Source organism: Gammaproteobacteria bacterium, from assembly GCA_019911805.1.
Taxonomy (GTDB): Bacteria; Pseudomonadota; Gammaproteobacteria; order Thiohalobacterales; family Thiohalobacteraceae; genus JAHJQQ01.
This window is the reverse complement of the sequence record JAIOJV010000019.1, coordinates 1-40688: the sequence shown is the minus strand read 5'-3', so window position 1 is coordinate 40688 and position 40688 is coordinate 1. Positions and strand designations below refer to the sequence as shown.

The window sequence follows — 40688 nt, the reverse complement described above, 5'->3', positions numbered from 1 at the left end:
GGAGTGTAACGGGCGCAGGCCGGGGCCAGGTGCGCAAGGCCGCGCCCGACCTACGGTCTGGCTTTCTCCCGCCGCTGGCGGACCACTTCGTACAACAGCACCCCGGTCGCCACTGAGACATTCAGGCTTTCGACGCAACCGGCCATGGGGATGTGCACCAGACCGTCACAATGTTCCCGGGTCAGGTGCCGCAGGCCACTGCCCTCGGCGCCCATCACCAGGGCCACGGAACCGGTGAAATCAATGTCATAGAGTGATGCCTCGGACTCCCCCGCGGCACCGTAGACCCACAGACCGGCGGCCTGCAGAGCGCGTAGCGTGCGGGCGAGATTGGTGACGGTGAACAGTGGCAGGTGCTCGGCCGCTCCGCAGGCGACCTTGCGCACCACCGGGGTCAGCCCGGCGGATCTGTCCTTGGGTAGGATCACCGCCTGTACGCCGGCCGCGTCGGCGGTGCGCAGGCAGGCACCCAGATTGTGAGGGTCCGTGACACCGTCCAGCACCAGCACGAGGGCCGGCGGCGCTAGCGCGAGCAGAAAGTCGTCGAGCTGCCGCTCGCCGCCGGCCTCGACCGCCGGCACCTCCAGCACCACGCCTTGATGGCGGGCGCCGCCCAGCATCCGATCCAGTTCACGGCGCGCTACCCGCTCCGCCGTGATGCCGCGTGCCGCCAGCTCCTCGATGAGCGCACTCAGACGCGGGTCGTGCCGTCCCTCCTGCACCCAGGCCCGTTGAACCCGGCCGCCCTGGCGGAGCAGTGCGCGTACCGCGTGCAGCCCGTAGACACGCTGGCCTTCAGCCATGGAGGGCGGTCATCTCCACGACGCACGCGCCACTGCATGGCCCGGTAACCAGGCCGACCGCTGCAGACACACCATCCGCTACCCGTTCACCGGAAGAGACCAGCCCCGGTCGTTCATTCGCAGAGCACTTCCTCAGCGCCATGAAGCGGGTGTGGTCTGCAGCGGCGGCGACTCGTAGGCGCGCTGCTCCTGACCTTCGACGATCGGTTTGACGAACAGCTCGACACGCCGGTTCAATTGGCGGCCGGCCTCCGTCGCATTGCTCTCGCGTGGCTCGGTCTCGCCGCGGCCCTCGGCCCGCAGGCGTTCACGCATGACACCGGCGGTGCCCGCCAGGTAGTCCACCACGGCTTGCGCACGCTGCTCGGAGAGGCGCTGATTGTAGGCATCCGAACCGACGCTGTCGGTGTGACCGACGACGTGGACGACAGACCGATCGTAGCGCTTGAGCACCTCGGCGACCTTGTCCAAGGTCGGACGAAAGGCTGGTTTGATGGCGGCGCTGCCGAAATCGAAGGACACCTCGTTGGCAATGTCGATCTTCAGGGTCTCATCCTGGAGGCGTTCGATCTCGATCTGATTCCGACGCTGTTCCTCGGCCAGGGCCGTCTCGAACTCCTTCTGCTGATTGTCCATGTAGTGACCGACCCCGCCACCCGCAATCGCACCCACCGCCGCGCCCACGAAACGCCCCGATTTACCGTCCAACTGATGTCCCAGAATCGCACCAGCGACCGCGCCCACTGCGGCCCCGGTCTTGGCGCGCTTGTTGGGGTCATCGGCCGCACACCCCGCCAACGCGATGGCCACTGCAACTACCATTACCCGTTTTGCACCGAGATACTTCATGTCGCCTGCCCTCCCTTCTTCTTGCGCACCCGTGTGGTCGAACGCGAGCCGCGCGATTTGCGCTTGCGCGTTGCGACCGCACGACCTTGTTTCTGTTCCAATGCCTCCACCAATTCGAAATCCATCTTGCGTTCGTCCAGATCCACCCGCATGACCTTCACCGTGATGCGGTCCGCCAGACGATACGTGGTACCGGTGCGTTCGCCGCGCAAGCGGTGTCCGGCCGGATCGAAATGATAGTAATCATTCTTCAATGTGGCCACATGCACCAGGCCTTCAACGTAGATGTCGGCGAGCTCGACAAAGATACCGAACGAGGTCACGCCGCTGATGATACCGGTGAATTCCTCACCGACCCGGTCCAGCATGAATTCGCACTTGAGCCAATCGACGGCGTCCCGTGTGGCCTCATCGGCCCGCCGCTCGGTCATCGAGCAGGCCTCACCAAGCGTCTGCATGTCAGTGACGGAGTAGCGGAAATTCACCGCGGGCCCGCCGGCGAACATGCGCCCCAAGGTGCGCTTCAGCAAGCCCTTGTCGGCACTGGCACGCAGCACATGCCGGATCGCGCGATGTGCCAGCAGATCCGGGTAGCGGCGGATCGGTGAGGTGAAATGCAGGTACTGCGGCAGCGCCAGGCCGAAATGCCCGGTATTCTCCGGTGCATAACGGGCCTGTGACAGTGAACGCAGCATCACCGTCTGGATGAGATGCGCATCCGGACGCTTCTGGATGGATGCCAGCAGTTCCGCGTAGTGCTGCGGCTCCGGCTTATCGCCGCCGCGCAGACTCAGACCGAGTTCACCGAGCAGTGAGCGCAGCGCCTCGATTTTTTCCAGCTTCGGGCCTTCGTGCACGCGGTAGAGAGTCGGCATCTTGTGCTTGGCGAGGAAACGGGCACTGGCGACGTTTGCCGCGATCATGCATTCCTCGATGAGCTTATGTGCATCGTTGCGCTCTACCGGCATGATACGCTCGATCTTGCGGTCGGGGCCGAAGACGATACGGGTCTCAGTGGTCTCGAAATCGATGGCACCGCGCCGGCTGCGCTCCTTGCGCAGTACCTTGTAGAGACGGTGCAGTTCCTCGAGGTGCGGCACCAGGTCGGTGAGGCGTTTACGCTCATCGCGGTCACGTTCCACCACCACCTTGGCAACCTCATCGTAGGTCAGGCGTGCATGCGAACGCATCAGGCCTTCCAGGAAGCGCGAGCGGGTGATACGCCCATCGTCGCTTATGTACATCTCGCAGACCATGCACAGACGGTCCACCTGCGGGTTCAGTGAGCACAGGCCGTTCGACAGAATCTCCGGCAGCATCGGGATCACGCGCTCGGGAAAGTACACCGAATTCCCGCGTGCCTGGGCCTCGCGATCCAGCGCCGTACCGTGTTCGACGTAATGCGAGACGTCGGCGATGGCGACCAGCAGCCGCCAGCCCTTGGACTTGCGCTCACAGAACACGGCATCGTCGAAGTCGCGCGAATCCGCGCCGTCGATGGTCACCAGCGGGATCGCACGCAGGTCCTCGCGGCCGCGCGTGTGCGCGTCCAGCACCTCGGGATCCAGGGTCGCAATCTCGTCCTGCACCGCGGCCGGCCAGGCCAGCGGCAGGTCGTGGCTGCGGATGGCGATATCGATCTCCATGCCGGGCGCCATGTGGTCACCCAGTACCTCGGAGACACGCCCGATGGGCGGGGCGCGGAAGGTCGGCTGCTCGGTGATGTCGACGGTGACGATCTGTTCCTGGCGCGCACCGCCACGAAAGTCACGGGGAATGGAGACGTTCTGGGTGATGCGTTTGCTGTCGGGGACGACGAAGCTCACGTCGTTCTCACAGTAGAAGCGCCCGACCACACGGTGGGTGTTGCGCTCCAGCACCTCGATGACCGCGCCTTCGCGGCGGCCGCGATGATCCAGGCCCGTGACCCGCGCCACCGCGCGGTCGCCGTGGAACAGCCCGCGCATCTGGCGCGGCGACAGGAACAGGTCGCCGCTGGCATCGTCGGGTACCAGAAAGCCGAAGCCGTCAGGATGACCGATGACCCGGCCGATCACCAAGTCGAGTTTCTCGACCAGGCAGTAATCCTTGCGGCGGTTGCGTACCAGCTGGCCGTCGCGCTCCATGGCGTTCAGGCGGCGGCGCAGCGCCTCAAGGTCCTCATCGTCGGTCAGACCGAAGGCGTCGGCGAGCCGTTCACGCGCCAGCGGCACGCCCTGCTCGGTCAGCTTTTCGATAATGAGCTCCCGGCTGGGAATGGGGCGTGCGTACTTCTCGGCCTCACGGGCCGCATAGGGATCCTGGTCTGTCCAGGTTGGCTTCTTGGGGGGGCGTTTTTTGCTCATAATCTTCTTTGAAATGATAACCCGGAAGGTCGCCTCGGCCTGCGTTGACAAGGGCTGCCGCGCCGGGTAAAGTGCGCGGCTCTCGGGCCCGAGGGGCCCCGCCCACCTGCCGAGGTGGCGGAATTGGTAGACGCGCTAGTTTCAGGTACTAGTGGGGCGACCCGTGGAGGTTCGAGTCCTCTCCTCGGCACCATGTTGAAACAACCCGCATGCAGCGCAACGCCATGCGGGTTTTTTCGTTTCCGGATCCGGTGGAGCCGCATCCGGGCGATTGCCATCCCCCACACCCGCGCAACCGGTCGAACGGATTGCGCGCCGCGCGGCGAACACTGCCGTTCAACCGTCAAACGGATGCCGCAGGATGATGGTGTCCACACGGTCCGGGCCGGTCGAGATGATGTCGATCGGGCAGCCGACCACGTCCTCGATACGCCGCAGATAGGCCTTGGCGTTGGCCGGTAGTCGCTCGTAGTCGCGCACGCCCACGGTCGATTCCTGCCAGCCCGGTACCTCCTCATAGATCGGTTCGCAGGTGGCGAAGGCCTCGGTGCCGATGGGCGGGGCCAGGCGGTCTTCGTCACCGCAACGGTAGCCTACGCACAGGCGGATGGTATCCAGGCCGTCGAGGACATCGAGTTTGGTGATACACAGACCGGTGGTGCTGTTCAGTTCGTTGGCACGGCGCAGGGCGACGGCATCGAACCAGCCGCAACGGCGCGGCCGACCGGTGGTCGAGCCGAACTCGTGACCGCGCCTGGCCAGATGATCGCCCATTTCATCGAACAACTCGGTCGGAAACGGACCGGCACCAACGCGCGTCGTGTACGCCTTGGTAATGCCCAGAATATAGTCGAGATGGCGCGGTCCCACCCCGCTGCCGGTGCAGGCACCGCCGGCGGTGGTGTTCGATGAGGTCACGAATGGATAGGTGCCGTGATCGATATCGAGCAGCGCACCCTGCGCACCCTCGAACATCACGTTGTCACCGTTGCGGCGGCACTGTGCCAGAATTTCCGGGACGTCGCCGACCATGGCCTGCAGCTCGTCGGCCATGCCGAGGGCCTCATCCAGAGTCTGTTGGAAGTCGACCGGGGCACACTTGAAGTAATTGACGAGTACAAAGTTGTGGTAATCCAGCACCTCACCGAGCTTGGCGGCAAACCGCTCACGCTGGAACAGATCACCCAGGCGCAGGCCACGACGTGAGATCTTGTCTTCATAGGCTGGCCCGATACCGCGACCGGTGGTACCGATGGCGGCCTTGCCGCGTGCCTTCTCGCGGGCATGATCGAGCGCGACATGGTGGGGCAGGATCAGGGCACAGGCCTCGCTGATCTTGAGACGCTCGCGTGCCGGCACGCCGTTACCTTCCAGCATGCGGATCTCCTCGAACAGCGCTGCGGGCGACAACACCACGCCATTGCCGATCAGGCACTGCACGTTGTCGCGCAGGATACCCGAGGGGATCAGGTGCAGCACCGTCTTCCTGCCGTCGATCACCAGCGTGTGCCCGGCGTTGTGACCGCCCTGAAAACGCACGACCGCTGTGGCGCGCTCGGTGAGCAGATCGACCACCTTGCCCTTGCCCTCGTCACCCCACTGGGTACCGATTACCACCACGTTCTTGCCCATCGACCTGCGTACTCCCATCCTCGTGCGCATGCATTACAACATGCAGCGATTATCTGATTTCAGTTCCGTTTTCACCACGAAGGACACAAAGGACACGCAGCAAACAAATACTACCGAAGCAGAACATCTGCAGGACTGTCACTGCCCGATACGAACCGGCTGTTTACTTGCTCACCAACTTCGTATCCTTTGTGCCCTTCGTGGTTAAAGATTCACAACGACCCAAGCACCACCCTGCTCCACCAGTTCGCGGTCGCAGCCCATCGCGTGCGCGCCGCCGGTCTGACCGGGCAGCGCGGCGATGACGCACTCGCCGGCCGCACGCAGCTCGGCGATCGCGTCGACCAGGGCGGAGGCGTCCGAGGCCGGCGCAAATACCGCGCCGCGCGGCGCCTCGCCGGTCGCCGGCGACAGTGCCATCAGCGTGCGCAGGTCCGCCGAAAAACCCGTCGCCGGACGCGCCCGCCCGAACACTGCGCCGATGCTGTCGTAACGCCCGCCGCGGGCGATCTCCTGTCCGCTGCCCGGCGTAAAGGCGGCGAACACCACGCCGGTGTGGTACCCATACCCGCGCAGTTCCGCGAGATCGAAGTGCAAGGGGAGCTGTGGCCAGCGGGCCTGCACCCGCGCCGCAATGGCGACGAGGTTGTCGAGTGCCGCCGCCACTGCGTCGCCGGCACCGGTCAGCACCGTTTGCGCCTGTTCCAACACTTCGGCCCCGCCATGCAGAGAGGCGAGCCGCGCCAGGCGTTCACGCCATTCCGACGCGGCACCGAAGGATACCAGCAGCGGTTCGATCTCCGGCAGCGCCTTGCGCTGTAGTACATCGAAGAGATCGGCCTCCTGCTCCGCCGTCAGCCCGGCGCCAAGCGCCAGGGCGCGGAAGATGCCGACGTGCCCGAGGTCCAGATGCACCTGCAGGCCAGTCACCGTCAGCGTCTCCAGCATCAGATTGAGGATCTCCAGATCGCTCTCGATGCCCGCATGACCGAACAGTTCGCAGCCGACCTGCAACGGGCTGCGCGATCCGGCGAAACCGTTCGGCAGCGCATGCAGTACGCTGCCGAGATAGCACAGGCGCACCGGCTCATCGCGTTTGAGCGCATGGGCGTCGATACGCGCCGCCTGCGGCGTCATATCGGCGCGCACCCCCAGCAGCCGGCCACTCAACTGATCGGTCAGCTTGAAGGTCTGCAGGTCCAGATCGTGGCCCGCGCCGGTCAGCAGCGATGTCAGATACTCGACCAGCGGTGGGATGATCAGGCCGTAACCCCAGGTGCGATAGACGTCCAACAACCGCCGCCGCAGCGCCTCCAGACGCCAGGCCTCGTCGGGCAGCATCTCACCGACGCCTTCCGGCAGCAGCCAGTGGTCGATCCCGCTCATCATCCCAACCGTTCCCAATCCATTCAGCGCACCAGATACAGCAACGCGACACCCGCCAGCATGCTGACCAGGCCCATGATCCTCAGGCTGCGGTCGTTCAGCTCCCCGAGGGTCTGCAGGGTGCGCCGCAGCCCCGCCGGGCTCAGGAAGGGCAGGAGGCCCTCGATCACCAGCATCAACGCCAACGCCGCGAGCAGATCGTCAAACATGGTCAAATCTGCCTCCCATGCCCGCAACGCGGCACGGGCTTACCCACAAAAAAGCCGGGTCGCCGTGCCGGCGCCCGGACTTGGCCGCCGCCGCGATCCTCTGGCCTCACCAGACAGGAAGCCCCGATCTACGCACGACCCCGGTCTACCCAGTATGCCGACGGTGACCGGAATCCACTGCCTCGAACCGCGTGGGTGCCCGCCGGCGTGGTGATGACGGCGCACGGACCACGCAGGGGTTCCCTACTTCTGCGCCTGGTCAGTCTTGAAGTACCGGAAGAATTCACTATCCGGCTCGAGCACCAGCAGATCACCGCCGCCGAATGCGTCTTCGTAGGCGTTCAGACTCCGATAGAAGGCATAGAACTCCGGGTTCTTGTTGTAGGCCTCGGCATAGATGTCCGTCGCCTTGGCGTCGCCTTCACCGCGGACCCGCTCGGCGTCGCGGTGGGCCTCGGCCAAGATCACCTCCCGCTGGCGATCGGCATCCGCGCGGATGCGCTCGGAGGCCTCGAAGCCGCGTGACCGGAAATCCTTGGCCACGCGCGTGCGCTCCGCTTCCATGCGCCGGTAGACCGCGGCGTTAACGTCCTGGGGCAGTTCGACGCGCTTGATACGCACATCGACGATGGTGATACCCAACTCCTTCGCCTGGACACTGACATTGCCGGCGAGAACGCCCATGATCTGACCGCGCTCACCGGAGACCACTTCATTGAGGGTACGCTTGGAGAACTCGCCGCGCATGCCATCCTTGACGATCTGCTCCAGGCGCAGGCGTGCCTGCAGCTCGTCGCCGAGCACCGCCGTATAGAAGCGCGACAGGTCGCCGATGCGCCACTTGACGAAGGAGTCGACGATGACGTTCTTCTTCTCCGCCGTCAGGAAACGCTCCGGCTGGACATCCAGCGTGAGCACACGCGCATCGAACTTACGCACATTGTTGATGAACGGGATCTTGAAGTGCAGACCCGGTTCGAAATCTGCACGCACGATCTCACCAAGACGGAACAGCACGGCACGTTCCCATTCGTAGACCGTGAATACCGAGAACGATCCGACGAACAGCATCGCCAGCAGGACCAGCACACCTATCATCTTATTGGAGGACATCAGCGCGGCTCCCGGGAACGTCGTGTATCGGTGCGGTTATTCGCACCCTGCGGCCCGACCGTCGACGCCTCGCCCGTGTTGCTCTCGGCAAAGCGCCGCGAGGGTATGGCGGCAGCACCCTGCAGCATCTGGTCGAGCGGCAGGTACAACAGGTTGTTACTCTTGGATACGTCCATCGTGACCTTGCTGCTGTTGGCCAGAACCTGCTGCATGGTATCCAGATAGAGGCGCTTGCGAGTGACTTCCGGTGCCTTGCTGTATTCGGTCAACACCTGTTCGAAGCGGCTGGATTCACCTTCGGCCTTGGCGATCACACTGAGCTTGTAACCATCGCCCTCTTCCAGCACACGCGCCGCGGCACCGCGCGCGCGCGGGATGATGTCGTTGGCATAGGCCTCCGCCTCGTTCTTCTGCCGCACCTCGTCCTCGCGCGCCTTGATGGCGTCGGCGAAGGCGTCCTGTACCTCTTCGGGCGGCTGGGCGTCCTGCAGGTTCACGGTGGTCACCAGCAGCCCGGCATTGTACTGGTCGAGAATACCCTGGATCAGTTCCTTGGATTGCATCGCCACCTCGCTACGGCCCTCGGTGAGCACGAAATCCATGTTGCTCTTGCCTACGACCTCGCGGATAGCGCTCTCGGTCACCTGCTTGAGGGTGACATCGGGATCGCGCACCATGAACAGATACTCACGCGGATCCTTTACCTGATATTGCACGGCGATGCGGATGTCGATGATATTTTCGTCACGGGTCAGCATCAGCGCCTCGCTCGGCACGCTCACCTGGCCGCTGCCACCGGCGCCAGAACGATAGCCCACCTCGACGAAGCGGCGCTGCCCGACGTCGACGATCTGTACTTGTTCGATAGGGAACGGGATATGCCAGTGCGGGCCCGGCATGGTGACTTCGCTGAATTGGCCGAACCGCAAGACGACACCGCGCTTGCCTTCCTGGACGATATAGATGCCGAAGGCCAGCCACGCGATCACGGCCGCGACCACGATCAGGCTGAGCGCGTATTTACCGCCGCCACCCACGCCGCCGTTTCCACCACCGCCCTTGCGACCACCGAACAGGCCCCCCACCTTGGCCTGCATCTTGCGGACGATCTCGTCGAGATCAGGCGGGCCCTGATCACCGCCGCGCCCACCCCACGGGTCTTTACCGCCACCCGGTTCGTTCCAAGCCATTGAACATGCTCCATCTAGGACGATCGTAGGCGCCGCCGGGCCAGCCCGGTCGGGACGCAAGGCGCCTGAGTATCAGGAATCGAGATTCTGTTGTCGAATCCGCCGGGGGTTCGCACCCGCCCCGCTGCAGACCGTGCCGCCGCTCACCGGCGTGTGCGCAAGTGTATCGAAGCGCCAGATTTTATGGGGCTTTGGCCGCGCCCGCAAGGAGGGGCGCCAGACACGGCCAAATGGTTGCTGCCCGGGACACGGACGCCCGCCCGCCACCGAGGCCTGTACGGCCCGGGGACATGGATTCATCGGTGCCATCAGCCGGTCCGCGCCGCTTCGCCGGACGGCCGTGCCGCCAGTGCCGCGTCGATCCCCTGGCGGGCGCACAGACGCTCGAGGTCTGCGGCGGGGAGCGCCAGCTCCAACCATGTGGCGCCGCCATCCTCGAACCGCTCCTCGCGGACCGCACCGATACGGAACAGTTCCGAGCGTAGCCGCCCACTCCCCGGGGGCAGGCGCAACCAGCCGCGTGCCGCCGGCCCCTGCAGCAACTCGCTCAAGGCGGCGATCAGCAGGTCCAGGCCTGCACCCGTCAGCGCGGAGACCCAGACACGTACCGGCCGCCCCTGCGGATCGCGCTCCAGGCGCGGCGCCTCGTCCGGCAGGCGGTCGAGCTTGTTGTATACCAGTAGCTGCGGCACGTCTGCCGCACCGACGTCCCGCAGCACCTGATCGACCTGACCGATGCGCTCCAGGCGCGCCGGGTCGCTGGCGTCGACCACATGCAGGAGCAGATCTGCCGCGCGCGTCTCCTCGAGCGTGGCACGGAAGGCCGCGACCAGATCGTGCGGCAGATGCTGAACGAACCCGACGGTGTCGGACAGTATGACCGGCCCCATCTCCGGCAGCTCCAGGCGCCGCAGGGTCGGGTCCAGAGTGGCGAACAACTGATCGGCGGCGTAGACCTCGGACCCCGTCAGCGTGTTGAACAAGGTCGATTTGCCGGCATTGGTATAGCCCACCAGGGACACCGTGGGCAGCTCCGCCCGGGTGCGTGCGCGGCGCCCCTGCGCACGCTGCCGCTGCACCTTCTCCAGCCGCCGGTGCAGTTGTTTTATCCGCGCACCCAGCAACCGGCGGTCGGTTTCCAGCTGAGTCTCACCGGGACCGCGCAGCCCGATACCGCCCTTCTGCCGCTCCAGATGGGTCCAGCCGCGCACCAGCCGGGTCGAGAGATGCTGCAACTGTGCCAGCTCGACCTGCAGCTTGCCTTCGAAGGAACGCGCGCGCTGGGCGAAGATGTCCAGGATGAGACCGGTTCGATCGAGCACCCGGCACTGCAACAGCCGCTCCAGATTGCGCTCCTGACTGGGAGACAGCGTATGGTTGAACAACACCAGTTCGGCACCCGTCTCGGTCACGCGCGCGCGCACCTCCTCGGCCTTGCCGGTACCGATGAAATATTTGGAATCGGGCGCGGCCCGGGAGGCCGTGACAATCCCGACCGGGTCTGCCCCGGCAGATTTAGCCAGCTCGGAGAATTCCTGCAGATCCTCGGGTTCCCGGTCGCCCGCAAAGTCGACGTGCACCAGGACAGCCAGTTCATCGCTGCGGAGATGATCAGACAATCATGCCCCCCTGCGCGGCATCATCGCGATCAAGCATTACCCGGTTCCGGCCCGGCGGCTTCATCATTGCTGATGATGCGCACATTGCGCGCGGGCACGACCGTGGAAATGGCGTGCTTGTACACCATTTGGCTGACGCTGTTCTTCAACAGCACGACGAATTGATCGAATGACTCGATCTGACCCTGCAACTTGATTCCATTCACCAGGTAGATCGATACCGGCACCCGCTCCTTGCGCAAGGTATTCAGAAAGGGTTCCTGCAAAGATTGTCCACGTGCCATTTCACTTCTCCTTCTTCTTATGTCTGCCAAGAGCCCTCTCCAGTCTTTGCATGTCCAGTACATGCGCTTGAATGGACAGGCCTTTCCGCGTGCCGTAAGGTTCGTAACTGCATCTCAGCCTCATTCGATCAAAGTGTAGCATAGTCAGTTCCATAGCCTGCCCACAAGCCCGGCCTGCGCAAGGATATGCACCGTTCTGTCCAGCAAGCGGGGCGACTCGCCATCCAGCCAGATCACGTCCTCATCACCTCGCAGCCAGGTCAGTTGACGCTTCGCGTACTGGCGCGTGGCAATGATCGCACGCGCGCGCATCTGCGCATGATCGAGCTCGCCCGCCAGGTACTGCCATACCTGCCGGTACCCCACGGCGCGCATCGAGGGCAGCTGTGGCCCGAGATCACCGCGCCGGTACAGACGCTCCACCTCCGCAATAAAACCCTGCTCGAGCATTTGTCCGAAACGCGCCTCGATGCGATGCCACAGCACCGCTCGGTCCGGTGGCGCGACGGCCAATTTCAACAGCCGTTGCGGGGCGCCGTCCTTGACCTCCTCCGCAAAGTGCGCGCTCAGCGGCCGACCACTCAGTTCAAACACCTCGAGCGCACGCTGAATCCGCTGCGGATCATTCGGATGGATGCGCCGTGCCGCTTCCGGATCGACCTCCGCGAGGCGCGCGTGCAATGCCGCCAACCCCTGTTGCCGCGCCTCGGCATCGAGCCGCGCACGCACCCCACTATCGGCATCCGGCAAGGCCGCCAGCCCCCGTTGAAGGGCACGGAAATAGAGCAGGGTGCCACCCGTCAGCAGGGGTAGACGTCCGCTCTGGTCGATTTGTTCCCTCTCCCGCAGACAATCTTGGCGAAAGCGGGCGGCGGAGTAGCGCTCAGCGGGGTCGAGAATGTCAATCAGTCGGTGCGGGGCGATACGCAACACGGCGGCATCGGGCTTGGCCGTACCGATATCCATGCCGCGGTACACCAGGGCCGAGTCGACGCTGATGATGTCGAAGGGGAAACGCTTGACGAGCTCGACCGCCAGGCCGGTCTTGCCCGCGGCCGTCGGACCCATGATGCACAGCGATGGCAACGGCGCACGCACGGTGGCAGCGTCACTGACCGCGCAGGAACAGCCGGTCGAGGTCCTCGAGCCGCAGCTGCACCCAGGTCGGGCGGCCGTGGTTGCACTGGCCGCTGCGCTCGGTGCGCTCCATGTCGCGCAGCAGCGCATTCATCTCGGCGACCGACAGCTGCCGGTTGGCGCGCACCGAACCGTGGCAGGCCATGGTCGCGAGTACGGCATTATGTGCCTCGCGCAAGCGTGTGCTGACGGTATGTGTGCTCAGGTCCGAGAGCACGTCGCGGACCAGGGCCGCGGCATCGGCGTGCCGCAGCAGCGCCGGCACCTCCCGCACCACCAGCCGTTCCGGCCCGAGACGGCCCACCTCGAAGCCGAGTTCCGCGAACACCGGCGCGGCCTCCTCCGCCAGGGTCGCCTCGCGCTCGCTGACGGTCAGCGTCACCGGCACCAGCAGCGGCTGGGCGCGGATGCCCTCGCCGGCATAGCTGCGCTTGAGTCCTTCGTAGGTGATGCGCTCATGGGCGGCATGCATGTCGACCAGTACCAGGCCGTGGGCATTCTGCGCGAGGACATAGATGCCGCGCAGTTGGGCCAGCGCAAACCCGAGCGGCGGCAGCCCGGCTGGCGTCTCCGGCGAGGCCGCTGCCGTCGTCTGCGCGAGCTGCCCACCCGCCGGCAGCGGCGCCGGCTGCGGATGCAGCGCGGCATAGGCCGTCAACTGTTCCGCCACCGTCAGGGCCATGGGCTGCTGGTGGGCGCTGCCGCCGGATGCTGCGGCGCGCGCTGGCGACACGGATTCCCGTACAGCGGGCACACCGGGGCCGCTGCGCGCCAGCGCCTCGTGCAGCGAACGAAACAGGAAATCGTGCACCAGCCGGCTGTCGCGAAAGCGCACTTCGTGCTTGGCCGGGTGCACGTTCACGTCCACCGTCGCCGGGTCCAGTTCGAGGTACAACACGAAGGCCGGGTGGCGGCCGTGAAACAGCACATCCTGATAGGCCTGCCGCACGGCATGGGCGATGAGCTTGTCACGCGCCATACGGCCGTTGACGAAGAAATATTGCAGATCGGCCTGACTGCGCGAGAAGGTCGGCTGTGCAATCCAGCCGGACAGGCGCAGGTCGACCGCCGCCTGCTCGACGTGCAGGCTCTGCTCGATGAAGGGCTGGCCGCATAGCCTGGCGACCCGCTGCTCGCACTGCGCGCGCGTCGCGGCGGCCGGCAACCGCCAGACCTGTCGCTGATTGTGGCTGAGGGCGATGTCGATGCTAAAGCGGCTCAGCGCGATGCGCCGCACCACGTCCTCGATGTGCTTGAACTCGGTGGTGTCGCCGCGCAGAAACCTGCGCCGCGCCGGCGTATTGAAGAACAGGTCGCGGATCTCGACCGTGGTGCCGGGTGGATGCGCAGCCGGCTCCGGGGTCTGGATCCGACCCGAGCCATCGCCACGCACACACCAGCCGGCCTCGGCGTCGGGGGTGCGTGACATCAGTGTCAGGCGCGACACCGAGGCGATGCTCGGCAGTGCCTCGCCGCGGAAGCCGAGACTGGCGACCTGCTCGAGATCCTCGAGGCTGGCGATCTTGCTGGTCGCATGCCGGGCCAGCGCCAACGCCAGCTCATCGCGCGCGATCCCGAGGCCGTCGTCGCGTACGCGAATCAGGGCCTTGCCACCCTGTTCGATATCGACCTCCAGTCGCCGCGCCCCTGCGTCCAGGCTGTTTTCCAGCAATTCCTTGACTACAGATGCGGGACGCTCGACGACCTCACCGGCGGCGATCTGGTTGGCGAGCTGCGGGGACAGCAGACGGATAGACATGCCGGGAAGGATACCAGAGTCCCAGGGCCCTGCGCGCCGGGACAGTGCCGCCGGCGCGCACGAACGACATGCGGTTGACCACGGAAACACATGGAAGGGATACCGACCCTATCCTGGTAAAGCCTCAGTCCATTTCCGTTCGTATCGTTGCGTATGTTGCCGTGGCCACTGCCGTCTTTGGCCGGCTGCGGCCAGGAACGGCTCAGCCGTCGCCGCCGGGGATGCGCAGCACCGCGCCGACCCGCAGGGTGTCACCCGACAGACTGTTGGTGGCGCGCAGGCGTTGCATGCTGATGTCATAACGCCTGGCGATCTCGGAGAGCGTATCGCCGCGCTTGATGACGTGCTCGCGCGAGGCCATCAGCGTGCCTGCCGGCGGATTGTCGCGGAAATAGGCACGCACGCCCTTCATGACCGCCTGCGCCAGCTTCTGCTGATGTCGGCGGTCACGCAGTTTGAGCTCCTCTTGCGGGTTGGAGATGAAGGCCGTCTCGACCAGGATCGACGGCACGTCCGGCGACTTCAGGACCATGAAGCCGGCCTGCTGCACGTCATGCTTGTGCACATGGCCGACCTGTTTGAGCTCGCGCAACACCTTGTCGGCCACTCCGGTGCTCGCCTCGATACTCGCGGCGCGCGACAGGTCCAGCAGCACGGTGCGCAGGAGATCGTCCTTGTCGTTGAGACTGACGCCACCGACCAGGTCGGAGGCGTTTTCCTGATCGGCCAGGATCCGCGCCATCTCCGAAGACGCCCCGCGCTCGGACACCACGTACACCGAGGAGCCGTGGGCGCGCCGGTCCTTGAAGGCGTCGGCGTGGATGGACACGAACAGATCGGCGCGGTGCTCGCGCGCCTTCTGCATGCGCTGGCGCAGCGGGATAAAATAGTCACCGTCGCGGATCAATACAGCGCGCATGCCGGGCTCCTTGTCGACCAGCACGGCAAGATCGCGGGCGATCTGCAGCACCACGTCCTTCTCACGCGTGCCCTTGCGGCCGCGTGCCCCCGGGTCTTCACCGCCGTGCCCGGCGTCGATGGCGATCACCAACTCGCGGCCTGCGGCCTTGGGTGCCGCCTTCGCCGTCGCCGTCGGCTTGGCCGCCTGCGCGGATACCGTCGCGGGCTTGCCGGCCGCGTAGAGGTCCACGACCAGGCGGTGACCGTACTCGCCATTGGGTTTGAGCAGGAAACTGCGTGGCCGCACCGTGCCGCTGGTATCCAGTACCAGGCGCAGATCCGTGCCGTTGCGCACCCCGCTGCGCAGACTCTTGACGAGGCCTTGCCCGAGGTCGGGCTGGGGGGACTTCAACTCGGCGCCGCGCAGATCGATCACGACGCGATCGGGACCGCTCAGCGTGAAGAGTTCATGGGCGACCGGGCCACTGACATCGAGGACCACGCGGGTGTTGTCCGGTGCGGCCCAGACCCGCACGCCGCGCACCTCCACGGGTCCGGCCAGGCAGGTACCGGCAAGCCACAACAGCAGCCAGGCGATCCAGCAGCGCAACGCCATCCCCGGTCCTCCTCGTTGCGGTCTTGGGGTTATGCGGGAGTCTAGCCACAAGGGGGGCCATATTTCAAGTTTTTTCTTCAGTATTCCTGTGGATAGCGCAGACATCTGAACAAGGCCCTAAGAGCCCTTATCGATCAGTTGTCCCACCAGCCAGTCGCCACCGGCGGACTGACCGAGGAGCAATACCCACCGGCCAGGGTCTTGGTAGCGGATCGTGATGCTCAGATCGGCCGCGGGCAGCACGCCCCGCCCGCGCTCGGGCCACTCGACCAGGGCGACGCTGGTGGCGTCGAGCAGATCACGGATGCCGATCCATTCGAGCTCCTCGGCATCCGCCAACCGGTACAGATCCAGGTGATAGAGGGTCAGCGGCGGTAGTTCGTAGGGCTCCACCAGGGTATACGTGGGACTGCGCACCGGCCCGTCGTGACCACGCCCGCGCAACAGCCCACGGACCAGCGTGGTCTTGCCGACGCCGAGGTCACCGCGCAGATAGATGACCTCACCACCACGCAGGTGGGCACCCAGCGCGGCGCCCAGGCGCTCCATGGCCTCCGTATCGGCGATATCCAGACTCAGCTCGGTCACGGCGACGCTGGCTCGTTCACCCACTGCCGCAGGGCATCGAACAGGTCGCCGGCCAGCAGCCCGCGCTCGCCGGCAGCCACCGCAGTATCCCCGGCCAGGCCGTGGAGGAGCGTGCCGGCCACCGCCGCTCGGGCCGGTACCAACCCCTGGGCGAGCAGCCCCGCGATGACACCGGTCAGTACGTCGCCCATGCCGCCGCTCGCCATGCCCGGGTTGCCGGTCGCGACCAGCCAGGTCCGCCGTCCGTCACAGACCAGCGTACCGGCACCCTTCAATACGATGACCCCGCCGTAGCGGGCCTGCAGTGCGCGCACCGCCGTCGGGCGGTCGGCCTGGACGGCGGCCGCTGTGCTGTCCAGCAACCGCGCGGCCTCGCCGGGGTGTGGTGTGAGGATCCAGTCGGTGCGCCGTGCCGGTGCGGTGGCCAGCAGGTTGAGCGCATCCGCATCCAGTACGCACGGCTGCCCCGTTCCCAGCGTTGCGACCAGCAGGTCGCGACCCCAGTCGTCCTGCCCGAGGCCGGGACCGATCACCAGTACGCCCGCGCGTGCCAGCAGCGGCTCGAGATCGGCAGGCGTCAGCACGCCCCGGCACATCAGCTCCGGCCGACCGACATTGAGCAACGCGGCATGCACGGGATGAGTGGCGACGCTGACCAGACCGGCGCCGACCCGTGCCGCCGCCTCGGCCGCCAGGCGCGGCGCACCGCTCATGCCGGGTTGCCCGCCGATGACCAGGACATGGCCGAAGTCACCTTTGTGGGCGCTGCGCGGGCGCGGTCCCGGCAGCCAGTCGGGGAGATCGGCCGCGGTGACCCGCAGGGCGGCCGGCTCGATCGCGGCGAACACGGCGGCGGGCACCGCCAGGTCGTCCACCCGGATCTCGCCGGCACAATCCGGCCCGGCACCCGTGAACAGGCCGAGCTTGGGGGCGATGAAGGTCACGGTCAGGGTCGCCCGGATCACCGTGCCGAGGATGGCGCCGGTATCGGCCTGCAGCCCGCTGGGGATGTCCAGCGACAGCACCGGTGCGGTGGCCGCGTTCACCGCGGCCACCGCCGTGGCCCACTCGCCGGAAAGCGGTCGCGTCAGACCGGTGCCGAGCAGCGCATCGACGATCACGTCGGCCGTGTCGAGCAGCGCCGGCGCAAACGGCTGGATCGGCACCCGTGCCCGGTCCGCCTCAGCGGCGGCCGTGCGCGCAGCGCCCTGCAGGGACGCAGGATCACTCAGCCAGCCGACCGCCACGTCCAGCCCGGCCTGCTGCGCGAGCCGCGCGAGCACATAGCCGTCGCCGGCATTGTTGCCGGCGCCGCACAGCACGCGCAGGCGCCGCGCCCGCGGCCAGTGCGCGCGCAGCGCCTGCAGCGCGGCCGCAGCGGCCCGCGTCATCAGGGTATAGCCGCGGATGTCGTGCAACTCGATGGCGCGCCGATCGAACTCACGCACCTGCTCGGCGCGATACAGCCCAGACGATGTCACTTCTGTATTCCCCCTGTCCGGCCACCGGTTGTCCCGGCCGCAAAATAACGCGAAACTCCCCGACGTTGCCACCACAGCCCTGCCCCCGCCAGCATGCCGCCCACCACCGACTATTCTGCCCTCGCCCAGCGTATCAAGGACTGGGGCCGGGAACTTGGCTTCGATGCCATCGGCATCGGCGGCACCGACCTGTCCGCCGACGAGGCGCACCTGCTGCGCTGGCTGGGCGCTGGCCGGCACGGCGAGATGGACTACATGCAGCGCCACGGCACCCGTCGCAGCCGTCCGGCGGAGCTGGTGCCCGGCACGGTGCGCGTCATCAGCCTGCGCATGAATTACTGGCCACCGCAGCCCCGGGCTGCCGAACACGTGCTGGATGACCCGACGCTGGGCTACGTCTCGCGCTACGCCCTGGGCCGCGACTACCACAAGCTGCTGCGCCGGCGCCTGCAGCGTCTTGCCGACCGCATCAGCGCCGCTGTCGGGCCGTTCGGCTACCGCGCCTTCACCGACAGCGCACCGGTACTGGAAAAGGCGCTCGCCCAGCAGGCCGGCCTGGGCTGGATCGGCAAACACACCAATCTGATCGACCGGCACAGTGGCTCCTGGTTCTTCCTCGGCGAGCTGTACACCGACCTGCCACTGCCGGTGGATCCGCCGGGCACCGACCACTGCGGCACCTGTCATGCCTGTATCGACGCCTGCCCGACCGGCGCCATCGTCGCGCCCTACGAACTGGACGCGCGGTTGTGCATTTCCTATCTGACCATCGAGCTGCGCGGCCCGATCCCCGTGGCACTGCGCGCACAGATCGGCAACCGCATCTACGGGTGCGATGACTGCCAGCTGGTATGCCCCTGGAACCGCTTTGCGACGCGTACGCGCGAGGCCGACTTCGCGCCGCGGCACGCCCTGGATGCGACGACGCTGACAGCGCTGTTCGGCTGGAGCGAGAACGAATTCCTGGACCGTACCGCCGGCAGCGCCATCCGCCGCATCGGTCATGAGTCCTGGCTGCGCAACATCGCCGTTGCGCTCGGCAACGCGCCGACCACCCCGGCGATCCTCGCCGCCCTGGCAGCGCGGCGCGACAATCCCTCTGCACTGGTACGTGAACACGTCGCCTGGGCGCTGGCGCGGCACGCTTCCGTTTCCGAGTAACGGCCCTGCAACGCGACGGTGCGGAAGACGCGCCTTCGCAATTCAACCTTTCGATGGCTGTTGCGTGTGCTCCAGCGCCCACTGATAGAGCGCATTGCGGCGCGCACCGGTGATCTCGGCGGCCAGGGCCGCGGCCTGTTTGACGGGAAGTTCGCGCAGCAGCAGGGAGAGCACGCGCTGTGCCTCGGGCGCGATGTCGGTGTCGGCCGGCGGCTCCGCGCCCTGTACCAGGACGACGAATTCGCCGCGGCTGCGGTTCGGATCGGCGGCCAACCAGGCACCCAGTTCTCCCAACGGACCGCCCTGGATCTGCTCGAAGACCTTGGTCAGCTCGCGGGCGATCACGGCGTGGCGTGCCGGCCCGAAGATCTCGACCAGATCGTCGATGCAGGCCTGGATGCGATGGCTGGATTCGTAGAACACCAGCGTGCGCGTCTCGGCGACGAGTCCCTGCAGCCGCGCACGGCGCGCCGGCGCCTTCGCCGGCAGAAAGCCCTCGAAGACGAAACGGTCGGTGGGCAGGCCCGCCACCGACAGCGCGGCGATGAGGGCGCTGGCGCCGGGCACGGGCACCACGATGATGCCCGCCTGACGGGCGGCACGCACCACGCGGAAACCGGGATCGCTGATCAACGGTGTGCCGGCGTCGCTGACCAGGGCGAGGTGCTCGCCACCGAGCAGGCGTGCGACGATGGCCTCGGTCTGCGCGGCCTCATTGTGTTCGTGCAGCGACAACAGCGGCGTACCGATACCCAGTCCGGCGAGCAGCGCGCCGCTGTGACGGGTGTCTTCGGCAAGGATGCGATCCACCGTGGCCAGTACCTCCTGTGCGCGCCGGGTGATGTCGGCGCGATTGCCGATGGGGGTCGCGACCACGTACAGGGTTCCGGTTGCGGTCACGGCCGCCCTCCTCTGTTCGATCCATCCCAAAAACTGCATTTGCCACGGCAATACACGGACAAGATGATACGCCTCCCACAACCGCCCTCCGCACTCGCCAGGTGACAAGGCGGGGCTTCACGACACAGCGTCATTTCAGTGTCATCCGTGTGCTTCCGTGGGCTCCCGTGTGTTTCTGGGCCGAAATGAGTTTTTCAGGTTCATCCGCAGACGCGTTACAATGGCCGCCACTCCACCGCCGCCCGAAGCCCGTGTCGACGACCACCGCACCCCCGTCTCCCTGCCGCCATCCTGTACGGGCCCTCGCCATCGGCCTGCTGATCCTGCTGGTCGCCGCCTGTGCCCCGCCCGCCAAGCGCCCGGACACCGTCGCCGCGGCTGCGCCGGACGCCGAGGTCGAACGCCTGCTCGAGGCCGGCGACTATCGGGCCGCGGCGCAACGGCTGCTGGCCACCGCCGCACAGGCCACGCCGCCGCAGCGTGATGAACTGCGGCTGGCCGCCGCCGAGGCCCTGCTGCGTGGCCAGCTGATCGACGAGGCGGAGCAACTGCTGGTGCAACTGCCGCCGAGCGGCAGTCCCGCCTATGTTACCCGCCTGACGCTCGCGCAGGCAGCCGTCCAGAGTGCGCGCGGCGATGCCCTGGGCGCCCTGCGGCGCCTTGCGGCGATCGATGCGCAGGTGCCGGATGCCTATCGCGTGGATTTCCACCGCGCACGTGCCGCGGCCTACGCCGCCGCCGGCAATACCCTGGAAAGTGCGCGCGAACATGTCTGGCTCGACGGCCTGCTGCCACCGGAGGAACGTACAGCCAATCAGGAGGCGATCTGGCACCTGCTGTCACAGCTGCCGGATACGGTGCTCGCCGGCCTGCGCACCGCGCCACCACCGGACGTGCTCAGCGGCTGGATGGAACTGGTGGAGACGCTGCGCGGCGTCCGCGAAGATCCCGACCGGCTGGAGACAGCGCTCGCCAACTGGCGCGTGCGCTATCCCGGCCATCCGGCCACGACGGAATTCATCGAGCGCATGCGCGGCCTGTTCCTCCAGCCGGCGATCCAGCCGGGACACATCGCCGTGCTGCTGCCGCTGAGTGGCGCACTCGCCGACGCTGGCGCCGCGCTGCGCGACGGCATACTCGCTGCCTATTATCAGTCGCTGGAGCGCGCGCATGTGCAGCTGCGCTTTTATGATACCGGCGGGGATACCGGGGGGGACACCGGCGCTGACGACACGCAGATCCGGGGCATCTATCAGCGCGCGGTCGACGCGGGCGCAGAACTCGTGCTTGGCCCGCTGACGAAAGAAGCGGTCGCCGAACTGGCGCGTGCCGACAACCTCACCATCCCCGTGCTGGCCCTGAACACCCTCGCCGAACCCGTCCGGCCGCCGGCACAACTCTACCAGTTCAGTCTCGCCCCGGAAGATGAGGCCCGCGCCGCCGCCACCCGTGCCTGGCAGGACGGGCACCGCCGCGCACTGACCCTGTACCCCGAAGGTGCCTGGGGTGAACGCGTCCACCAGGCCTTTGTCACGCAGTGGCGGGAGCTGGGCGGCACGGTACTGGACGGACAGGCCTACGGCACCGATCAGCGCACCTACTCGAACCTGGTCCGCGCTCTGCTCAACATCGATGCCAGTGAGCAGCGCCAGCAGACGCTGACCCGCCTGCTCGGCCGGCAGCCGGAATTCGAGCCACGTCGCCGTCAGGACGTCGACTTCATTTTCATGGTCGCCTATCCACAACAGGGCCGGTTGCTGCGGCCGCTGCTGCGCTTCCATCGTGCCTCGCGGCTGCCCGTGTATGCGACCTCGCAGATCTTCACCGGTGTCATCAGCCCGGACCTCGATCGCGATATGGACGGGGTGCGCTTCTGTGACATGCCCTGGACACTGCAGACGGAGCATCCGGCGGCGGGCCTGCATGCCCTGCTCGACCGGTTGTGGCCAGACCGTGCGCGGCAGTACTCGCGCCTGTACGCCATGGGGATCGATGCCTACCAGCTCACGCCCTATCTGCAGGGACTCGGCAGCGGGGCCTTCGCCCGCCACCCCGGCGTGACCGGTGACCTCTACCTCGACCCGCAGCAGCGGCTGCATCGCGATCTGCACTGGGCGCAATTCAAAAGCGGGCGGCCCGAACCGCTGCCGCCGACCGTGTCCAGTGTAGACCCGCTCGAGGATGACACGCTCGAACCCGACGGCATGGAGCCTCTGCAGGACGGCATGGACGACTATCCTGATGCACAAACCGACAACACCCCCGACGCCCCCACCAGGGACCCGCGGACCGACACCGGGCCAACGCGCTGAAGAGGCCGCCTGCAACTATCTGCGTGCGCACGGCCTGCGCCTGATCGCACGTAATTTCCGCTGCCGTCGCGGCGAGATCGACCTCATCATGCAGGACACAGACAATCTGGTGTTCGTTGAGGTACGATATCGCCGCCAGTCGCGCTACGGTTCCGGACTGGAATCGGTCGACCGGCATAAACAGGACCGCATCGTGCACTGCGCCATGTACTATCTGCAGCGACACCCGCAGGCCGCGCGTTCGGCAGCCCGCTTCGATGTTGTCGCGCTGAGGCCCGCGCCCGACGGTCTGCGGATCGACTGGGTCCGCAATGCCTTCGATGCCAGCCCCTGACCCAGATCTTCATCCGGCCCCAGACAACCCCCTGAACACTCCCCAGACACACCCGAGACACCATGGACCTGCTCGCACGCATCACCCAGCACTTCAATGACAGCATCCAGACCAAGCAGCAGGCACTGGACGCGGTCGCGCCCGGTATCGCGCATGCCGCCGAGGGTATGGCCCGCGCCCTGCTCAACGAACGCAAGATACTGGCCTGCGGTAACGGCGGTTCGGCGGCCGATGCCCAGCACTTCTCCTCGGAGATGCTCAATCGTTTCGAGATGGAACGCCCCGGCCTGCCAGCCATCGCCCTGACAACGGACAGTTCCACCCTCACGTCCATCGCCAACGACTACCAGTTCGCGGATATCTTCGCCAAGCAGGTGCACGCGCTCGGGCAGCCGGGCGACATACTGCTTGCGCTGTCGACCAGCGGCAACTCTCCGAATATCGTCAGCGCCATCCGCGCCGCACACGCCCGCGAGATGGTCGTCGTCGCCCTGACGGGCCGCGACGGCGGACTGATCTCCGACCTGCTGATCAATCAGGACGTGGAGATCCGCGTGCCCTCGATGTCCACGGCGCGCATCCAGGAGGTCCACATCCTGATCATCCACTGCCTGTGCGATCTGATCGATCACCAACTCTTGGGACAGGAGGACTAGCCCATGAACCGTCCATTCGCCCTCATGCTCGCGGCCGCCGCCCTCGCCCTGGTGCAAGGTTGTGCGCCCGTGCTTATCGGCGGCGCGGCCACCGGCGCCACCGTGGCGCACGACCGGCGCACGGCCGGTACGTTCATCGAGGACCAGGCCATCGAACTGAAGGCCAAGGCGGCCCTGGGTGACGACCCCGACCTGCGCGCCCAGGCACATCTGAACGTCACCAGCATCAACATGGTCGTCCTGCTCAGCGGTGAGGCCCCGAGTGAGGCACTGCGGCAGCGCGCCGGCGAACTCGTCGCAAAGGTCGAGAAGGTCCGTCGGGTGCACAATGAGGTGCAGGTGGCCGCGCCGAGCTCGATGATGACCCGCAGCAGCGACACACTCATCACCGCGCGGGTGAAGACCGCACTGTTCAGCATCAAAGGTCTGGAGAATTTCGATCCGACCCGGGTGAAGGTCGTGACCGAGAACGGCACGGTCTTCCTCATGGGTCTGCTGACACGCGCCGAGGCCGACGCTACGGCCCGCACCGCCAGCCGTGTCGGCGGGGTGCAGCGCGTGGTGAAGCTGTTCGAATATCAGGATTGAGCGGCGGGCAGCCGGATCAGTCCCGCCGCAGCGCCTCCCGATACAACTCGGCATCGGCCGCGCTGAAGCAGCAAACGACGATCTCCTCGAAGCGGTCTTCATACGCGCGCATGATGGCCACCGCGATACGGGTCGCGGCCCCCTTGGGGTAGCCGTAGACGCCGGTGCTGATGGCGGGAAACGCGATACTGCGCACGCCGTTCTCAAGGGCCAGTGCGAAGCTGCTGCGGTAGCAGGATTCGAGCAGCTCCGGCTCACCCTCCTCACCGCCGCGCCACACCGGCCCGACGGTGGAGATCACCCACTTGGCCGGCAGATCGAAGCCCGGCGACAGCCGCGCCTCGCCGGTCAGACAGCCACCGTGGCTGCGGTTGTATTCCCGCAGCCGCGGCCCCGCGGCCCGATGGATGGCCCCATCCACCCCACCACCGCCCAGCAGCGACTCATTCGCGGCGTTGACGATGGCATCGACCTCGAGCTTCGTGATATCGCCTTCATGCACGCGGATCATGCTCGCCTCCTGCCGGACCGTCCCGGACGGAACGATGCAACTGGACTGATACAACTATAACCGTACCGGCTGTCAAATGAATTCAACCACGAAGGACACAAAGGACACAAAGGACACAAAGGGAAACACTTATGGATGTAAAAACCCGTTCTGCTTGATACAGGGCGGTCATCAGACACCGTAGGGTGGCCGTAACCCACTGCCAGACCGGAAACGGTGGGTTACGTGGCTACGCCGCTAATCCACACCGATGGACCGGCTCATGCACCCGTTTTTTACACCGATGAAGATTTTCCTTCGTGTCCTTTGTGTCCTTCGTGGTTACCGGCCCTTGACGGAATACGCTGAAGGCTACTTGACGACCTTGAGGCTCGGGCGGCCGCCACGGACGGGGCCGTCGTCCGGTGTCTCCGGCGGTGGCTGCTCCTCATCCTCGTTGAACATCATGCCGTGGCCGTTTTCCTGAGCGTAGATGGCCAGCACGGCCATGATGGGGATGTACACCTGCATGGGGGTGCCGGCGAAGCGTGCACTGAAGGCGATGTGATCGTTGGCGATCTGCAGGTTGCTGATCGCCAAGGGGTTGATATTCAGGACGATCTTACCCTTGTCGACGTAGCGGGCCGGCACCTCCACACCGGGCATCTCGGCATCGACCAGCAGATAGGGCGTCAGCTGGTTATCGAGGATCCACTCGTTGAGCGCGCGGATGAGATAGGGGCGGCTGGAAGTCATAAATGCAGATACAAGAAGCAAGTGACGAGATGCAAGTTGAAAAATGCTGCAGACACCGTGTCTGCGGGCGATGATATTTTACTTGGATCTTGTACCTTGCATCTCGTACCTCCTACTCACGCATCTCCCGTTCCGGCTCGGTCAGGCTGAGCTTGAACGATTCGCGTTGGAAGATACGGTCGGCATAATCGAGTGCCGGCTGGGCCTGTTTGGGCAGATCGATCTTGAAGTGCGGCAAACGCCACAACAGCGGTGCGACATAGCAGTCGACTAGGCTGAATTCCTCGCTGAGGAAATACGGAAAGGCACCGAAGACCTCGGCGCTGGAGGTGATACTGTCGCGCAGTGCCTTCTTGGCCTTAACGGCGTTCTTCTCGCCCTTGGTCTCGATCTCGGTGAGCAGGCTGTACCAGTCCTTGTCGATACGGTACATCATCAGCCGCGCCTTGGCGCGTGACACCGGATCGACGGGCATGAGTGGCGGATGCGGGAAGCGTTCGTCCAGATACTCCATGATGACGCGGGAACCGTAGAGCACCAGCTCGCGGTCTACCAGGGTCGGTACGGTCTGATAGGGATTGAGATCGATCAGATCCTCCGGCTTGTTGTCCGGATCGATGTTGACGATCTCCACGGTGATGTTCTTCTCTGCCAGCACGATCCGCACCCGGTGGCTATAAGGGCAGGTGGCATCCGAAAACAGCGTCATGACCGAACGGCGGTTGGCGACTAGGGCCATGGACAAATCTCCTCGTAGTCGAGCAGTGTGTGGCCGGCTGACAAACGGCGACTGGCGGAACGGTGCGAGAGACATCTTCTCCGCCCCGCCGGCCGCACGGCCTGTCAGTGAATGTCTTTCCAGTATTCTTTCTTGAGCAGATACGCCACCACCAGGAACACCAGCAGGAAGATGATCACCTTGACGCCCAGCGCCTTGCGTTCCAGCTGGATGGGTTCACCGACATAGGCCATGAAGGCGACCAGGTCGCGGATATCCTGATCGAACTCCGCCGGCGTGCGCGTGCCCGGCTCGACCAGTTCGAGGTGATCCAGCACGTCGTGGGTCTCGCCGTCACGCTCGATCGTCTTGTAGACCGGTTTCTGAACGCCCTGCAGTTCCCACAGCACGTTCGGCATGCCGACGCTCGGGAAGGTCACGTTGTTCGTGCCGAAGGGACGCGCCTCGTCGACGTAGAAGGTCCGCATGTAGGTGTAGAGGTAATCCACACCGCGGGAACGTGCGATCAGCGACAAGTCCGGGGGGGCTGCGCCGAACCAGGCCTTGCCGTCGGCTGGCGTCATGGCGATGGTCATCGGCGCACCGACCTTGTCGCTGGCGAACATCAGGTTGTCGATCACCTGGGCATCGGTCAACCCGAGATCGCGTCCCATGCGATTGTAGCGCTGGAACTGTGCCGAATGGCAGCTCAGACAGTAGTTGACGAACAGCCGGGCGCCGCGCTGCAACGACTGCTGGTTGCCCACGTCGATGTTGGCCTTGTCGAGATGCACGCCCCCGCCCGCGGCGAGGACGGCACCCGGCAGCAGCATCAGAAAGCTCAGGATTATCTTTCTCATTTGCTCGTCACCCTTTCCGGAACCGGCTTGTACTTGTCCATCCTGGTGTAGATGGGCATCAGGAAGAAAAATGCCAGGTAGTAGATCGTGCCGATCCGCGCCAGCAGTGTCTTGCCCGATGTGGTCGGCTGTGTGCCGAGATAGCCCAGCACCAGGAAGACCACTACGAACAGCGCCAGCGCGGTCTTGTAGATCGGACCCCGGTAGCGAATGGACTTGACCGGGCTGCGGTCCAGCCAGGGCAGGAAGAACAGGATCACGACCGCCGCACCCATGGCGATCACGCCCCATACCTGGGTGCCGGCGAAGCTCGGCACCGCGCGCAGGATGGCGTAATAGGGCGTGAAGTACCATACCGGTGCGATATGCGCCGGCGTCTTCAGCGGGTCGGCCGGATCGAAGTTCGGGTGTTCCAGGAAAAACCCACCACCGTCCGGAATGAAGAACACCACGATCGAGAAGAAGATCAGGAATACCACGACGCCGACGATGTCCTTCACCGTGTAGTACGGATGAAAGGGGATACCGTCCTTCGGGATGCCGTTGGCGTCCTTGTGCTTCTTGATCTCCACGCCGTCGGGGTTGTTGGACCCGACTTCATGCAGCGCCAGTATGTGCGCAACCACCAGGCCAAGCAGCACCAGCGGCACGGCGATGACATGGAAGGCGAAGAAGCGGTTGAGGGTGGCGTCGGCGATGACGTAGTCACCGCGGATCCACACCGACAGGTCTTCACCGATGATCGGGATGGCCGCGAACAGGTTCACGATCACCTGCGCACCCCAGTAGGACATCTGACCCCAGGGCAGCAGATAGCCAAAGAAGGCCTCGGCCATCAGGCACAAATAGATCAGCACGCCGAAGATCCAGATCAGCTCACGCGGCTTCTGGTAGGAGCCGTAGAGCATGGCGCGGAACATATGCAGGTACACCACCAGGAAGAACGCCGAGGCGCCGGTGGAATGGATGTAGCGGATCAGCCAGCCCCATTCCACGTCGCGCATGATGTACTCGACCGAGGCAAAGGCACGCTCCGCATCGGGCTTGTAGCTCATGGTGAGGAAGATGCCGGAAACGATCTGGATGACCAGCACCAGCAGCGCCAGGGAACCGAAGAAGTACCAGAAGTTGAAGTTCTTCGGTGCGTAGTATTTGGCCAGGTGGTCATTCCACATGGAACTGAGCGGGAAACGGTCATCGATCCAGCCGAGGATACCGCCCTGCCACTTATCGGTTCTTTCGCCCATGGTTATGCAGCTCCTTGGTCGTCGCCAATCAGGATCACCGAGTCACCCACATAGCGGTATGGTGGGACGATGAGGTTGGTCGGTGCTGGCATACCGCGGTAGACGCGGCCGGCCAGATCAAATTCCGAGCCGTGACAGGGGCAGAAGAAACCACCCTTCCAATCCGGGCCCAGATCCGCCGGCGCCACATCCGGCCGGTAGGTCGGCGAGCAGCCCAGATGGGTGCAGATACCGATCAGCACCAGCACCTCGGGTTTGATGGAGCGGTACTCGTTCTGGGCGTAGGGCGGCTGTTGCGGAACCTCGGAATCGGGGTCGGCGACCTTGCCGTCCAGTGACTTGATGCCGGCGAGCATCTCGGGGGTGCGCCTGACCACCCACACCGGCTGGCCGCGCCACTCGACATTGATCTTCTGGCCGGGCTCCAGCTTGCTGATATCCGCTTCGACGGGGGCGCCGGCGGCCTGCGCGCGGGCGCTCGGCTGCATGGACTTCACGAAGGGGACCAAGGTGTACACGGCCCCCACGGCTCCCACCACCGAGGCGGCAGCGGTCAGAAAGCGACGCCGGCCGGTATCTACGCCATCAGTGCTCATTAAGGCTCTCCAGGGTTGTCTACTTCTAGTAATTAACTTTCCGGCCCCTTCGGGCTGCGCGAGGCGCGTCATTCTACAACGACTGACGGCTGGCCGGACTTGTGTCAGATCAAGCGACCCGTCGAAATGTGTCCGGCCAGCGCCCCTGAAAACCGCGTAGCTTCCGACAAACACCCAGGCGAGGTCAAGTGAAATGCCGATTTCTCTATGACTTATACCGGGTTGGCGATATCCACGAAGGTATGTTCAAGATCGAAACGCGCGGCCAGGTGTTCGCCCAGGGCCTGCACACCGAAGCGCTCCGTGGCGTGGTGTCCGGCCGCAAAAAAGTGGATACCGCATTCGCGCGCGACATGCACTGTCTGTTCGGAGATCTCGCCGCTGATGAAGGCGTCCAGCCCGAGCGTGGCGGCGGCACCGATGTAGGACTGGGCCGCGCCGGTGCACCAGCCGACGCGCCGCACCACATGATCACCACCGGTGATGAGCTGCGGCGCCCTCCCCAGGGCAGTGCTGATGTCGGCGGCCAGGTCCGTGGCGGCGCGCACCACGGGCAGCCGGCCGTGGCAGGCGAGATCGGGGCCGCGCCCCGCGCCGAACCAGCCCTCGACCGGCAGGCCGAGCACCCGGGCGAGCTGGGCGTTGTTGCCCAGTTCCGGATGGGCGTCGAGCGGCAGATGGTAGGCGATCAGACTGATGTCGGCGGCCAGCAGCGCTGCCAGGCGGCGTCGCTGCATGCCGGTGATGCGTGCATCCTCGCCCTTCCAGAAGTAGCCGTGGTGTACCAGCAGGGCATCGGCACCCGCGGCGACAGCCGCGTCCACCAGCGCCTGGCTGGCGGTCACCCCGCTCATCAGCCGGCGCACCTCACGACGGCCTTCCACCTGCAGGCCGTTCGGGCAGTAATCCACGAACGCCGCGCTGTTCAGCAGGCCGTCGCTGTAGGCGATGAGTTCGTGCAAGTCGAGCATGGCATACACCGTATACGTTGCGCGCGGGTTCGCCGCCGCGCAGGTTTGTCTGCTAGACTGCTGCCCCGTTCCGCGGCGCCCGGAGCCACGGTGCGGACCGGGCCGGCAGGCCCCCGGCAGGCTCTAGAGTAGCCCAAGCATGAACCTTCGCAAACTCATCGTCTTTCTGCTCCAGTCGGCCACCGTCGGTCTGGTGGCCGCCGCCGCCCTGCTGCTGCTCAAGCCGGAACTGTTCCATACGGAACCCGCAGTCGTCGAGGTGCGCGAGGTCGTCGGCCAGGGTGCGCGCAGCGGTGACGGCCTCGGCAGCGGTACGGTCTCTTATGCCGATGCCGTGGAGCGTGCCGCACCGGCCGTCGTCAATGTCTATACCGCAAAACTCATCACCCAGCGTGTCCACCCGCTGTTCAACGATCCATTGTTCCAACATTTCTTTGGCGACCAGTTTGGTGCGGAACGCCAGCGCCTGCAGACCAGCCTGGGTTCGGGTGTGATCATCAGCGCCCAGGGGTATGTCCTGACCAACAACCATGTCGTATCCGGTGCCGATCAGATCCAGGTGATGATCAGCGACGGTCGCAGCCTGGATGCGAAAATCGTCGGTGTGGACCCGGACACCGATCTGGCCGTACTCAAGATCAAGGCCGACGTCCTGCCCAGTATCGTCATCGGTGATTCTGCGCGGCTGCGCGTCGGTGATGTGGTGCTCGCCATCGGCAATCCCTTCGGCGTTGGTCAGACGGTCACCCAGGGCATCGTCAGCGCGACCGGCCGCAATCAACTCGGCATCAGCACCTTCGAGAATTTCATCCAGACGGATGCGGCAATCAATCCCGGCAACTCCGGCGGCGCGCTCATCAATGCGCACGGCGAACTCATCGGGATCAACACGGCGATCTTCAGCAAGTCGGGCGGCTCGCAGGGTATCGGCTTCGCTATTCCCGAGAGCCTCGCCAAGGGCGTCATGAAACAGATCATCGAGCATGGCCAGGTGGTCCGCGGCTGGCTGGGCATCGAGGCCCAGGACCTGACGCCGGCGCTGGCCGAATCCTTCGGCCTCAAGGACGTGCAGGGCGTACTGATCTCCGGCGTGCTGCGCAGCGGTCCGGCCGACCAGGCCGGGCTGCAACCCGGCGACATCGTCACCGCGCTGAATGACGCGCCGGTGAGCGACGCCCGCGACTCCATGAATCGCATCGCCGAACTGCGACCGGGTACGAAGCTGCACATCGGCGGTCTGCGCGATGGTGCGGCCTTCACGCTCGATGCGGTGATCGGTCAGCGCCCGAACGCATCGCGCTGAGTCCTGCGGGGACCCCCGGCATGCGCCTGCCGACCACTCACAGCGACGCGCGCAGCGCCGCGAGGAAGGCCGCGTTCTCCGCCGGCGTCCCGACCGTCACACGCAGACAATCGTGCAGCGCACCGCCAACGGCACTCAGATTCTTGATCAGCACGCCACGTTCCCGCAGGCCGGCGAAGACGGTGTCGGCGCGGCCGGCGGGCGTGCGGAAGAGGATGAAATTTGCCTCACTGGGATAGACCTGCAGGCCGGGCAGCGCCGCCAGCGCCGCGAACAGCGTCGCCCGGTCGGCGCGGATGCGCGCCGTCTGTGCATCCAGCACCGAGCGGTGTTCCAGAGCAAATTCCGCGCTCGCCTGATTGAGCACACCGATGTTGTACGGCAGGCGTGTCTTGTCGATCTCATTCAGCCACGCCGGCGGGCCGGCCAGCAGGCCGAGCCGCAGTCCCGCCAGTCCCGTCTTCGACAGCGTCCGCAGCACCAGCAGATTGGAATGACTGCCGAGGGTGCCCATGAAACTGTCGGCGGCGAAGGCGGCGTAGGCCTCGTCGACGATCACCAGGCCCGACGCCGCGGCGAGGATGCGGCGCACGGCAGCGGCGTCGAACAGATTGCCGGTGGGATTGTTCGGATAGGCGAGGAACACGACCGCCGGCTGCTCCCGCTCGATGGCCTCCAGCATGGCGTCCAGATCCAGACCGAAATCGTCACCCAGCGGCACGCCCACGAAGCGCATGCCGGTCACCTGGGCGATCAGGCGGTACATCACGAAGCTCGGCTCCGGCGCGAGTATCGCCCGGCCCGGCGCCGTAACCGTCTGCGCGATCATCTGGATGAGTTCGTCCGACCCGTTGCCGAGCAGGATGCCCATGTCCGCCGGCACCTCCATGGCCGCGCGCAGGCTGTCCCGCAGGCGCCGCGCCGTCGGGTCAGGATAGCGGTTGAGCGGCACGCCGCGCAGACGCTCCAGCCACGCGTCCACCAACTCGTCCGGCCAGCCATAGGGATTCTCCATGGCGTCCAGCTTGATGCACTGCCCCGGATCGGGCACATGATAGGCCGTCAACGCCCGGATCTCCGGCCGCACCCAGTGCTCGATGTCTTCTCTGCTGTCGCGTGGCATTCTGTTTAGACTCCGAAACCCCATTTCAACCACGAAGGACACGAAGGGGAACTCCAAGAACACGTCCTTGGCCACGGAAACACACGGAACAACACGGAATAAAGACTGTGCTCAGGGAACCTCCGCAAAAGCCTCTGCAGCGGCGCTCACAGCGTTGGACGGCGGTTAAGAATACGCATGTATTCCGTATGAACCCCGCTTTTTCACCTCGACCCCGTTTGCGATCATCCGCTTGCTGGACTTCTGCAGAGGGCCTTTAAAATTCTTCCGTGTTGTTCCGTGTGTTTCCGTGGCCAAAGACCGTTAATTTCCTTTGCGCGCCTTCGCGTCCTTCGCGGTTGAAGTACTCCCCTCCCGGAGCATCAATTCTTGCGTATGCGGTACTCCGCCGAACTGGCGTGGGCGGTGAGGCCTTCGCCGCGGGCGAGTACGGAGGCGGTCTTACCGAGTTCGGAGGCGCCTTCGGGCGAGCACATGATCAGGCTCGAGCGCTTCTGGAAATCGTACACGCCCAGCGGCGAGGAGAAGCGTGCGGTGCGCGCGGTCGGCAGTACGTGGTTGGGGCCGGCGCAGTAGTCACCGACTGCCTCGGCGGTGTAGCGGCCCATGAAGATCGCACCGGCGTGCCGGATCTTCTTCACCAGCGGCAGCGGATCGGCCACCGACAGCTCCAGGTGCTCCGGCGCAATGAAATTGGCAACCTCGACCGCCTCATCGAGATCGCGCACCAGCAACAGCGCGCCGCGCTGCGACAGCGAAGTCTCGATGATGGCGCGGCGCTCCAGGGTCGGCAGCAGCCGTTCCATGCTGGTACGCACCGCGGTGAGAAATTCGGCGCTGGTACTTACCAGGATCGCCTGCGCATCCTCGTCGTGCTCGGCCTGGGAGAACAGGTCCATGGCGATCCAGTCCGCCGGGGTCTCGCCATCGCACACCACCAGAATCTCCGAGGGGCCGGCGATCATGTCGATGCCGACGGTGCCGAATACCATGCGCTTAGCGGTGGCAACATAGATGTTGCCGGGGCCGACGATCTTGTCCACCTGCGGGATGGTCTCGGTACCGTAGGCGAGTGCCGCGACCGCCTGCGCGCCGCCGATGGCAAAGACGCGGTCGACACCGGCGATGGCGGCGGCGGCCAGCACCAGTTCGTTCAGCTCCCCGCCCGGCGTCGGCACCACCATGATGAGCTCCGGTACACCGGCGGTCTTGGCGGGCACGGCGTTCATCAGTACCGAGGAGGGATAGGCCGCCTTGCCGCCCGGCACATACAGGCCGACGCGGTCCAGTGCAGTGACCTGCTGACCGAGCAGCGTGCCGTCGTCCTCGGTATAGGTCCAGGACTCCAGGCACTGCCGTTCCGCGTAGATGCGCAGCCGCTGCGCCGCGACCTCCAGGGCCGTGCGCTGTTCGCTGGGAATGCGGTCGAGGGCCTGCGTCAGTCGCGCGGCCGGGATCTCCAGCTCGGCCAGCGACGTGACCTGCATGCGGTCGAAACGGTTGGTGTACTCCACCACGGCGGCGTCGCCGCGGCGCTCCACGTCGCGCAGGATGTCGCGTACCGTGGTGTGGACGCGGTCGTCGGAGACGGTATCCCAGGCCAGCACACCCTGCAGCTGGGACCAGAAGTCGGTATCGGTCGTGGCAAACTGTCGGATCTGCAACATACGTGTCTCCCCCACGCTGGCGCATGCGTTTTCTGTCGGTCCGGAAATGCCGCCGTCTGCGCCGCCGGCGTGGCACGCATTCGTCAGCGGCGGGCCGCCGCCACTGCCGTATCCAGCCGCTCCACGAAACCCATCACCTGGGCATGCTTCATCTTCATGGACGCCTTGTTCACGATCAGGCGCGAGCTGATATCGGCGATATGTGCAAGTGGCACCAGGCCGTTGGCCGCAAGGGTGTTGCCCGTATCGACCAGATCGACGATCAGGTCCGCCAGCCCGACCAGGGGCGCGAGTTCCATGGAGCCGTAGAGCTTGATGATCTCCACCTGCCGCCCCTGCGCTGCATAATAGCGCCGTGCGCTCTCCACGTACTTGGTGGCGATGCGCAGCCGGGGCACATCCTCGCCAGCCCCCGGCCGCCCGGCGACCATCAGCCGGCAGCGGGCGATGCCGAGATCCAGCGGCTCGTACAAGCCCCGACCACCGTGTTCCAGCAGCACATCCTTGCCGGCCACGCCCAGATCAGCGGCACCGTACTGCACATAGGTGGGTACATCGGCGGCGCGGATCAACACCAGTTTCACGTCGTCGCGGTTGGTGTCCAGGATCAGCTTGCGGCTGGTCTCCGGATCATCGCGCAACTCGATACCCGCCGCCGCGAGCAGCGGCAACGTTCCCTTGAAGATGCGCCCCTTCGATACCGCGATGGTCAATGTGTTGTTCATAGGCTGCAGATACAAGGTACAAGGTACAAGGTACAAGTGGATATCAAGACATACGCCCACGGACTTGTATCTTGCATCTTGTATCCTGACCCTTTCATGACGGTATCCGGCGGATCTTCGCGCCCAGCTGCGCGAGCTTCTCCTCGATGCACTCGTAGCCACGGTCGATGTGGTAGATGCGATCGACCACGGTGTCGCCGGTGGCAACCAGGCCGGCCAGCACCAGGCTCGCCGAGGCGCGCAGGTCGGTCGCCATGACCGGCGCGGCAGTGAGCCGCTGTACGCCGCGGGTGATGGCGGTGTTGCCCTCGACGCGTACGTCGGCGCCCATGCGTTGCATCTCATGCACATGCATGAAGCGATTCTCGAACACCGTCTCGGTGATCGTGCCGACACCCTCGGCGACGGCATTCAGTGCCGTGAACTGGGCCTGCATATCGGTCGGGAAGGCCGGATAGGGCGCGGTGCGCACCTCGACCGCGCGCGGCCGGTTACCCTGCATGTCAAGTTCGATCCAGTCCTCACCCTCGGTGATCATGGCGCCCGCCTCGCGCAGTGACTGCAACACGGCTTCCATGAGATCCGGACGGGTGTTCTTGAGTTTGACGCGTCCACCGGTGATCGCCGCCGCCACCAGATAAGTGCCGGTCTCGATGCGGTCGGGCAGCACGCGGTACTCGGTCCCGCTCAGGTTCTCCACGCCCTGGATATGCAGCGTATCGGTCCCCGCCCCTTCGATCTTCGCGCCCATCTGGTTGAGGAAGTTGGCCAGATCGACCACCTCCGGCTCGCGGGCGGCGTTCTCGATGACGGTCTCGCCCAGGGCCAGCGCCGCGGCCATCATCAGGTTCTCGGTGCCGGTGACGGTGACCATGTCCATCACCAGGCGCGCACCGCGCAGGCGCCGGGCGCGGGCCTTGATGTAGCCGTTTTCCACGCTGATCTCGGCACCGAGCGCCTGCAGCCCCTTCACGTGCAGATTCACGGGCCGCGAGCCGATGGCGCAGCCGCCCGGCAGCGACACGTCGGCGCGCCCGTAGCGCGCCACCAATGGCCCCAGCACCAGGATGGAGGCACGCATGGTCTTGACCAGATCGTAGGGTGCGGAGAAGTCGTGGATGGTGCGCGGATCGGCCTCGATGTTCATCTTCTCGTCGACGACCAGGCTCACGCCCATGCGCCCGAGCAGCTCCATGGTAGTGGTGACGTCGTGCAGATGCGGTACGTTGCCGACGGTCACCGTGCTGTCGGCCAGCATGGTCGCCGCCAGGATGGGCAGCACGGCATTCTTTGCGCCGGAGATACGGATCTCGCCGCGCAGCGGCGCGCCGCCGCTGATGATCAGTTTATCCAAGCGGCCTCCGGACTCATTGCAGACGTGGGTTCTTCTTCCACTGCTCCGGCGTATAGGTGTGCAGGGCCAAGGCATGGATCTCCGCCCGCAGGCGATCACCCAGGGTGCCGTACACGGTCTGATGCTGCTTGACGGTGCTCTGACCGACGAAGGATTCACTGACGACGATGGCCTCGAAGTGATCGCCGTCGCCCTTGACGCTGACCTCGCTGCCGGGGATCCCGGCCTCGATGAGCTGTTTGATTTCGTGCGCTTGCATGTTGATCCCGTCCCGATGATCGAGGGTGCCGCCGCCGGACCGACAGGCGGTCGAAAAGGAGTCATGATATAGAAAAACCCCGCCCGTTGGCCAATCCGGCGCAGGCGGGCGCCCGGGGGCGGCGGTTAGCCGCGGCTGAGCGGCAGGATCTGGTCGAGGCTGCTGACGCGGGCGATGGCCAGCATCTGCGCAGGGATGTTCAGGAACTCGATGGGCTTGCCAAGCTGCCGGGCCACGCGCATCCACTCGACCAGTAGCGCCAGACCGGCGCTGTCGGAGCGCTGCACGTCCTTGAGATCGATGTGCAGATCGCCATCCTCCCGAAGCAGGTTCCGGGACGTCTCCCACAGCCGTGGCACGGTAGCGAAACTCAGCTCTCCCGCCAGCAGCAGCCGGCCGTCCGGCGCACGCCGGATGCTGCCGTCACTCACACCTCACCGCCCGTGGCATTACGGTCCGCGAGGCGCTTGATGAGCGCATCGATACCGTGGTTTCTGATCTCGGCGGCAAAGGTGGTGCGGTAATTCGACACCAGGCTGATGCCGTCGATGACGACGTCGTACACCTTCCAACCCTGGTTACCGAGGTACATGCTGTAGTTGATCGGGATTGGCGGCGCGCCGGGCTTGATCACCTCGGTGCGGACGGTGGCGTCCTTGCCATCGGCACTGATGCGCACCGGCAGGTAGTTGACCTGCTGACCGGTGTACTCCAGCAGCGCGGTGCCGTAGGTGCGCACCAGCAGGGTGCGAAACTGATTGACGAATTCCCGCTGCTGCTGGGCGTCCGCCTGTCGCCAGTGCTTGCCCAGCGCCCAGCGTGACATGCGCTCGAAATCGAAATGTGGCAGCACGATCTCGTCCACCAGGCCGTACAGCCGGGCGGGGTCCGCCTCAATGGCGTCGTGCTGCGCCTGCAGGACCGCCAGCATGCGGTCCGAGGTATCGCGCACCAGGGCGCCGGGGTCCTCCACCACGGTCGCCCCGACCGCTACTGCGCCCAGCAGCAGCGCCCACAGTAGCACCGGCATCCGCAACACCGTCGCCCGGGTCATTTCTTGCTCCCCTCCGCAGCCTTCTCGAACAGGAACTGGCCGATGATCTGCTCCAGCACCAGCGCCGACTGCGTCATCCGGATACTGTCGCCTGCCTTCAGCATGTCCTCCGCGCCGCCCGGTTCCAGCGCGACGTACTGCTCGCCGAGCAACCCGGCGGTGAAGATCCGCGCCGAGGTGTCCGTCGGAAAGCGGTCGTACTGCGGCTCGATGTTCATGCGCACCACGGCCTCGTAGGCGTCACTATCGAAACTGATGCCGGCCACCCGCCCGACGCGCACGCCCGCCACCGAAACCGGCGAGCGGACCTTCAGGCCGCCGACATTCTCGAAGCGGGCGATCAGCTCATAGCCCGGTTCATTGGACATCGCACTGAGGTTGCTGACCTGCATGGCCAGCATAAACAGTGCCGCCAGGCCCGCCACGACGAACAACCCTACCCCAATCTCAATCGTTCTGATCCGTTCCATGTCTCAAATATCCCCGAACATCAGCGCCGTCAAGACGAAATCCAGGCCCAGTACGGCCAATGCCGTATGGACCACCGTGCGGGTCGTGGCCCGGCTCACGCCTTCCGAGGTGGGCATCGCGTCGTAGCCCTCGAAGACGGCGATCCAGGTCGCGGCGAACCCGAACACGAGGCTCTTGATGACACCGTTGTAGATGTCCTCGTGCAGATCGACCTTGTCCTGCATCTGCGACCAGAAGGCGCCGCTGTCCACGCCCAACAACCCCACACCGACGAAATAGCCGCCGATCACGCCGACGGCACTGAAGATGGCGGCCAGTAGTGGCATGGACAGGAATCCCGCGAGGAAGCGCGGTCCGATCACCTGACGGATGGGATCGACGGCCATCATCTCCATTCCCGACAGTTGCTCGGTGGCCTTCATCAGACCGATCTCGGCGGTGAGCGCCGAGCCGGCGCGGCCGGCGAACAACAGCGCCGCGACCACCGGCCCCAGTTCACGCACCAGCGACAGCGCCACCACCACACCGAGCGACTCCGCGGCCCCGAAATCGACCAGTGTATTGTAGCCCTGCAACCCCAGCACCATGCCGACGAACAGTCCGGACACCACGATGATCACCAGCGACAGCACACCCACCGAGTGCATTTGCAGGATGACCAGGCGCGGACGCAGCAGCAGGCCCGGCAGGCCCGCCAGCACCTGTAACAGGAACAGGTTGCCCCGCCCCAGGCGCTCGAACACCCCCAGCGCCCCGTGGCCCAGCCGCTGCAGCCAATCCATCACGTCGCCCGCGTCCGTATCATCGTCTGTCGCGTCCAGCCTGGACACCCGCCAGCAGGTCATCCCGGTAGGGTGGGGCCTGGTAGTGGAAGGGTACCGGACCATCAGGCAGGCCGTGCATGAACTGGTTCACCCAGGGTGACGGCGAGCGGTTGAGCGCCTCTGGTGTACCGTGCTCGACCACCCGGCCGCCCGACAGCAGATAGATATAGTCGGCGATGGCGGCCGTCTCCTGGACATCGTGGGAGACGATGATGGAGGTCAGATTCAGGGCGTCGTTGAGCAGCCGGATGAGCTGTACCAGCGCGCCCATGGAGATGGGATCCTGACCGCCGAAGGGCTCGTCGTACATGATCATCATCGGGTCGAGTGCGATCGCCCGTGCCAGCGCCACCCGCCGCGCCATGCCGCCGGACAGCTGGCTCGGCATCAGGTCGCGCGCCCCGCGCAGCCCCACTGCCTGCAGCTTCATCAGCACCAGGTCGCGGATCATGACCTCGGGTAGACGGGTATGTTCCCGCAGGGGAAAGGCGACGTTGTCGAAGACGCTCAGGTCGGTGAGCAAGGCACCGCTCTGGAACAGCATCCCCATGCGCTTGCGCAGGCGGTACAGCGCGTCATGTCGGAGTCTGGGCACCTCTTCGCCGTCGACGCGGATGCTGCCCGCGTGCGGCTTGAGCTGACCACCGATCAGACGCAGCAGGGTGGTCTTGCCGGTACCGCTCGGGCCCATGATGGCCGTGACCTTGCCGCGCTGGATATCCAGATCGACGCCGTCGAATATCCAGCGGGTGCCGCGCGCGAAGCGCATGCCGCGCACCTTCACCAGGCTGTCGTTACCGCTGTGTTCGGGGCTTGCTGGCATGCGAGACTGATCGACGTTGTGGAGGCTGGGTGGGTGAGGTTTCAGGATGGCTGCAACACACCCCTGGCCGGCCGGTCGACCCCGTCGTCCCGCCTTGCGGGTACGCCGCGGCGGGACACAGTCTTGCCAAGCGCGGACCTTTCGTCAACTGCATGTTGCTCTTTTGCCCCGCGATTGTCCCATTCCAGCGGGGCGGTTGCCAGTCCTTTCACACATTTTCCTTCGTCGTTCAGCCAGTTCGACGGCAATCCGCCGCCCATCGGCGGTTCCGCGCCTGCTACCGGATCTGTTGCGGGACTGCAACAACACCCCCTTGCCGTCTTGGCAGCCGGCCGCATCTGTGTATCATGACGGGCCCGAGCCTGGACCTCCGGCCCCATGAGCAACGTCTTACCGTTCAAGCGCCCGCGCGCCGCCGACCAGCACCAGGGCAAGACCCTGTGCCGACGCGGCTTCCATAAATGGGAGGCCGAGCCCGGCACGCCCTTTGACGTCAAGACCGGCCGCCTGGTGACTCGCTACCGTTGCAGCCGTTGCGGCGCCACCCGGGTCGAGTCGCAATGAACGAATCTACGTTCGAGGCACTCGGGCTCGCGGTCATCGAGACCGAGGCCCGCGCCGTCGGCGCGCTGGCCGGCCGTATCGACGCGCAGTTCGCCCGCGCCTGCAGCTACATCCTCGCCTGCCGTGGCCGCGTGGTGGTCCTCGGCATGGGTAAATCGGGACACATCGGCGGCAAGATCGCCGCCACGCTCGCCAGCACCGGCACGCCGGCCTTCTTCGTGCACCCGGGCGAGGCCAGCCACGGTGATCTCGGCATGATCACGCCCACGGATGTCGTCCTGGCGCTGTCGAATTCCGGCGAGACCGGCGAGTTGCTGACCATCCTGCCGCTGATCAAGCGCCTGGGCGTGCCGCTCATCACCATGACGGGCAACGCCAACTCGACACTCGCCCGCGCCGCCAACGCCAATATCGACGTCAGTGTGGAGAGGGAGGCCTGCCCGCTCGGGCTGGCACCCACCTCCAGTACCACGGCCGCGTTGGTGATGGGCGATGCGCTGGCCATCGCATTGTTGAAGTCGCGCGGCTTCAGCGCCGAGGATTTCGCCCGCGCCCACCCGGGTGGCAGCCTGGGTCGGCGTCTGCTGTTGCTGATCGACGATATCATGCACACCGGCGATACCATCCCACAGGTCAGCGTCGACGCACCGCTCACCGAGACACTGCACGAGATGACGCGCAAGGGCCTGGGCATGACCGCGGTGCTCGCTGCCGACGGTCGCGTCACCGGTGTGTTCACCGACGGCGACCTGCGCCGTGCCGTCGACCGTGAGATCAATCTCCACAAGACCCCGGTCGGTGAATTGATGACGCGCAACTGCAAGACCGTCCAGCCCGGCATGTTGGCCGCCGAGGCACTGGCCATCATGCAGGCGAGCAAGATCAACGGCCTGCTGGTGGTCGATGCCGAGCACCGCCTGGTCGGTGCGCTGGGCATGCACGACCTGCTGCGTGCGGGGGTGGTATGAATATGGGATTCGGCAGCCGGGATTCGGGATTCGGCAAAACCCGAACCCCGAAC

The 40688-nt window shown here is 65.6% G+C and carries 40 protein-coding genes, 1 tRNA gene and 1 pseudogene; 9 read left to right on the top strand and 33 right to left on the bottom strand.

Annotation, left to right across the window (positions count from 1 at the left end; translation table 11 throughout):
• Window positions 1–50: 50 nt before the first annotated feature.
• The 3 genes from rlmB to rnr form a co-directional block, all read right to left on the bottom strand.
• The gene (gene rlmB, locus K8I04_01640) at window positions 51–803 is read right to left on the bottom strand and encodes a 23S rRNA (guanosine(2251)-2'-O)-methyltransferase RlmB (protein ID MBZ0070421.1); all 753 of its coding nucleotides are present in this window, start codon (window positions 801–803) and stop codon (window positions 51–53) included.
• A 132-nt stretch (window positions 804–935) separates the two neighbouring features.
• Complete coding sequence (locus K8I04_01635; GenBank protein MBZ0070420.1) at window positions 936–1652, bottom strand: OmpA family protein; 717 nt, start codon at window positions 1650–1652, stop codon at window positions 936–938.
• Window positions 1649–3997: a ribonuclease R gene (gene rnr, locus K8I04_01630; GenBank protein MBZ0070419.1), complete on the bottom strand. Its 2349-nt coding sequence runs from the start codon at window positions 3995–3997 to the stop codon at window positions 1649–1651. The genes K8I04_01635 and rnr overlap by 4 nt, the downstream gene beginning before the upstream one ends.
• Before the next feature lie 108 nt (window positions 3998–4105).
• Here rnr and K8I04_01625 point away from each other — a divergent pair.
• Window positions 4106–4190: transfer RNA gene (locus tag K8I04_01625), tRNA-Leu, on the top strand.
• A gap of 143 nt (window positions 4191–4333) precedes the next feature.
• On the opposite strand, the gene K8I04_01620 is transcribed toward K8I04_01625, so the two are convergent.
• The 12 genes and pseudogenes from K8I04_01620 to K8I04_01565 form a co-directional block, all read right to left on the bottom strand.
• A complete protein-coding gene (locus K8I04_01620) occupies window positions 4334–5629 on the bottom strand; it encodes an adenylosuccinate synthase (protein MBZ0070418.1) in 1296 nt (431 codons plus the stop codon).
• Between the two features lie 204 nt (window positions 5630–5833).
• A complete protein-coding gene (locus K8I04_01615; protein MBZ0070417.1) occupies window positions 5834–7015 on the bottom strand; it encodes an ATP phosphoribosyltransferase regulatory subunit in 1182 nt (393 codons plus the stop codon).
• A 23-nt stretch (window positions 7016–7038) separates the two neighbouring features.
• A complete protein-coding gene (locus K8I04_01610) occupies window positions 7039–7224 on the bottom strand; it encodes a DUF2065 domain-containing protein (GenBank protein MBZ0070416.1) in 186 nt (61 codons plus the stop codon).
• Between the two features lie 243 nt (window positions 7225–7467).
• On the bottom strand, window positions 7468–8337 hold the full coding sequence (hflC, locus tag K8I04_01605) for a protease modulator HflC (protein MBZ0070415.1): 870 nt from the start codon (window positions 8335–8337) through the stop codon (window positions 7468–7470).
• Window positions 8337–9527 (bottom strand): FtsH protease activity modulator HflK, encoded by a 1191-nt coding sequence (gene hflK / locus K8I04_01600; GenBank protein MBZ0070414.1) that lies wholly within the window; start codon window positions 9525–9527, stop codon window positions 8337–8339. Before hflK ends, hflC begins: the two co-directional genes overlap by 1 nt.
• Before the next feature lie 308 nt (window positions 9528–9835).
• Entirely contained in the window at window positions 9836–11146 is a 1311-nt protein-coding gene (gene hflX / locus K8I04_01595; protein MBZ0070413.1) for a GTPase HflX, read from the bottom strand.
• Between the two features lie 29 nt (window positions 11147–11175).
• Entirely contained in the window at window positions 11176–11430 is a 255-nt protein-coding gene (gene hfq / locus K8I04_01590; GenBank protein MBZ0070412.1) for an RNA chaperone Hfq, read from the bottom strand.
• 144 nt (window positions 11431–11574) lie between these two features.
• Window positions 11575–12498 (bottom strand): tRNA (adenosine(37)-N6)-dimethylallyltransferase MiaA, encoded by a 924-nt coding sequence (miaA, locus tag K8I04_01585; GenBank protein ID MBZ0070411.1) that lies wholly within the window; start codon window positions 12496–12498, stop codon window positions 11575–11577.
• A 40-nt stretch (window positions 12499–12538) separates the two neighbouring features.
• Window positions 12539–14326 carry a DNA mismatch repair endonuclease MutL gene (gene mutL / locus K8I04_01580; protein ID MBZ0070410.1) on the bottom strand — a complete coding sequence of 596 codons (1788 nt, stop codon included), beginning with the start codon at window positions 14324–14326 and terminating at the stop codon, window positions 12539–12541.
• A gap of 202 nt (window positions 14327–14528) precedes the next feature.
• Entirely contained in the window at window positions 14529–15947 is a 1419-nt protein-coding gene (locus K8I04_01575; protein MBZ0070409.1) for an N-acetylmuramoyl-L-alanine amidase, read from the bottom strand.
• 12 nt (window positions 15948–15959) lie between these two features.
• Window positions 15960–16391: a tRNA (adenosine(37)-N6)-threonylcarbamoyltransferase complex ATPase subunit type 1 TsaE gene (gene tsaE, locus K8I04_01570; protein ID MBZ0070408.1), complete on the bottom strand. Its 432-nt coding sequence runs from the start codon at window positions 16389–16391 to the stop codon at window positions 15960–15962.
• A gap of 35 nt (window positions 16392–16426) precedes the next feature.
• A pseudogene (locus K8I04_01565) lies at window positions 16427–17896 on the bottom strand (NAD(P)H-hydrate dehydratase).
• Between the two features lie 108 nt (window positions 17897–18004).
• Between K8I04_01565 and queG the strand changes: the two are divergent.
• A complete protein-coding gene (gene queG / locus K8I04_01560; GenBank protein MBZ0070407.1) occupies window positions 18005–19072 on the top strand; it encodes a tRNA epoxyqueuosine(34) reductase QueG in 1068 nt (355 codons plus the stop codon).
• 42 nt (window positions 19073–19114) lie between these two features.
• Here queG and rsmI read toward each other — a convergent pair whose 3' ends face one another.
• Complete coding sequence (rsmI, locus tag K8I04_01555) at window positions 19115–20011, bottom strand: 16S rRNA (cytidine(1402)-2'-O)-methyltransferase (GenBank protein ID MBZ0070406.1); 897 nt, start codon at window positions 20009–20011, stop codon at window positions 19115–19117.
• A 212-nt stretch (window positions 20012–20223) separates the two neighbouring features.
• Between rsmI and K8I04_01550 the strand changes: the two genes are divergently transcribed.
• The 4 genes from K8I04_01550 to K8I04_01535 all read left to right on the top strand — a co-directional run bounded on the left by K8I04_01550 (window position 20224) and on the right by K8I04_01535 (window position 23862).
• The gene (locus K8I04_01550) at window positions 20224–22284 is read left to right on the top strand and encodes a penicillin-binding protein activator (protein MBZ0070405.1); all 2061 of its coding nucleotides are present in this window, start codon (window positions 20224–20226) and stop codon (window positions 22282–22284) included.
• Complete coding sequence (locus K8I04_01545) at window positions 22214–22618, top strand: YraN family protein (protein MBZ0070404.1); 405 nt, start codon at window positions 22214–22216, stop codon at window positions 22616–22618. The genes K8I04_01550 and K8I04_01545 overlap by 71 nt, the downstream gene beginning before the upstream one ends.
• A 62-nt stretch (window positions 22619–22680) precedes the next feature.
• Window positions 22681–23274 (top strand): phosphoheptose isomerase, encoded by a 594-nt coding sequence (locus K8I04_01540; GenBank protein ID MBZ0070403.1) that lies wholly within the window; start codon window positions 22681–22683, stop codon window positions 23272–23274.
• Between the two features lie 3 nt (window positions 23275–23277).
• Window positions 23278–23862 carry a BON domain-containing protein gene (locus tag K8I04_01535; protein MBZ0070402.1) on the top strand — a complete coding sequence of 195 codons (585 nt, stop codon included), beginning with the start codon at window positions 23278–23280 and terminating at the stop codon, window positions 23860–23862.
• Between the two features lie 16 nt (window positions 23863–23878).
• On the opposite strand, the gene K8I04_01530 is transcribed toward K8I04_01535, so the two are convergent.
• The 7 genes from K8I04_01530 to K8I04_01500 all read right to left on the bottom strand — a co-directional run bounded on the left by K8I04_01530 (window position 23879) and on the right by K8I04_01500 (window position 29500).
• On the bottom strand, window positions 23879–24373 hold the full coding sequence (locus K8I04_01530; protein ID MBZ0070401.1) for an O-acetyl-ADP-ribose deacetylase: 495 nt from the start codon (window positions 24371–24373) through the stop codon (window positions 23879–23881).
• 351 nt (window positions 24374–24724) lie between these two features.
• Window positions 24725–25108, bottom strand: a complete 384-nt coding sequence (locus K8I04_01525; GenBank protein ID MBZ0070400.1) for a ClpXP protease specificity-enhancing factor — start codon at window positions 25106–25108, stop codon at window positions 24725–24727.
• Between the two features lie 112 nt (window positions 25109–25220).
• The gene (gene sspA / locus K8I04_01520) at window positions 25221–25847 is read right to left on the bottom strand and encodes a stringent starvation protein A (protein MBZ0070399.1); all 627 of its coding nucleotides are present in this window, start codon (window positions 25845–25847) and stop codon (window positions 25221–25223) included.
• A gap of 104 nt (window positions 25848–25951) precedes the next feature.
• On the bottom strand, window positions 25952–26686 hold the full coding sequence (locus K8I04_01515) for a cytochrome c1 (GenBank protein MBZ0070398.1): 735 nt from the start codon (window positions 26684–26686) through the stop codon (window positions 25952–25954).
• Entirely contained in the window at window positions 26683–27933 is a 1251-nt protein-coding gene (locus K8I04_01510) for a cytochrome bc complex cytochrome b subunit (GenBank protein MBZ0070397.1), read from the bottom strand. Before K8I04_01510 ends, K8I04_01515 begins: the two co-directional genes overlap by 4 nt.
• Window positions 27934–27935: 2 nt before the next feature.
• The gene (gene petA / locus K8I04_01505) at window positions 27936–28529 is read right to left on the bottom strand and encodes a ubiquinol-cytochrome c reductase iron-sulfur subunit (GenBank protein ID MBZ0070396.1); all 594 of its coding nucleotides are present in this window, start codon (window positions 28527–28529) and stop codon (window positions 27936–27938) included.
• A gap of 212 nt (window positions 28530–28741) precedes the next feature.
• Window positions 28742–29500 carry a Nif3-like dinuclear metal center hexameric protein gene (locus K8I04_01500; protein ID MBZ0070395.1) on the bottom strand — a complete coding sequence of 253 codons (759 nt, stop codon included), beginning with the start codon at window positions 29498–29500 and terminating at the stop codon, window positions 28742–28744.
• Between the two features lie 139 nt (window positions 29501–29639).
• On the opposite strand from K8I04_01500, the gene K8I04_01495 reads away from it, so the two are divergent.
• Window positions 29640–30803 (top strand): Do family serine endopeptidase, encoded by a 1164-nt coding sequence (locus K8I04_01495; GenBank protein ID MBZ0070394.1) that lies wholly within the window; start codon window positions 29640–29642, stop codon window positions 30801–30803.
• Window positions 30804–30840: 37 nt separating this feature from the next.
• Here the strand turns inward: K8I04_01495 and hisC are convergent, their stop codons facing one another.
• The 10 genes from hisC to K8I04_01445 all read right to left on the bottom strand — a co-directional run bounded on the left by hisC (window position 30841) and on the right by K8I04_01445 (window position 39103).
• Entirely contained in the window at window positions 30841–31926 is a 1086-nt protein-coding gene (hisC, locus tag K8I04_01490) for a histidinol-phosphate transaminase (GenBank protein ID MBZ0070393.1), read from the bottom strand.
• A gap of 362 nt (window positions 31927–32288) precedes the next feature.
• Window positions 32289–33593 carry a histidinol dehydrogenase gene (gene hisD / locus K8I04_01485; GenBank protein ID MBZ0070392.1) on the bottom strand — a complete coding sequence of 435 codons (1305 nt, stop codon included), beginning with the start codon at window positions 33591–33593 and terminating at the stop codon, window positions 32289–32291.
• 83 nt (window positions 33594–33676) lie between these two features.
• Window positions 33677–34318, bottom strand: a complete 642-nt coding sequence (gene hisG, locus K8I04_01480) for an ATP phosphoribosyltransferase (GenBank protein MBZ0070391.1) — start codon at window positions 34316–34318, stop codon at window positions 33677–33679.
• Between the two features lie 94 nt (window positions 34319–34412).
• Window positions 34413–35672, bottom strand: a complete 1260-nt coding sequence (murA, locus tag K8I04_01475; protein ID MBZ0070390.1) for a UDP-N-acetylglucosamine 1-carboxyvinyltransferase — start codon at window positions 35670–35672, stop codon at window positions 34413–34415.
• 13 nt (window positions 35673–35685) lie between these two features.
• The gene (locus tag K8I04_01470; protein ID MBZ0070389.1) at window positions 35686–35931 is read right to left on the bottom strand and encodes a BolA/IbaG family iron-sulfur metabolism protein; all 246 of its coding nucleotides are present in this window, start codon (window positions 35929–35931) and stop codon (window positions 35686–35688) included.
• Window positions 35932–36056: 125 nt separating this feature from the next.
• Window positions 36057–36347 (bottom strand): STAS domain-containing protein, encoded by a 291-nt coding sequence (locus K8I04_01465; GenBank protein MBZ0070388.1) that lies wholly within the window; start codon window positions 36345–36347, stop codon window positions 36057–36059.
• A gap of 11 nt (window positions 36348–36358) precedes the next feature.
• Complete coding sequence (locus K8I04_01460; protein MBZ0070387.1) at window positions 36359–36985, bottom strand: ABC transporter substrate-binding protein; 627 nt, start codon at window positions 36983–36985, stop codon at window positions 36359–36361.
• Complete coding sequence (mlaD, locus tag K8I04_01455; protein MBZ0070386.1) at window positions 36982–37455, bottom strand: outer membrane lipid asymmetry maintenance protein MlaD; 474 nt, start codon at window positions 37453–37455, stop codon at window positions 36982–36984. Before mlaD ends, K8I04_01460 begins: the two co-directional genes overlap by 4 nt.
• A 3-nt stretch (window positions 37456–37458) precedes the next feature.
• Window positions 37459–38241, bottom strand: a complete 783-nt coding sequence (gene mlaE / locus K8I04_01450; protein MBZ0070385.1) for a lipid asymmetry maintenance ABC transporter permease subunit MlaE — start codon at window positions 38239–38241, stop codon at window positions 37459–37461.
• A 16-nt stretch (window positions 38242–38257) separates the two neighbouring features.
• The gene (locus K8I04_01445; GenBank protein MBZ0070384.1) at window positions 38258–39103 is read right to left on the bottom strand and encodes an ABC transporter ATP-binding protein; all 846 of its coding nucleotides are present in this window, start codon (window positions 39101–39103) and stop codon (window positions 38258–38260) included.
• 378 nt (window positions 39104–39481) lie between these two features.
• Between K8I04_01445 and K8I04_01440 the strand changes: the two genes are divergently transcribed.
• Together K8I04_01440 and K8I04_01435 are read left to right on the top strand one after the other, a co-directional pair.
• The gene (locus K8I04_01440; protein ID MBZ0070383.1) at window positions 39482–39667 is read left to right on the top strand and encodes a hypothetical protein; all 186 of its coding nucleotides are present in this window, start codon (window positions 39482–39484) and stop codon (window positions 39665–39667) included.
• Window positions 39664–40635 carry a KpsF/GutQ family sugar-phosphate isomerase gene (locus tag K8I04_01435; protein ID MBZ0070382.1) on the top strand — a complete coding sequence of 324 codons (972 nt, stop codon included), beginning with the start codon at window positions 39664–39666 and terminating at the stop codon, window positions 40633–40635. The genes K8I04_01440 and K8I04_01435 overlap by 4 nt, the downstream gene beginning before the upstream one ends.
• Window positions 40636–40688 lie beyond the last annotated feature (53 nt).

Coding starts and splice junctions, on each gene's coding strand:
- K8I04_01435 (MBZ0070382.1), top strand. CDS start 39,664: ATGAACGAATCTACGTTCGAGGCACTCGGGCTCGCGGTCATCGAGACC.
- mutL (MBZ0070410.1), bottom strand. CDS start 14,326: ATGTCTATCCGTCTGCTGTCCCCGCAGCTCGCCAACCAGATCGCCGCC.
- K8I04_01545 (MBZ0070404.1), top strand. CDS start 22,214: ATGCACAAACCGACAACACCCCCGACGCCCCCACCAGGGACCCGCGGA.
- K8I04_01500 (MBZ0070395.1), bottom strand. CDS start 29,500: ATGCTCGACTTGCACGAACTCATCGCCTACAGCGACGGCCTGCTGAAC.
- K8I04_01495 (MBZ0070394.1), top strand. CDS start 29,640: ATGAACCTTCGCAAACTCATCGTCTTTCTGCTCCAGTCGGCCACCGTC.
- sspA (MBZ0070399.1), bottom strand. CDS start 25,847: ATGGCCCTAGTCGCCAACCGCCGTTCGGTCATGACGCTGTTTTCGGAT.
- K8I04_01540 (MBZ0070403.1), top strand. CDS start 22,681: ATGGACCTGCTCGCACGCATCACCCAGCACTTCAATGACAGCATCCAG.
- hflC (MBZ0070415.1), bottom strand. CDS start 8,337: ATGTCCTCCAATAAGATGATAGGTGTGCTGGTCCTGCTGGCGATGCTG.
- K8I04_01615 (MBZ0070417.1), bottom strand. CDS start 7,015: ATGAGCGGGATCGACCACTGGCTGCTGCCGGAAGGCGTCGGTGAGATG.
- K8I04_01460 (MBZ0070387.1), bottom strand. CDS start 36,985: ATGACCCGGGCGACGGTGTTGCGGATGCCGGTGCTACTGTGGGCGCTG.
- K8I04_01525 (MBZ0070400.1), bottom strand. CDS start 25,108: ATGACTTCCAGCCGCCCCTATCTCATCCGCGCGCTCAACGAGTGGATC.
- K8I04_01635 (MBZ0070420.1), bottom strand. CDS start 1,652: ATGAAGTATCTCGGTGCAAAACGGGTAATGGTAGTTGCAGTGGCCATC.
- K8I04_01445 (MBZ0070384.1), bottom strand. CDS start 39,103: ATGCCAGCAAGCCCCGAACACAGCGGTAACGACAGCCTGGTGAAGGTG.
- K8I04_01470 (MBZ0070389.1), bottom strand. CDS start 35,931: ATGCAAGCGCACGAAATCAAACAGCTCATCGAGGCCGGGATCCCCGGC.
- K8I04_01535 (MBZ0070402.1), top strand. CDS start 23,278: ATGAACCGTCCATTCGCCCTCATGCTCGCGGCCGCCGCCCTCGCCCTG.
- K8I04_01510 (MBZ0070397.1), bottom strand. CDS start 27,933: ATGGGCGAAAGAACCGATAAGTGGCAGGGCGGTATCCTCGGCTGGATC.
- hisC (MBZ0070393.1), bottom strand. CDS start 31,926: ATGCCACGCGACAGCAGAGAAGACATCGAGCACTGGGTGCGGCCGGAG.
- K8I04_01610 (MBZ0070416.1), bottom strand. CDS start 7,224: ATGTTTGACGATCTGCTCGCGGCGTTGGCGTTGATGCTGGTGATCGAG.
- rlmB (MBZ0070421.1), bottom strand. CDS start 803: ATGGCTGAAGGCCAGCGTGTCTACGGGCTGCACGCGGTACGCGCACTG.
- petA (MBZ0070396.1), bottom strand. CDS start 28,529: ATGAGCACTGATGGCGTAGATACCGGCCGGCGTCGCTTTCTGACCGCT.
- K8I04_01530 (MBZ0070401.1), bottom strand. CDS start 24,373: ATGATCCGCGTGCATGAAGGCGATATCACGAAGCTCGAGGTCGATGCC.
- hflK (MBZ0070414.1), bottom strand. CDS start 9,527: ATGGCTTGGAACGAACCGGGTGGCGGTAAAGACCCGTGGGGTGGGCGC.
- K8I04_01620 (MBZ0070418.1), bottom strand. CDS start 5,629: ATGGGCAAGAACGTGGTGGTAATCGGTACCCAGTGGGGTGACGAGGGC.
- queG (MBZ0070407.1), top strand. CDS start 18,005: ATGCCGCCCACCACCGACTATTCTGCCCTCGCCCAGCGTATCAAGGAC.
- rsmI (MBZ0070406.1), bottom strand. CDS start 20,011: ATGCAGTTTTTGGGATGGATCGAACAGAGGAGGGCGGCCGTGACCGCA.
- hisD (MBZ0070392.1), bottom strand. CDS start 33,593: ATGTTGCAGATCCGACAGTTTGCCACGACCGATACCGACTTCTGGTCC.
- mlaD (MBZ0070386.1), bottom strand. CDS start 37,455: ATGGAACGGATCAGAACGATTGAGATTGGGGTAGGGTTGTTCGTCGTG.
- hfq (MBZ0070412.1), bottom strand. CDS start 11,430: ATGGCACGTGGACAATCTTTGCAGGAACCCTTTCTGAATACCTTGCGC.
- tsaE (MBZ0070408.1), bottom strand. CDS start 16,391: ATGGAGCGCCTGGGCGCCGCGCTGGGTGCCCACCTGCGTGGTGGTGAG.
- hisG (MBZ0070391.1), bottom strand. CDS start 34,318: ATGAACAACACATTGACCATCGCGGTATCGAAGGGGCGCATCTTCAAG.
- K8I04_01515 (MBZ0070398.1), bottom strand. CDS start 26,686: ATGAGAAAGATAATCCTGAGCTTTCTGATGCTGCTGCCGGGTGCCGTC.
- miaA (MBZ0070411.1), bottom strand. CDS start 12,498: ATGGGTCCGACGGCCGCGGGCAAGACCGGCCTGGCGGTCGAGCTCGTC.
- K8I04_01575 (MBZ0070409.1), bottom strand. CDS start 15,947: ATGTCTGCGCTATCCACAGGAATACTGAAGAAAAAACTTGAAATATGG.
- rnr (MBZ0070419.1), bottom strand. CDS start 3,997: ATGAGCAAAAAACGCCCCCCCAAGAAGCCAACCTGGACAGACCAGGAT.
- K8I04_01440 (MBZ0070383.1), top strand. CDS start 39,482: ATGAGCAACGTCTTACCGTTCAAGCGCCCGCGCGCCGCCGACCAGCAC.